This is a genomic window from Vagococcus silagei, from assembly GCF_004795745.1.
Taxonomy (GTDB): domain Bacteria; phylum Bacillota; class Bacilli; order Lactobacillales; family Vagococcaceae; genus Vagococcus; species Vagococcus silagei.
Genome location: NZ_SDGV01000006.1, coordinates 1 through 57,671, shown reverse-complemented (window position 1 = coordinate 57,671; position 57,671 = coordinate 1). Strand labels below are relative to the sequence as shown.

Sequence of the window (57,671 nt, the reverse complement as noted above, 5' to 3'; positions counted from 1 at the left end):
CCACTCATCTTTTGTTTTAAAGAAATAGGTATCACCTTTATAATTTTTTAACTCAATTCTTGAAAGTTTTCTTTCAGGATTGTAGTAGCAGACAATTTTTTCTTCACCACTAGGGCTATAATACGTTTCTTGTAAAACTTTCTGTGTCTCTCCAAGAATAATCGCCTTAGTTAGAAAACCGCGTGTATCAAAAATTTCACGTCTGACTTTACGTCTTGTTTGATAAGGCCCATCAAAATGATTTAGATAATCAATTTTTTGATACTCCTTATCAAAAAAGCGTGCATAATACACATAGTCTTCTTCATAAAAAACTTTAACATCTAATGTATTTGGAACATGTTCTACGCGATATTTCGGATGATTTATCCACATCTCATAATATTTTTTCTGTGCATATAAGTTATCCCCAATTGCTTCTTGAAAATAATCGTACATTGAGAAAATTTGATTTGAAACACCTAACCATTTTGTATTCTCATATAGTTCGCAACTATGGCAGAGTGTGACAATTTTTGCCGGTTCACCAATTTGAGATAACAGTTTGACCCTACCGACTTGACTGTGTTCAATTCCTGGTAATCTCTTGCCAATATTATTACTTATACAGTAAATCATTTTACTTCCCTCACTCTTGTATCATTCCAACGAATGTTGCATTTCCAATTTTGGCAGACATTCGTTTTTCCGTACTCTTAAAAGCAACATACACTTTACTAGCTTTACTTTCACCCTTATTTAAAGTCACGCCTTCATCTAAATCATCTAAGATAACAGCGCCTTTTTCTTGATTGCTATCGAAGTATTGAAAAATTGTTCCATTATATTCAAAGCTACCTTCCGCAACGTAAACATCGTACTCTATCTCAACAACTTGGCCCACATCACTAATTTTTGACTTCACAACTTTAACGCGTTCATCTGATTCTGGTAACATTTTAGCTTTTGCTAAACTAACTGAAATTTTGCCATCATTATCCGTTTTCATTTCAACAAAATCACCATAAGGGACTCTATCCAAGTACTCTTGATGTTTTTTTTGGAGTTTATCACGATGAACTTCCTTAATACGTTCCTCTGCTTTTTGCTGTTCTTCTTTAGTCATGCCACTTGTCAATGTATCAATAAGAGCGGGCTCTGTTTTGGGCACTTTTCTTTCAGTCTTACTCGACGCATGGTACTTCATCGGATTGGCCTTAATTAATTTCAAGACAATTGGATTAAAGATCGATAGCAACGCTAAAGTTACAACAGCAATTCTTACTTTCTTATTACTAATCAGACTTTCCTCCTTCCGCTAAATCTTCAATAATTTTTATATGTAAATATTTGAACTTCATGCATAAAAGAAAACTGCGTCTGCTTTCACATAGTTACAGCCACCTTATTATACGTATGTAATATATCAGCTATATATCATCAAAAACTATCATCTTTTTACACAAAACAATAAAATAACGATAATAATCAAATAATGAGTCTAAAAAAGAAAAATAAACCTGTTTTCTTATTTAGAAAGCAGGTTTACTTTTATTCATATTCATTCTAATCTTCAATTTTTTATCAGTGACTCAATAATCTCTTTTATACTATTTTCATCATATAAGTTTAGTATTTCATTAATAACATATATTTCTTTATATTTAAATTGACTATCTGTCAAAAAAATATCCGTCACTAATAAATCATAAGTCTTGTCAGCTTGAGCCAATTCAAAAGCAACATTATATTGCTTGGAAAAAATGGTTTCTAATTTTTTCATAATATCTTGTTGTGCCAAATAATTAACTTGAATCGCAAGTCCAATTCGAATTGTCTTTATACATTCACTTTCAATAATTTGTAAAATGAAACGATAATTTGAGAAGAGATGGTTATAAACAGCTGGTGATAAATTTAAAGAAAATAAATCACGATGTTCATGAATGACATGATTAACAATAGTACTAATCGAATCATCAGTTCGTTTTGAAATAATATAGTCAGACTCAAAATAATTCATATAACTATTAAAATGCATCATTCTAAAATGGAGTTGAAACAAATTACATTCGATATACCACAGTAACTCTCTTGATAAATGTTTCATATCAAAATGTTGCCCAATTGTATCCAAAGTATTCTCACTTAAATTAATAATATCCTTAAAAAATGTATTCTTGAAAAAATACATATACTGATCTTCAACAAGTGGCTTTTCATATATATAAGTTGAAATAAAAAAGATATATAAGCTAATTAAATCTGTTTCCGTTTGTATCGCAGAAACAGTGCCATAAAGTGATTCATTCGTTTTAACAACAGCTTTCGATATTTTTTCACCAATTAATTGTTTATAAATCTCTTGTTCACCTATCTCTAATGTTAAACCAAGCGCCTCTCGTTTTTTACTAATCATCAACCATAAATACAAATGATATAGATTTTTATCCTCAATTGGTAAATTTAATTCCTCGGCTAAATTCTCAATTAACAACATAATTGAACTGTCCAATTGATGATAATTGATGACATCAATTGGTAAGGTATGATTGTAATATTCAAAAATAAAATATCTAATTTGAAGTTCTTCACCAGTAAATTGAGCATTTTTGATCTGAATACCAAATTCCTCGATTGCTAAATTAATTTCCTTTATACGCCTGAAAACAGTCGCTTCACTAATCGCTAAATTTTGACTAATATTTGGAATTGAAACGCCATCACTTTTAATCATATAACTAAGAATTTGACAATTAATCGAGTTGTTCAAATAGTAAATCAAAATGTGTTGCAAATTAAAATAATAGGGAATATTAAGTTTGATTTTTTTATTTTCAATTGTTAAATCTATTTCTTCATTGATTGCTTTTAATGTTTCACTTACTTCAACTAAGTATTTATTTAACGAAGCTGGTGATATCTTTATTTGGCCACCCAAATCTTTAATTGAAATACTGCCACCGTGATCAAGTAAGCTTTGAACAATCCGTACTTGCGTTCTTTCCGGTTTATCTAAAAGATCTAAAATGTTCAATTCGATTCCCCTCCCGCAATAGTCTCTCGATTTTATTTTAGCATAAGAAAATGAAAAAATGGTAGTTTAAACAAATAAAAAACATTTGGCTTTTTAATATAAAAAACCAAACGTTTTATTAATATATTGAATTACTTATTTTTTTTCGCTATTTTACCTTGTTCGATATACACCATTAAAATACTGATGTCAGATGGATTAACACCACTAATTCGACTGGCTTGTGCTATTGTTTCAGGACGAATTTTTTCTAGCTTTTGAATGGCTTCTGTTGCCAAACTATTAACAGCAGTGTAATCAATATTTGTTGGAATTTTTTTAGCTTCCATACGTTTTAATTTATCAACTTTATCTTGGGCTTTTTTAATGTAGCCTTCGTATTTAATATGAATTTCAACTTGTTCAACCACATAACGAGGTAACACTTCTTCAGTCTCTAAAAATGGTACTAAAGCATGGTACGTTATTTCGGGACGTTTTAGTAAATCAACGGCAAGAATACCATCTTTCAATAAAGCTGAATTTAATGATGATAACAGCTTTTGTAAGTCCTCTGTTGGGCGTAAATGTAGCTTACTCAAACGCGATATTTCAGCTTCAATTGCCGTTTGTTTCTCTTGATAGATACCATAACGTTCTTCCGCAACTAAACCAATCTCATGACCAAATTGGGTTAAACGTAAATCGGCATTATCATGACGTAAAAGTAAGCGATATTCAGCACGAGATGTTAACAAACGATACGGTTCGCTTGTCCCTTTAGTGACTAAATCATCAATTAAAACGCCAATGTAAGCATCACTTCGTTTCAAAATTAACGGCTCTTTACCTTGAATTTTGAGTGATGCATTGATTCCTGCCATTAAGCCTTGGCACGCTGCTTCTTCATATCCAGAGGTACCATTGGTTTGACCTGCAGTATACAATCCGGCAATTTTCATTGTTTCTAAAGTTGGGCGTAATTGATGTGGCACCACAATATCATACTCAATAGCATAACCACTTCGCATAATTTGCGCATTTTCTAAGCCCTCAACACTATGAACCATCTCATCTTGAACATCTTCTGGCAATGATGTTGAAAGTCCTTGAACATAGTATTCTTTTGTATTTCGGCCTTCCGGTTCTAAAAAGATTTGATGACGTGGTTTATCACTAAAACGAACCACTTTGTCTTCAATTGAAGGACAATAACGCGCACCTACACCTTCAACAATACCAGTGAACATAGGCGCACGATGGAGGTTTTCACGAATAATCTCATGTGTTTTAGCGTTTGAATAAGTTAACCAACATGATAATTGATCTTTTACATAGTCTTCATCTTTCGTTTCGAAACTAAAATGATTCGGAACCTCATCACCTGGTTGTTCTTCAGTTTTAATATAATCAATACTATCTGCATTCACACGCGGTGGTGTCCCTGTTTTAAAACGTTCGATTTCAAGGCCTAATTCTTTTAAATTATCAGCCAAACCAATTGCAGGTAAAGAATTATTTGGACCAGATGAATATTTTAATTCACCAATAATAATTTCACCACGTAAAGCTGTCCCAGCTGTAATAATAACTGCTTTTGAAAAGAACTTAGTGCCTGTACTAATCTCAACACCACGGCAAACATTATCTTCCACGATTAGTTTTTCAACGACACCTTGTTTGACTGTTAAGTTAGGTGTTTCTTCTAGTGTCCGTTTCATTTCAGTATGATATTGATGTTTGTCAGCTTGCGCGCGTAAGGCACGAACTGCTGGTCCTTTTCCAGTATTCAACATTCTCATTTGAATATACGTTTTATCAATATTACGACCCATTTCACCACCTAATGCATCAATTTCACGGACAACCACACCTTTAGCTGGCCCGCCAATCGAAGGGTTACATGGCATAAAACTAATCATATCTAAATTTAAAGTTACCAGTAAAGTTTTCATGCCCATTCTAGCAGAAGCTAAACTTGCTTCTGAGCCTGCATGTCCCCCACCAACAACAATTACATCATATTCATTTGTTTGACTCATGTTTTTAATTCCTTCCTATTTTCCTAAACAGAACTGACTAAATAATTGTGTAATCAATTCATCTTGAACACTTTCACCAATCACTTCACCTAATAAATCCCAAGCACGTGTCATATCAATTTGAACCAAATCCACAGGCATGCCATCATCAATTCCTGAGATAACTTCATTCAATGCCCGTTCTGTTTCTTCCAACAAACCAATATGGCGAGAATTGGATAAGTAAGTCGCATCCTTACCACTCCCAGCAGATTGGCTAAAGAACGTATCCTTAATGGCTTGTTCAAGTTGATCAATACCTTGACTTGATGTGACTGAGATCATCAAGACTTCTTCATCATCCAATAACTCTTTGAAATCAGTTAACGCTAATTGTGGCGTTAAATCAGTTTTATTTAATAAAATCAAGCGATTCTTTCCCTTAGTTAAGGTTAGTAATTCGCGGTCCATCTCTGTTAAGGACTCACTTTGATTTAAGATTAATAAAACCAAATCTGCTTCAAGAATAGCTTGACGACTTCGTTCAACTCCAATTTTTTCAACCACATCATCCGTTTCACGAATACCAGCTGTATCCACCAATTTTAACGGTACACCACGCACATTAACATATTCTTCAATCACGTCCCGAGTAGTACCAGCAATGTCAGTCACAATTGCTTTATCTTCTCTCAATAAATAATTTAAGAGACTTGATTTTCCAACATTTGGGCGACCGATAATTGCCGTTGAAAGGCCTTCTCTTAAGATTTTACCTTGGCGAGAGGTTTGCAGTAAAAGTTGCACATCTTCGCGAACTTCAATTGCCTTAGTCTTTAATAAATTTGCTGTCATTTCTTCAACATCATCATATTCTGGATAATCAATATTCACTTCAACTTGTGCTAATGCCTCCAATAATTTTTGGCGCAATGCTTTAATGCGAGCTGATAATTGACCATCTAATTGATTTAAAGCAAGTTTCATTGACTCATCAGTCTTAGCCTGAATTAAATCCATCACCGCTTCGGCCTGTGAGAGGTCCATACGGCCATTTAAAAAGGCTCGCTTGGTAAATTCACCTGGTTCAGCTAAACGTGCTCCTTGGCGTAATAAAAGCTGTAAAATTTGATTGGCAACAACCATCCCACCGTGACAATTGATTTCAACAATATCTTCACGGGTAAATGTTTTTGGCGCTCGCATCACCGCAAACATCACTTCGTCAATTACTTGTTGTGTTTCAGGGTCTTGAACATGTCCATAATGAATCGTATGCGTCTCAACTTCTTGCAACGATTTTTTTTGGTAATTACTAATATTATCAGCAATCTTAACCGCATCAGTTCCACTCAAACGTACAATACTAATTGCCCCTTCACCAGGTGGTGTTGAAATGGCCGCAATCGTATCAAATTCATTCGTAATACTCACAATAATGACCGTCCTTTCTAAATTAAACGTAATTTTTTGCACAAAAAAAGTGCCCACTCCACCCTTTAAATTTACTTTAAGGATGGAAACGCACTTTGACTGCTTGTCCATATTTATATTTAACAGAATAATAGCACACTCGAAATCAATTGACAATTATTTTAACAAACAAAAAAGAGAACTAACCAAAACGGCTGTTCTCTTATATTTACTATTTCAATTCTACAACTAAATAACGATGAGGTTCATTGCCCTCAGAATGAGTACTGATATCTTCTTCCTCAGCCAATATAGCATGAACTTGTTTTCGTTCAAAAGCAGGCATTGGTTCTAGGAAAACTGCTTGACCTGTATCACGAACTTCACGGGCTGTTCGTTTCGCTAAACGTCTTAAGATTTCTTCACGACGTTCACGATAATCGCCAACATTCACCATAACAGACAAACGATTTTTCGCAATGCGATGAATATATACTTGTGCTAAATATTGTAAAGCGTTTAAGATTTTACCATGTTTACCAATCAGTAAGCCTTTTTTATCAGTTTCAAGATTGAATATAATAAATTGATCCTGACGCTTCACTTTAACAAGTGCTGGCGCATTTAACTCTTTAGTAACTTCGGTTAAATAAATCGCCAATTGTTCAATTGCTTCATCATCCGATAAATCAGTTTTTTCTGTATTTTTATTATCGCCTTTAGCTTCCACTACAACTTTTGGTTCTTCAATTGTTTCAGCGGTTTTTGTTGGCGTGATTTGTTCTTGGGATTCGTTTGACGTTTGGACTTCTTTTGGTTGCTCTTTTGCAGTAATTGAGACTTCCGCCAAACGTTTACCAAATCCTAAAAAACCACGCTTACCCTCTTCAACAATTTCAATGTTTGCTTGTTCTTTACTAATATTTAATGACTTTAAACCAGATTCTATTGCTTGATCTATTGTTTCACCTGAATACTTCGGCATCACACAAACCTCCTCATAGTATAGTCGTTATTTTTTCTTTTTCTTAGACATATTTGCTTTACGCAACGCTTTTTCGATGTCGCGTTTTTTCTGTTCTTCTGCTTCACGTTCTTGTTTTATTTTAAATGGATTATTAATTAATAATGTTTGTACCACTTGGAAAGCATTTGAGATTACCCAATAAAGTGATAACCCACTCGCTAACTTAACCCCCATAACAAGGATCATTATTGGCATCATGTAATTCATAATCTTCATTGCACCAGGTGAGTCTGCTTGACTCATTGATGTTAATTTTGTACTGATAAAAGTAAAAATCGCTGCTAAAATCGGTAAAATATAAAATGGATCGGCTTTACCTAATTCTAACCATAAAAAATTACCATTCGTTAATTCCGGCATTCTTGAAATTGATTGCCACACAGCCATCATAATCGGCAATTGAACGAGCAGTGGTAAACACCCTGACATCGGATTGACACCTGCTTCAGAATATAAACGTTGTTGCTCTTCTTGTAATTTACGTGCTGTTTCAGGATCCTTTGAAGAATACGTTTCTTGCAAAGCCTTTAATTTAGGCTGTAAATCTTGCGTTTTACGCATACTCTTCGTTTGATAATGCATTAAAGGCATTAACAAAACTCTGACAATTAAAGTGAAAAGAATAATCCCCACACCGGCGTTGCCACCAAAAGATAGGAACTTAATTGCTTGCCCAAAATAATAGACAATATAGCGATCCCAAATTCCTGTACTATCAGCCGTAATCTCACCGGTTCCACAACCAGTTAAAACAAAGACTAACATCAGCATACTTGTAAAAAGTAATATTTTTTTGTATTTCTTCACTCAGTAACCCTCGCTTACTTGATTAAATTTGCTAAATTCAATACGTGTCGAGTATTTTTTTTGACTTCATCAAATGATAAATCTGAAATACTTGGCCTAGCAATTAAAATAATATCATAAGTTGGTTTAATTTCATCTCTTAACTCATATAATGAATGCCGAATCAAACGCTTTACACGATTTCGTTTTACTGCATTTCCTACTTTTTTTCCTACAGATATGCCGACATGAAAATGTGCGTTCTGATCGTTTTCTTTAAAATAGACAACAAAATTTCGATTCGCAAAAGACTGTTTATTCTTAATAATAGTTTGAAAGTCTATCTCTTTTTTTACACGATATGATTTTTCCATTTGACATCCCTTTAATTCTACATATTTATGACTTAGCAATACCTTAATCATAGCATAAAGTCATAATTTTTATCTCTCTTTTTAATAAAAAAAATTATAAAAAAAAATCACTGATGTATAAACTCAGTGATTTAAGCAGCTAATACTTTTCTTCCTTTACGGCGTCGACTAGCTAATACGCGACGACCATTTTTCGTGCTCATGCGTTTACGGAAACCATGCACTTTTTGGCGTTTACGTTTTTTTGGTTGATATGTTCTTTTCATGAAATCCACCTCCTAAAAACAGTCTATTTCTAAATCACTTAGACAGACTATAACAGTATACAAAGGGAATACCATTTTTGTCAACTATTCTCTGTAATTATCTTTTAAAAAATTTCTAAAAACAATTCACAATTAATTAAAACTTATCCACAATAATGTTTAAAATATAAATTTCTTCTTGAATGACTTTTAAACTTTTAAGCTTTTTATCCACAAGTCCACAGCCTGTTAATAGTTTTCCACATTTTTGTTTTTCGTTGTTAATAACTTTTGGAAAGCTTTTAGAATTAAGATTACTTTGTGTGTATAACTTGTGAGTATTTATTAAACTTTTTAAAATATCCACATATTTATTCTGTTCTGTGGAAAACTCATTGTTAAATCTGTTATTTTGTTATCCACATGCCGTGAAACCAGTGGAAAACTTTTTTATTTAATGCTAGAATGGGAAAGCCTACTAAATTAAAAAGGGGGATAGAAATGCCAAATATTGATTTTATATGGAAAGAATTAGAAGATGACTATCGAAAAATCTTAACGCCACCCAGTTTTAATGCATGGATCGAACAAGCCACTCCGATTAGTCTTGAAAATAATATTTTAACCATCGAAGTACCCTCTGCTTTACATAAAGAATATTGGGAAAAAAATCTAGCTAGTAAAATTGTTGAAACAGGCTTTAAATTAACTGGTGGCGAAATTACACCGGTCTTTATTATTCAAAATGAACAACCTAAAACTGAAGAAGTCGTTGTCAAAAAAACAACTGAAGTCTCTGATATTGTCATTCAAAATAGTAAAAAAGCACTTCTTAATCCAAAGTACGCCTTTGATACTTTTGTTATTGGAAAAGGAAACCAGATGGCACATGCCGCAGCATTAGTTGTTGCAGAAGATCCCGGCGCGACTTACAACCCACTCTTTTTCTATGGTGGTGTTGGTCTAGGAAAAACGCATTTAATGCATGCTATCGGACATCAGATGTTAGCAAATCAACCTGATGCAAAAATTAAATATGTGACTAGTGAATCTTTTGCAAATGACTTTATCAATTCGATTCAAAATAGAACGTCAGAAGCATTTAGACAAGAGTATCGTAGTGTGGATCTTTTACTTGTCGATGATATTCAATTCTTTGCTGACAAAGAAGGAACACAAGAAGAATTTTTCCATACGTTCAATACTCTTTATAATGATGGCCGCCAAATTGTATTAACGAGTGATCGCTTACCAAATGAAATTCCCAAATTACAAGAACGGCTTGTTTCACGATTTGCGTGGGGACTCTCTGTCGACATCACACCACCCGATTTGGAAACCAGAATCGCCATTTTGCGAAAAAAAGCTGACTCTGAAAATCTGGAAATCCCTGATGACACCTTAAGTTATATTGCTGGTCAAATTGACTCAAATATTCGTGAACTTGAAGGTGCGTTAGTACGTGTTCAAGCTTATTCGGCAATGAGTGGCAGTGAAATTACAACAAGTTTAGCTGCTGATGCACTTAAAAGTTTAAAACCTGCATCACGTAAAAAAGAATTATCGATTCTATTAATTCAAGAAGAAGTTTGTAAATACTATCATATTAAACTTAAAGATTTAAAAGGGAAGAAACGTGTTAAAACAATCGTTGTTCCTAGACAAATCGCAATGTTTTTATCACGAGAATTGACTGACAACTCGCTACCAAAAATTGGTGCTGAGTTTGGCGGAAAAGATCATACAACAGTCATTCATGCACATGAAAAAATTCAACAGCTTCTTGAAACAGATATCACAATTCAAAAAGAAATTACTGATATCAAGCAGCAACTAAATCAATAGTTTTTTTAGTACTGTGGAAAAGTAACATTTTAACTTTAGACTTATCCACAGGTTATCAACAAGCGTTTTTACTTGACAGTTATCCACAAAGCCTATTTTTCCACAGTACTAACAGGCCCTACTACTATTACTATTTATTATTATATGAATTAAAAGGAGCATACACATGAAAGTAACTTTAAATCGAAGTGCATTTCTTGAAGAATTAGCAACAGTTCAAAGAGCTATCTCTGGAAAAACAACGATTCCTATTTTAACTGGGGTAAAAATTAAATTAACTGAAAATGGTTTAACTTTAACAGGAAGTAACGCAGATATTTCAATTGAAACTTTTTTAAGTGTTAATGATGAAAAAGCCAATATGCTCATTGAGAGTACAGGATCAATTGTTTTACAAGCAAGATTCTTTAATGATATTATCCGAAAATTACCAGAAGATACATTAACTCTAGAATTAGGAGATAACCAACAAGTTATTATTTCTTCTGGAAAAGCATTATTTAACGTTAATGGTTTAAATGCGGATAACTATCCTCACTTACCTGTCATTAATCAAGATCAAGCATTTAAATTGCCAGCACGTATCTTGAATAAATTAGTTAACGAAACAGTATTTGCTGTTTCGTTGCAAGAAAATCGTCCGATTTTAACTGGGTTACATATGATTTTGAAAGATAACCAATTATTAGCTGTTGCAACTGACAGCCATCGCTTAAGTCAACGTGTCATTTCAGTTGAAGGCGAAAATCAAGATTTTGATGTTGTAATTCCTGGAAAAAGTTTACAAGAATTATCAAAAACAATAAAAGACGAAGAAGAATTAGTGTCTATTTCAATGATGGATAACCAAGTGTTATTTAAAACTGAGAATACGTTATTTTATTCACGTCTGTTAGAAGGGAACTATCCTGACACAAATCGTTTAATACCGACAAGTTTTAATACAGAAATCACTTTTAGTGTACCGGAACTTTTATCAGCAATTGATAGAGCTTCATTGTTATCTCACGAAGGACGTAATAATATTGTTCGTTTAAAAATTGATTCTGAAAATGTGATGATTTATGGAAATTCACCTGAAATCGGAAATGTTGAAGAAAAATTAAGTTACCTATCAGTTACAGGTGATCCAATTGAAATATCCTTTAACCCTGATTATATGAAAGACTCTTTAAAATCATTTGGACCAATTGATATCAAAATTAATTTTATTTCACCAATTCGTCCGTTTACATTACAACCAGCAGATGGTGATGTTGACTTTATCCAACTAATCACCCCTGTACGAACAAATTAAGAAAAATAAAAAAAATTAACTTCAAATGATCCAGTAACTTCTGTTTCATTTGAAGTTTTTTTGAATTTCAAAAAATTTTCAGATAAAAACATATTTTCAAATAAGTGACTTATTTTTACGTTTTAGCGTGTTTTAAAAAAATACGATAAAACTATCTAAAAATGTTTTAACGTGTTTAAAAGTGATTATATGAAAGATTATTTGTTTTTATCACATAAAAAAGGTATAATAAAGTGGTCTATAATGGAGAAGAATAGGTGAAAATTGTGAAAGAAAAATTTATTTTAACAGCAGAATACATCACTTTGGGACAATTCTTAAAAGAAATCAATGTTATCTCTAGTGGAGGGATGGCTAAGTGGTTCTTACAAGAAAATGTTGTTTATGTTGATGGTGAAGTTGAAAATCGTCGTGGACGTAAACTATACGCTGAGATGATGATTGAAGTTCCGGAAGTTGGAACCTTTTTTATGGTCTCAAGTACTGATTCAAATCGTGATGAGTAATGTATTTAAACAAAATTGAATTAACAAATTATCGAAATTATGAGCAAATTCAGCTAAATTTTTCAAAACGTCTTAACATTTTTTTAGGTGAAAATGCACAAGGAAAAACGAATTTGTTAGAAAGTATTTATGTTTTAGCATTGGCTAGAAGTCATCGTACAAGTAACGATAAAGAATTGATAGAGTGGTCGCAAGATTTTGCTCGCATTATTGGATCAGTTGAAAAACAACACGGCCCAATTGATTTAACGATGATCATTTCTAATAAGGGGAAAAAAACTAAGATTAATGGACTAGAGCAACAACGTTTAAGTCATTATATTGGCCACTTAAATGTCATTTTATTTGCTCCGGAAGATTTATCTTTGGTAAAAGGATCACCTCAAAATCGACGAAAATTTCTTGATATGGAGATTGGTCAAATCAATCCACAATATCTTCACTATTTGAGTACCTATCAACTTGTATTAAAGCAAAGAAACCAGTATCTAAAGAAAATGGGGTTGTCAAAACAACAAGACTTACTTTATTTAGAAGTTTTGACAGAACAATTAGCGCAAGCGGGAAGTCATGTTTTGTACTATCGTTTGCAGTTTTTGGAAAAATTAGAAAAATGGGCCAATGAGATTCATCGAAAAATATCTTATGGGAAGGAACAACTGAATATTTCCTATAAAAGTTTTCAAAAAATGACAAAAGAACAAACCGTGTCAGAATTTGAAGCGATATTTTTAAGTGAGTTAAAAAAGAATGAAAAAAAAGATTTACAGCAATACACAACGAGTGCAGGGCCACATCGGGATGATTTGCTTTTTTTTGTAAATGATAAAAATGTTCAAACATATGGGTCACAAGGTCAGCAACGAACAACAGCTTTAAGTTTAAAACTAGCTGAAATCGAGTTAATTAATGATGAAATAGGTGAATACCCAATTCTTTTATTAGATGATGTGTTGAGTGAACTAGATGATGATCGCCAAGTTCAGTTGTTAGAGATGATTGAAACAAAATTACAAACATTTTTAACCACAACAAGTTTGACGCATTTACAAGATAAATTAACAATTGATCCAGAAGTCTTTAATATTACTCAAGGTGTTGTAGAAAGGGATGGAGATTAGCGTTGACAGAAGAAAATAAAGAAATGTTAGAAGAGCAAGCATATGATGCCAGCCAGATTCAGGTACTTGAAGGATTAGAAGCTGTTAGAAAACGTCCTGGTATGTACATTGGTTCAACCGGTCCACAAGGCTTGCACCACTTAGTTTGGGAAATTGTCGACAATTCAATTGACGAAGCACTAGCAGGTTTTGCAACTGAGATTAATGTCGTAATTGAACAAGATAATAGCGTGACTGTAACTGATAATGGTCGTGGAATTCCAGTTGGGATTCAAGAAAAAACTGGACGACCTGCAGTTGAAACAGTTTTTACGATTCTACATGCCGGCGGTAAATTTGGCGGTGGCGGATACAAAGTTTCAGGAGGACTTCACGGAGTGGGGTCATCAGTTGTAAACGCACTTTCAGAACGATTGACAGTGAAAGTTCATGTCGATGGAAAAATTCATTTCCAAGAATTTAATCGTGGTAAAGTGGTTGATGATTTAGAAATCATTGGAGAGACAACACATCGTGGAACGGTTGTTAATTTTAAACCAGATCCAGAAATTTTCACAGAATCAACGGTCTTTGAATATGATAAATTAGCCACACGTATTCGCGAGTTAGCATTCTTAAATCGTGGCTTAAAAATTAGTATTGAAGATACACGTGTGGAACCAAAACTTTATGAAGAATTCCATTATGAAGGTGGAATTAAGAGCTATGTTGAATTTTTAAACGCTAGTAAAGAAGTTCTTTTTGAAGAACCTATTTATACGGAAGGTGAGCAACAGGGTATCGCTGTTGAAGTATCCATTCAATATACAGAAGGTTATCATACAAATCTTTTAAGTTTTGCGAATAATATCCATACTTATGAAGGTGGGACACATGAATTTGGGTTTAGAACAGCCCTAACGCGTGTGATTAACGATTATGCACGACGTCAAAAACTATTAAAAGAAAATGATGATAATTTAAGTGGTGATGATGTTCGTGAAGGTATGACAGCAGTTGTATCGATCAAACATCCGGAACCACAATTTGAGGGTCAAACTAAAACAAAATTAGGTAACTCAGAAGTTCGAACTGTAACTGACCGTATCTTTTCAGATACCTTTAACAAGTTCTTATTAGAAAATCCTGATGTCGCGCGTAAAGTAGTTGAGAAAGGTATCTTAGCTTCAAAAGCGAGATTAGCGGCAAAACGTGCGCGTGAAGTGACACGACGTAAAGGTGCTTTGGAAATTAGTAACTTACCAGGTAAGCTTGCGGATTGTTCAAGTCGTGATCCTGAACGTTGTGAGCTATTTATCGTCGAAGGGGATTCTGCCGGTGGTTCAGCGAAACAAGGACGTGACCGTGAAATTCAAGCAATTTTACCAATTCGAGGCAAAATTTTAAACGTTGAAAAAGCAACAATGGACAAAATTTTAGCTAACCAAGAAATCCGTTCTTTATTTACAGCAATGGGAACTGGTTTTGGTGAAGACTTTGATGTTGAAAAAGCCAGATATCATAAATTAATTATTATGACCGATGCTGATGTTGATGGTGCGCATATTCGGACACTATTATTAACACTGTTTTACCGTTATATGCGTCCAATTGTTGAAGCAGGCTATGTTTATATTGCACAACCGCCTTTATATGGTGTGAAGCAAGGTAAAAATATTAGTTATGTTCAACCTGGAAAAGATGCTGAGGATCGTTTAGCAACAACAATTGCGAATCTACCTGCAACACCAAAACCAAGTGTACAACGCTATAAAGGTCTTGGTGAGATGGATGATCATCAACTTTGGGATACCACAATGGATCCTGAACGCCGTAGTTTACTTCGTGTTAGCGTTGATGATGCTATTAAAGCAGATGCTGTTTTTGAAATGTTAATGGGAGATAAAGTAGAGCCACGTCGTGATTTTATTGAGGCAAATGCTCACTATGTTAAAAATTTAGACATTTAAAAAAATATAAGGAGAATCGTTCATGTCAGAAGAAATGATTAATAATATCACGGACATTAATTTGACAGAAGAAATGGAAACATCATTTATTGATTATGCCATGAGTGTTATTGTGTCACGTGCATTGCCTGATGTTCGGGATGGGTTAAAACCAGTTCATCGCCGTATTCTTTACGGTATGAATGAAATGGGTGTGACACCGGATAAGGCACATAAAAAATCAGCTCGTATTGTTGGGGATGTTATGGGTAAGTACCATCCGCATGGTGATAGTGCTATTTATGAGTCAATGGTTCGTATGGCGCAACCATTTAGCTATCGTCAATTACTTGTTGATGGTCACGGTAACTTTGGTTCTGTCGATGGAGACGGGGCAGCGGCAATGCGTTATACTGAAGCTCGTATGAGTAAAATTGCGGTTGAAATGTTACGCGATATTAATAAAAACACCGTTGATTTTCAAGAAAACTATGATGAGACAGAAAGAGAACCTTCTGTCTTACCAGCAAGATTTCCAAATCTACTTGTCAATGGTACGACAGGGATTGCGGTTGGGATGGCAACTAATATTCCACCACATAATTTAGGTGAAGTTATTGATGCTGTAAAATTATTGATGGAAAATAAAGAAGTTACAACGGCTGAATTGATGGAAGTTTTACCTGGTCCCGATTTTCCAACAGGTGCACTTGTTATGGGAAAATCAGGAATTAGAAAAGCTTATGAGACAGGAAAAGGTAAAATTATTGTTCGCGCGAAAGTTGAGATTGAAGAACTTCCAAGTGGAAAAGAACGTATTGTTATTACTGAAATTCCTTATATGGTCAATAAAGCTAAATTAGTTGAACGAATTGCCGAATTACATCGTGAAAAACGTGTTGATGGGATTACTCATCTTAGAGATGAATCTTCTCGTTTGGGCATGCGAATCGTGATTGAAGTTCGACGTGATGTGAGTGCAACAGTAGTGTTAAATAACTTGTATAAATTAACATCATTACAAACAAGTTTTGGCTTTAATATGTTGGCGATTGTAAATGGTGTCCCGAAAGTTTTAAGTTTAAAACAAATTTTAGAACACTATTTAGCGCATCAAGAAGAAGTTATTGTCAGAAGAACTGAATTTGATAAGAATAAAGCTGAAGCACGTGCCCATATTTTAGAAGGTTTACGGATTGCTTTAGATCATATTGATGAGATTATTCATTTAATTCGTTCATCACAATCTGATGAGGTGGCAAAAACTGGTTTAATTGAAAAATTTGATTTATCAGATCGCCAAGCACAAGCTATCCTAGATATGCGTTTGCGTCGATTAACAGGCTTAGAACGTGATAAAATCGAGAATGAATATCAAGAATTATTGAAATTTATTGAAGATATGAAAGATATTTTAGCTAATCATCATCGTGTTTTAAGTATTATTAGCGAAGAACTCGATGAAATCAAACGTAAATACAACGACGCTCGCCGTACTGAATTATTAGTCGGTGAAGTGTTGAGTCTTGAAGATGAAGATTTAATCGAAGAAGAAGATGTCGTGATTACATTAACGCATAATGGTTATGTAAAACGTTTGCCAAGTACAGAGTTTAGAACTCAAAACAGAGGTGGACGTGGCGTTCAAGGTATGGGCGTTCATGATGATGATTTTGTTGAAAATCTTGTTTCTTGTTCGACACATGATACTTTATTATTCTTTACCGATACAGGTAAGGTATATCGTGCGAAAGGCTATGAGATACCAGAATATGGCCGTACAGCGAAAGGTATTCCTGTTATTAACTTATTAGGCATCGATTCATCAGAAGAAATTGAGGCGATTATAAGTATTGCTGGTCAAGCAGAAGAAGATCAATATCTCTTTTTTACAACTAAATTAGGAACCGTAAAAAGAACTGCAGTCACTGAATTTGCTAATATTCGTACTAACGGGTTAAAAGCAATTGGTTTAAGAGAAGGTGACAAACTAATTAATGTTGCCTTAACCGACGGCAAACAAAACATGATCATCGGTACACATAAAGGATATTCAGTAACATTCAGAGAAACAGATGTTCGTTCGATGGGACGTTCTGCTTCTGGTGTACGTGGTATTCGTTTACGTGAGGAAGATTATGTCATCGGTATGGATATTATCTCACCAGAAAGTGAAGTACTCGTTATTACAGAAAATGGCTACGGTAAACGTACTTTTGCAACAGAGTATCCAGTTAAGGGTCGTGGTGGTAAAGGAATTAAAACAGTCAATATCACGGCTAAAAATGGCAAACTGGCAGGTTTAACAACTGTTACAGGTGATGAAGATATTATGATTATTACGAACCGAGGTGTGATTATTCGTTTCAACGTGGATAATGTGTCACAAACAGGACGTTCGACTCAAGGTGTTCGTTTAATTCGTTTAGAAGAAGATGCGTTTGTATCAACAATGGCTAAAGTTGAGCCTGAAGAAGAAATAACAACTGACGCAATTGAAGAGTCAGCTAAAAAGAATGAGATAAAAGATATGACTGAAGAATAGCGTAAAGAGAGAAAAGTAGTCGTTACAAAAATGTGACGGCTATTTTTTTGATGTTTTATAGTTAGCGAACACAAGTGATATAATGGTAATAAACATAACAAAAGGAGTTGAAGAAATGAACAACAGTAAAGGTGTTCTAACAGCTAATATCGTTGTCTTAATTGTATCAATGGTTTGTATTGTTCAATCTTTCTTTTTTTATGATCCACAAAAGATTCCACTCATTTTGTTTACACCAATAACAGGAATTATGGCCTCGCTTTACTTGAAGAAGAAAAGTAAAATAAAAAAAGTATTTCTTGTGATTAGTAGTGTTGTTGCTTTGATAATGCCAATCTATTTTATTTTAATTTTTTTAAATCCTGATATGTTCGTCTAATTTAAAAAAAACAAAAAGAGCTTGATTTCCATTTTTTAATCATGCTCTTTTTGTTTCCTATAAAATAAAATGACGAACAAGTGCAGAAAGAATCATACCAGTCATTAGACCAGCGAGTGCGATGAAGAAATATTTTTTTCTTTTATTCATAAAAATTAATCCTCCAATTTTGTATTAACGTAAATATACCATAAATGAGTCTATAAATTGTCAGTAAAAAAATTTCTTGCAAAAATACTTATGTTTAAAGTGAAAGTTTTTTTCTGTGGTAGAAAGACTATTTTAATTATATTTCTATTGCTTTTGGTACGAAAAACGAGTATAATATTCTAATGTGAGTAAACAAATAAGTTTGCTCTCCTTGTTCCTATTCAAATAGGAACCTTTAAGTCCATAAGGAGGTGAAAATCAATGAACGCAGCAAATTATGAAATTTTATACATTATTCGTCCGAACATTGATGAAGAAGCAAAAACAGCTCTAGTAGATCGTTTTGATTCAATCTTGAAAGAAAACGGTGCTGAAGTATTAGAATCTAAGCTATGGGAAAAACGTCGTTTAGCTTACGAAATCCAAGACTTCCGCGAAGGAATCTACCAAATCGTTAAAGTTTCTGCAACTGATTCAAAAGCATTAGATGAATTTGATCGTCTTGCTAAAATCAGTGGTGACATTTTACGTCACATGATCGTAAAAGAAGAAAACTAAAAATGTTTCACGTGAAACATTAAAACGAGGGGAGATTTACAGATGATTAATAATGTTGTATTGGTAGGAAGATTAACTAAAGATCCAGAATTACGTTTTACGTCTAATGGATCAGCTGTTGCGACGTTTACTTTGGCAGTCAATCGTAACTTTACAAATCAAAGTGGCGAGCGAGAAGCCGATTTTATTAACTGTGTGATTTGGAGAAAGCCAGCAGAAACATTAGCGAATTATGCTCGCAAAGGTACTTTGTTAGGTGTTACTGGACGTATTCAAACACGTAATTATGAAAATCAACAAGGACAACGTGTCTATGTGACAGAAGTTGTTTGTGAGAATTTCCAATTATTAGAATCTCGAAGCAGTTCAGAACGAAGACAACAACAGTCAAATGATTATAATCAATTTTCTGGTAATGCAAGTAATCAATCATTTGATAAATCTGCAAATTCAAGTAGTAATGAAACTCCGAATTTTGATCGTGATGCAAATCCATTTGGAAATTCATCACAAGTAGATATTTCGGATGACGATTTACCATTCTAAATTAGAATAGGAGGAGCAAATAATGGCAGCTCAACAAAGAAGAGGCGGAAGAAAACGTCGTAAAGTATGTTACTTCACAGCAAATCATATTGATAATATTGATTATAAAGATGTTGATTTATTATCACGTTTTGTTTCTGAAAGAGGCAAAATTTTACCACGTCGTGTAACTGGTACTTGTGCTAAACATCAACGTAAATTAACAATTGCTATTAAACGTGCACGTATTATGGGATTACTTCCATTCGTTGCTGACGAACAATAATAATTGAGTTAGTAAAGCATTCATGTAAAAATGAATGCTTTTTTTGATGTTTTATTTATAAATGCTTCGATTATGAACTCTTAAAAAATTATGGTAAAATGATAGAGATTATAGAATGAAGGAGCGATTACGTATGAAAGTAATATTTTTACAAGATGTAAAAGGTAAAGGTAAAAAAGGCGAAATTAAAGATGTTGCTGTTGGTTATGCGCAAAACTTTTTACTTAAAAAAGGATTAGCAACAGAGGCAACACCAAAAGCGATGAGTGAATTACAAGGCAAAAATAAAGCGAAAGCTAAAGAAGAAGCTGAAAACCTAGAAGAAGCAAAACAATTAAAAGAAAAAATAGAAGCAGAAGGTTTTGAAGTTGAAATTAAATCCAAAGCTGGTGAAGATGGTAGATTATTTGGTTCGATTCCTTCTAAACAAATTGCTGAAAATTTAGAAAAACAACATAAAATTAAAGTTGATAAACGTAAATTAGATTTAGAACAACCAATCAAAGCATTAGGTTATACATCAGTACCTTTGAAACTTCATAAAGAAGTTATTGCAAAGCTAAGAGTACATGTAGTTGTGCAATAAGAACGAAGAAAGACAGGAGTTTATAAATGGAACTTATCCAACAAGATAGAATTCCACCACAGAATATTGAAGCGGAACAAGCAGTCTTAGGATCGGTGTTTTTAGATTCGGATGCAATTGTTGAGGCAATGGAATATATCGAAACAAAAGATTTTTATCGCCGTTCTCATCAGTTGATTTTCCAAATTATGTTGGACTTAAATAATCGTAATGAACCCATTGACGTCATTACAGTTAAAGATGAACTAGAACTTCGTAATTTAATTGAAGATATTGGTGGTTTGAGCTATTTATCTGAACTTGCTTTAAGTGTTCCGACAGCAGCGAACGTTGGATATTATGCAAAGCTTGTCGAGCAAAAATCTCTTCTTAGGCATTTAATTCAAACAGCAACTGATATTGTAACTAGTGGATTTGAACAAGGTGAGTCTGTTGAAACGATATTAGATGATGCAGAAAGAAGAATTCTAGAAGTATCAGAAAAAAGAAATCGCAGTGGTTTTTTAGCAATTGCTGATGTTTTAGGCGATTCAATTAATCAAATTGAGCAATTATCGCAACAAGGAGAAAGTATCACAGGATTACCAACTGGTTATCATATGTTAGATAAAATGACAGCTGGACTTCAAAAAGAAGAATTAATCATTTTAGCTGCTCGACCAGCTGTGGGGAAAACGGCTTTTGCTCTAAATATAGCTCAAAACGTTGGAACAAAAACAGATGAATCAGTTGCAATCTTCAGTTTAGAAATGGGTGCAGAATCTTTAGTAAATCGTATGCTATGTTCTGAAGGATTAGTTGATGCCAGTCACTTGAAAACAGGTCAATTAACAGATGAAGAGTGGGATAATATTATTATTGCAATGGGGTCACTATCAAGAGCAAATATCTTCATTGATGACACACCAGGAATTAAAGTATCCGAAATTCGAGCTAAATGTCGTAAATTGGCTCAAGAACAAGGTGGATTAGGTTTAATTTTGATTGACTATTTACAATTAATTGAAGGAACAGGTCGAGAAAATCGTCAACAAGAAGTATCTGAGATTTCCCGACAATTAAAAAAATTAGCTAAAGAATTAAAAGTTCCGGTCATTGCCCTATCACAACTTTCTCGTGGTGTGGAACAAAGACAAGACAAGCGTCCTGTGTTAAGTGATATTCGTGAGTCAGGCTCAATTGAGCAGGATGCTGATATTGTTGCATTCTTATATCGCGATGATTATTATCAACGTGAGGGTGATGAAGATGGCGGTGAAATGTCTGAAGATCAAAGTAATATCATTGAAGTCATCATTGAGAAAAACAGAAGTGGTGCGCGTGGAACGGTTGAATTATTATTTATCAAAGAATATAATAAATTCTCGTCTGTTTCTAATCGTGAAGAATTTTAAATCACTGTCGTTATTTATTTTTAAAAAAGAGTGTAACAAAATGAAAGCTTTCGTTTTGTTACACTCTTTTCTTTTGCTATACTTAAGAAAGAAGAGGAGTGAGAAAATGAATAAAAATTTTGATTTATTGGCAGATTCATGTTGTGATCTACCTGTAAGTTTACTAGAAAAGCAAGATGTTCAGTTTGTAAGTATGACCGTTCAAATGGGAGGAAAAGAATATCGTGATGATTTAGGGAAAACTTTTGATTATCAAGAATTTGTAAAGCGTTTAAAATCAGGTGAAATGGCAACAACCTCTCAAATAAATATTGGTACGTATTTAGAAGCTTTTAAACCTTATGTAGATCAAGAGCAACCACTCCTGTATTTATCATTTTCATCCGGATTAAGTGGCTCATATCAAAATGCGGTTAGTGCAGTAAATTTGTTAAAAGAGGATTATCAGAATGTCCCTGTTACGGTTGTTGACACCAAAGCTGCAAGTTTAGGCTTAGGTTTAGTTGTCAAATGTGTAAGCGAATTAAGACTTGCTGGTGGAACCTTAGAAGAGGCATTAGAATGGTTGGACAGTCATTTAGATCATGTTCAATCATGGGTTACTGTTGATAATTTAGAACATTTAGAACGAGGTGGGCGTATTTCTAAAACCAGCGCAACAATCGGTGGTTTAATGAAAATAGATCCAATTATTCATGTGAATGAAGAAGGTCGGTTAGTCAATGTTGGTAAAGCTCGTGGGAGACACCGGGCAATCAGTAAAATTGTTTCAGAAATGCAAAAACATACAACAACAGGTGATCAATCATTAATCTATGTGGTTCATGCTGATGATTTCGAGTCTGCATTGAGAACAAAGGAACTTTTAGAACAGGAGTATCCAACGAGTAAAATTGAAATATATTCAATGGGACCAACTATTATGAGTCATACTGGTACTGGTACTTTAGCAATTTTTACATTTGGCGATAAAAGATAGAGTTAAAAATAGCGACCTCTTAGAGTTAGATTTTATATCTAACTTTAAGAGGTCGCTATTTCTATTAAGGTTTGACTTTGTATAAGTGATAATTCCGAATTTCACCTTCAAAGGTTTGTAGATGACGTGCTACGAGATCGTAGTTTTTATCAATATCTTTTGGTAAACTATATTCTTCATCGCCGTTTTGAGAACGGGCCACGACAAACATTACCTTTTTCTTACGGATAGCATCAGCTTGATCTTTTCTCATTTCAGGAAGACTGACATCTGAAATGTTTTGAATTTCGAAGAAATAAGTGCTAGGAATCACATTTGCAGCTTGATAAAAGCCCATATCCAGTTCTCCATAGTTTAGCAATGTTGGATTTTTTTCTTCCTTGATAATATTACCAAAAACGACTTGTGCGGGTTCGAAATCTTCCGAACTTGTGCTTATTGTTGGATTGTGTGGTAAAAGCTTAGATTCGACAATGTTTTGGTTAGAACCTAAAATTAATACGAAAGCTAAGATAGCTAAAAAACTGACTTGTAAGTGATTAAGTTTAAGATCTTTTATATAAGTTAATAGTGGTAATAAAGAAATACAGATAAAAGGAATTAGAATTAAACAATAATATGGCCAAAAGTTACCGCCAAAAAAAGTTGAAATAAGTAAACTAAAATATGCGGCAAAGAAGATAAAGAGACTGTTATTATTCTTTAAGATGCGACGACTTACGATTAATGACACTAATCCAATAAACATTAAACTAAAGAGTAACGGATCTCCTTTCACCATTTTAATAAATTCCGAAAGTGCACGCATGATTTTACCAAAAATCGTGATATCAACATCTTCTTGATATAAAAAAATGTTTGAATAAAAATAGACATGGAAAAGATTATCTAACGCTTGATTCATTGAAAAATAGGTTGTGATTATAACTGAAAGTGACAAGAAACCAAGAAGGCTATAGATAATGGCTTTGATAAGTTCTTGCCATTTTGCGTAAATAATCAAAATTATAGCGAGTGCTAAGTAGAATCCAAGGTAGCTTCCAACCATTGTAAATTTTATCCAAAATAGAATGGAAAAGAATAGTCCTGAAATAAAATATTGGCTAGCTTTCAGTGAATCCTCATTCTCTTGAAATTCAAATATGAGGTAAATTCCATATAAAATAAAAGGAAAGGCAAACTCTTCAGCACTGCCACCTAGTCTAAAATAAGGGTTAAGTGTTAATAATATTGAACTAAACACACAAAAGACTAAACTTGTCGTTTTATTAATAAAGAAACGTACAATTTTATAAATAAGATAGAGTGAAGCTGTAAAGAATAATACTTCTAAAAGATAGACGCCAAGGTAACCATTTGAAATTCTTGAAGCGATGTTAAAAATAAAGTACAATATAGGTCCTTTTTGTTCAAATAGATCTTTATATGGAATAAGACCATGAGCCCAACTTTTACCCATTGTTAAAAATGCATTTAAATCTCCCCAATCGTTTAGAATAAATAAAGGGGAGTTCTTACTACTAACAAGTAAGGTCACGAAGGACCATCCAAATAAGATTAATAATTCCTTATTAATCTTCATGTGTTGAATTTTTTTCAAAATATTTTTCCTCCGTAAAATTATCTAAATTTTTTTCAATAATAAATCGAGGTCGATGTTTGACTTCAGAATAAATTTTTCCTATATATTCACCTATAATAGATAGTGACACGAGTTGAATGCCACCTAAAATACAAATACTCATTGTGAGAGAAGCCCAACCAGTAACAGTGTTTCCACTAAAATGTTGAAATAAGATATTTAATGTATAAATGATTCCGATTAAAAAAGTAAAGATACCGAGATTTCGTACCAAACGAATGGGCATAATTGAGAAGGACGTAATCCCTTCTAAGGCAAAAGCTAACATTTTTTTTAAAGGATACTTTGAGTCACCTGCAAAACGTTTGTTTCGTGAATAATAGACTTCTGTTGAGGGGTAGCCAACTAGGGGCACTAATCCACGTAGAAAAATATTCTGCTCTTTAAAAGATAATAAAGTTTTAGTTGCACGCTGGCTCATTAAACGGAAATCAGCATGATTGGGTACCATTTTAACACCAATTTTTTCCATGATTGTATAAAAATAATTAGCAGTCTTTCGCTTAAAGAAAGTATCCATGTCACGATTGTTACGAACTCCATAAACTACATCAAATCCATTGTAATATTCTATGACCATTTGCTTAATCGCTTGAATATCATCTTGTAAGTCAGCATCAATTGTAATTAGCATATCAGAAGTTTTAGTTGCAACTGTTAGTCCAGCAATTAAAGCGTTTTGATGACCAAAGTTTCTGCTGAATTTAATGCCGGTAAAATGAACAGGGTCTTCTAAGTTTAACGATTCAATTAACTTCCATGTTGAATCAGTACTACCATCATCTACAAAAAGGATACAACTCTGATTGCTTATTTTTTTCTGGTCAATGAGCTCAAAGAGCACTTCTTTTATTGACTGACTAGATATCGGTAGAACTTCTTCTTCATTATAACAAGGAATAATAATTGTGAGTTTATTTTTTTTCATCTGTTATATTCTCCTTTTTATTCAAAACGTCTTCTCTATTTTATCGTGAATCAGAGTAATACACAATGAGATGTTTTGTTCTAAATGAATGTCGAGGACAAAACTAAATGCACATGTTATAGAAATAGTTATGGATATTTAATTTTAAATACTATTAGAAAAACTCATTAAATTAAGTATAATGCTTAATTTAATGAGTTTTAGTTTTAACTAATAGGATTATAATTATTTTTTTATTTTGTATAAACGATATGTTCGATTGGCAACTTCAAATGTTTGTGTATGTTCAGCGACTAAAGTATAGTTTTTTCTAATATTAGCTGGCACACTAGCTTCTGTATTGATACCTTTTGAACGGGTGACGACAAACATTACTTTTCGATCATTAATAATTTTATTTTGTTCATTCATGATATTAGGATATTTTTCATGTGGGATATTTTGGCGAATAAAGTAATAATTACTTGGTAAAATATCAGCAGCTTGGAAAAAGCCCATGTCCACAGCACCGTAGTTTAATAGTGTAGGATTTTTTTCTTTGTTTATAATTTTAGCAAATTTCATTTGAGCAGGTTCACTGTCTTGTCGATTAATGCTGATTGATGAGTTATGTGGGAAAAATTTAGATTCGGTAATATTTTTATTGAAACTCATTACAAGCACTAGCGAGATTAAACTTAAAATAAAAACTTGAAATTTATTAAAAGTTAAGTCTTGAGATTTTTCAAGGAGTGGTAATAATGAAATACAGAAAAATGGGAAAACTATTAAACAATAGTAAGGCCAAATATTTCCACCAATAAATTGAACGGTAATCAATGAAAAGTATGCAGCAAAATACATAAAGATTGTATAGTTATTTTTAAACATTTTATGACTAAATAATATTGTAAATAAACCAATTATTAGAATAGTAAATAAAAAATAGTCTCTACTGATTAATTGAATAAATCCGATTACAGAATTAATGAGCTTTCCAAATAATGGGATACCATCATTTGTAGGGTATAGTCGAATATTAAAATAGAAATATGAAAATATCAAATCACTTAAGGCATCTTTTAAATAGAAGTAAAATAAAACCAAAGATGAAAGGGACAGAAACCCAATTAAACTGAAAAGAACAGCTTTAATTAATTCATGAAATTTTTTTTTAATAAGTAGTACAATTGCTAGAGCTAAGAAAAATCCAACCCAACTTCCAATCATTGTATATTTTGCCCAAAATAAAAAAGAAAGTGAAAGGCCTCCTAAAACGTACTGGCTTTTTGTTAAGATACCATCACTTTTTTGAAATTCAAAAATGAGATAGATAGAATAAACAATAAACGGTAATGCGATTTCTTCAGCACTGCCGCCTAATTTAAAATAAGGATTCATTGTTAAAATCATTGAACTAGCCATACAAAATAATAAACTTGTTGAGTTATTTACAAATTGTCGTGCAATTTTATAAAATAAATAAAGAGAAAGTGTAAAAAGGATGACTTCAATCAAATAGATACCGAAATAGCTATTAGAAATGCGCGACGCAATATTAAAGATAAAATATAAGGCTGGTCCCTTTTGCTCGAATAAGTCTTTATATGGTATAAGTCCGTGAGACCAACCTTTTCCCATTGTTAAAAAGGCATTTAAATCAACCCAATCATTAAGAAAAAATACAGGTGAGTTCTTACTGGTAACCATCATTGTAATCGTGGACCATGCAAAAATTAATAATAACTCTTTTTTTTGTTTTAACTGCTCAGTGAGCTTCATAAATTGTTCCTCCAAAATTGTTCTTTTGAACCATTCATATTTTACCTATATATTTGAATTTAGACAATCTTTTTATGCGATAAAATATAAAAAGAGGTAAAAATGTGAACAATGTCCCCATTTTTACCTCATAAAATTCTCTATTTAAATAATTCTTTAAGTTGTGTACTTACTGTTTCATTTTCTAAGAATTCATCATATGTCGTTTCAGCACGATCGACAACACCTTTGTCAGAAACAGCAATAATTCTGTTAGCAACAGTATGGATAAATTGGTGGTCATGTGATGTGAAGAGAATTGAACCTTTAAATGCAATTAAACCATCATTCAAAGCTGTAATTGATTCTAAGTCTAAGTGATTTGTTGGATCATCTAAAACTAGTACATTTGCTTTTGAAAGCATTAACTTAGACAACATACAGCGAACTTTTTCGCCCCCAGAAAGGACGTTAACTGATTTCATAACATCTTCACCAGAGAATAACATACGACCTAAGAAACTTCTTAAGAAGGTATTATCATCTTCTTCTTTTGAAGCGTATTGACGTAACCAATCAAGAATCGGCTGTTCACTATCAAACTCATCAGAGGTATCTTTTGGTAGGTATGCTTGTGAAGTTGTAACACCCCAACGAATCGTCCCAGAATCAGGTTCCATATCACCCATGATAATTTTGAAAAGTGTAGTTGTTGCAATATCATCTTTTGCAATAAAAGCTGCTTTATCATCTTTACGCAGTGTAAAGGAAATATTATCTAGTATTTTCTTGCCGTCAATTGTTTTTGAAATATTTTCTACATGTAATAAATCATTTCCAATTTCACGTTCAGCTTTGAAGCCAACGAACGGATAGCGACGAGAAGAGGGTTGGATATCATCCAATTCAATTTTTTCTAACATTTTTTTACGAGAAGTCGCTTGTTTTGATTTTGAAGCGTTGGCACTGAAACGTGCGATAAATTCTTTTAATTCTTTAACTTTTTCTTCTTTTTTAGAATTTTGGTCAGATTGTAATTTGGCTGCTAATTGACTTGATTCTAACCAAAAATCATAGTTTCCAACATATAATTGAATTTTTCCAAAATCTAAGTCAGCCATGTGTGTACACACTTTATTTAAGAAGTGGCGGTCATGGGAAACAGTAATAACTGTGTTGTCAAAGTTAATTAAGAATTCTTCTAACCAAGCAATGGACTCACGATCTAAACCGTTTGTCGGTTCATCCAATAGTAAAACGTCAGGTTGACCAAATAAGGCTTGAGCTAACAACACTTTTACTTTTTGGCCAGCAGTTAATTCACTCATTGTAACTTGATGAAGTTCTTCAGGAATATTTAAGCCTTGTAATAAACTTGCAGCTTCTGGTTCAGCTTCCCAACCATTTAATTCAGCAAATTCACCTTCTAATTCGGCAGCTTTGATACCATCTTCATCAGAAAAATCTTCTTTCATATAGATTTCATTTTTTTCTTGCATCACTTCATAAAGACGTTTATGTCCCATCATGACAGTATCAATGACGATTTTATCTTCATAGTCAAAGTGATTTTGTTTTAAAGTCGCTAGACGTTCATCAGGACCTAAAGTAATCGAACCAGTTGTAGGTTCTAAGTCTCCAGATAAAATTTTTAAAAATGTTGATTTTCCGGCGCCATTTGCACCAATTAAGCCGTAGCAATTACCAGGTGTGAACTTAATATTTACATCTTCGAATAATTTTTTATCCGGCAGAAGTAAACTAATATTTGAAACAGTAATCATATATACAATTTCCTTTCTATTATCAAAATTGAGTATCGTATCTCTCCGATTATATCTAGGATATGACAGTAAAGCAAGGCTGACTTCCTTTAATAAGAACGTTAGAATTAGTAAGATTACGGTCTTAGGTCGGATGCACTTGAAATTATGTCATGTTAAACTATGGATAACTTAGGAGGGAACAAGATGGATAAAAAACAATACGTTTGTGAGAAATGTGGTAATGAACACTATGTTGCGGATCAATTTCAAGCAACAGGGGGAAACTTTTCGAAAATTTTTGACGTTCAAAATAAAAAATTTATTACAATTAGTTGTGAACGCTGTGGGTATACAGAGTTGTACCGTGCTAAAACAACTGCCGGATGGAATGTTCTAGATTTCTTAATCGGTGGCTAATAATAGATGAGACAGGAATAGAGTGGATAGTTAATACTATAAAATAGATATTAACTATTCATTCTTTTTTTTATGTATCCAAGCCATTTTTTTTTTGGTATGATACTCTCATAAAGAGAGAAGGGATATGTTGAAAAAAATTACAATTAAAGATATTGCAAATATTGTAGGGGTTTCGACAACAACGGTATCTCAGATTTTAAACAATAAGGGACAGCGCTTTAGTGAAGAAACAAAGCAAAAAGTATTTCAAGCCGTTGAAAAATATGATTATAGCCCGGATTATTTTGCAAAGAACATGGTACAAAGAGAATCAAGAACAGTGGGAATGATTGTTCCAGATGTAACTGATTTATTTTTCTCCAAAGTAATTGAAGGTGTTGAAACATACCTTAATCGAAAAGACTATATGCTCCTTTTATGTAATTCAAAGCATTCAACAGAAATGGAACGTGGCTTTATTAAGCAATTGCAGAATCGTTCTGTTGCTGGAATAATCCTAGCAAGTCCAAATGCACTCGAATTAGAAAAAAAGATGAAACATTTACCATATATTCTGATTGATAGAGGGTTAAACACACGTGAACAAGGAAATATTTTGGTTAATGAGTATGATGGCTTTTACAATTCGGTGAAATACTTGATTGATGCTGGTCATACAAAAATTGGCATGCTGACAAATGAGACCGGTTACTATGAGATGACAGATAGGTTTGTGGCTTACCAAAAATGCTTGAAAGATCATGGACTTGAATTTCACAGTGAATTTGTTGAAGACGGACCTGTTACGATTCATGGTGGTTACGTGGCGACACGCGAGTTGTTAAAGAGAGCGGACATTTCAGCTTTATGTTGTGGGAATGACCAAATGGCAATTGGTGCATATCGTGCGGCATTCGATCAAGGAATTGTTATACCGGATGATTTATCGATCATTGGTTTTGATAATCTTGAAATTACAGGTTACTTGAATCCACCATTAACGACAGTGGAACAACCAGCCTTTGACATTGGGTATACCGCAGCTGAGTATATGCTTCACGCTATTAATTTTCCGGATAAAATGATTCCGAATAAATTGTATCAGACAAAATTTATTTTAAGAGATAGCGTAAAAGTGTTTGACAGATGAAGAGTGTAATGCTATATTATCATTGTAAGCGCTATTAACTCTTCTCTGTTTAACGTAAACCGGTTTACTCAGGTAAACGCATCTTTGGTAAATCGATTTACTGACAGAAAAATTGGAGGTTATTGATAATGAGAATGGTTGATATTATTATGGACAAGCGAGACGGAAAGAAACTGTCTCAAGAGGAAATTGATTTTGTCATTACTGGTTATACAGATGGCTCAATTCCAGACTATCAAATGAGTGCCTTTTTAATGGCTACTTATTTCACTGATATGACGGATGAAGAAATCACTTACCTTACAATGGCTATGAGCCAATCTGGTGATATGATTGATTTATCAGAAATCAATGGTATTAAAGTGGACAAACACTCAACAGGTGGTGTTGGTGATACAACTACTTTAGTTTTAGCACCTTTAGTTGCATCAGTCGGTGCAGCCGTTGCTAAAATGAGTGGACGTGGCTTAGGACACACAGGTGGTACTTTAGACAAATTAGAAGCAATTCCAGGGTTTGAAGTCGAAATTCAAAATGATCAATTTATTAAAATTGTAAATGAAAGTCATGTGGCTGTTGCTGGTCAATCAGGGGACTTAGCACCTGCTGACAAGAAAATCTATGCATTGCGTGATGTGACATCAACAGTTGATTCAATTCCATTAATCGCAAGTTCAATTATGAGTAAGAAAATAGCGTCAGGTGCAGATGCCATCGTGTTAGATGTAACAACTGGTGACGGTGCGTTCATGAAAAACTTAGAAGATGCAGAACGTTTGGCTCATACAATGGTTCGTATTGGTAAATTAGCTAACCGTCAAACAATGGCAATTATTTCTGATATGTCTCAACCTTTAGGGAATGCGATTGGTAATGCTAATGAAATTCAAGAAGCAATTGATGCATTAAGAGGAAATGGACCAGAAGATTTGATGGAAATGGTTTATGTTTTAGGAAGTCAAATGGTTGTTTTAGCTGAAAAAGCTGCAACTTTAGAAGAAGCACGTAAAATGTTAGAAGAAAGTATTTCTTCAGGAAAAGCTTTAAACAAATTCAAAGAAATGGTTGCAAATCAAGGTGGTAACCCTGATGTTGTTGATCATCCAGAATTATTACCTCAAGCTAAATACACATTTGAGTTACCAGCTAAAGAAAGTGGCGTTATTTCAAAAATGGTCGCTGACCAAATTGGTGTAGCTGCAATGCTTTTAGGTGCTGGCCGTCGTACAAAAGAAGATGTAATCGATTACGCTGTAGGCTTAAACTTAAATAAAAAAGTTGGTGATGCAGTTCAAGAAGGTGAATCTTTAGTTACGATTTATTCAAACCGTGAAGACATTGAAGATGTTAAGAAAGTTTTATATGATAACATCTTTATTTCCGAAAGTGGAATCGAACCAAAATTAATTCATGAAATTATAACCGAATAATTTTTATTAATAAATGGTCAATGTCTGTTTTTCTATTATGGATTGCGATTCAATTTAAAACGTAGTATCCTTAGTATTGTAAGGAATATTACCTGATAAAAGTTATTAGTACTATATTATTTACAAATTTATTTTATTTATAAAAGATGATAATGTTAATATTTGAAGGGCTTTCTTAAGAAAAAGATGTCAAAAACTTTTTATTTAGTTTCCCTCTAGCTAAAAAACATAGTAAAATGGAAGTTAGAGGAGAAATTATTAATAAGAGAGGTGGAAATAAGAAAATATTTCTTCCCTATATCACATTGGTCTATCTAAAAATATTAGCTATTTAGGAGTTGTGAATTGTGACGAATGAAAATAATCGTTGGATTGAAATTGCACGAGAAGCTTTACAAAAAGCGTATGTTCCTTACTCAGAGTTTCCAGTTGGCGCTGCTTTAGTCGCTAGTGATGGCAAGGTTTATACAGGTTGCAATATTGAAAACGCATCATTTGGTTTAACAAACTGTGCTGAGAGAACTGCAATTTTCAAAGCGGTTTCTGAAGGTGTCACAGAGTTTCAACATTTAGTAGTCATTGGTCGAACAAAAGAGCCGATTTCACCATGTGGTGCTTGTCGTCAGGTTTTAGTCGAATTTTGTTCACCAGATATGCCGGTAACACTTTGTAACTTGGATGGTAAAGTTAAAGAAACAACGATCAAAGAGTTACTACCTTATTCTTTTGTGGAAGTAGAAAAATAAAAATAAATTATATGGAGGTTTTTCGTAATGAAAAAGTCAACAAAATTTGGAGCTACTTTATTAACAGCAACACTATTAGTAGGCCTTGCAGCTTGTGGTGGAGGTAAAGGCCCAGCTAAAGATGGAGACAAAAAAGATGGTGGCAAGAAAGACGCTGAACACAGTGTGGCCATTGTAACAGATATCGGTGGTATCGATGATAAATCATTTAACCAATCTGCCTGGGAAGGGTTAACTGAATGGGGTAAAGAAAACAAACTTGAAAAAGGTGCCGGTGGTTACGACTACGTACAATCTAACGATGCATCTGAATATACAACTAACATTGACCAAGCGGTTCAATCAGGATTTAAAACAGTTTTTGGTATTGGTTACCTATTAACTGATGCTGTTAGAGCAGCTGCAGAAGCAAACCCAGATAACAACTTTGGTTTAGTCGATGCAGTTATTGATGATCAAAAGAACGTTGTATCTGCAACGTTTAAAGATAACGAAGCTTCTTACTTAGCAGGCTATGCAGCTGCGTATACAACAAAAACTGACAAAGTTGGTTTCGTTGGTGGGGAAGAAGGACCAGTTATTGACCGTTTCGAAGCTGGATTCGTTAAAGGTGTAAACGATGCTGCTAAAGATCTTAAAAAAGATATTAAAATTGATGTGAAATATGCTGCTTCATTTGGTGACCCAGCTAAAGGTAAAGCATTAGCTGCTAAAATTTACCAAGATGGCGCAGACGTAATCTTCCATGCTTCAGGTGGTACTGGTACTGGTGTCTTCCAAGAAGCTAAAAACTTAAACGAGAAAAAAGCTGAAGACGATAAAGTATGGGTAATCGGTGTTGACCGTGACCAAACTGAAGATGGTAACTACAAAAACAAAGATGGTAAAGAAAGTAACTTAACTTTAACATCAACTATTAAAGGTGTAGGTACTGCTGTTAAAGATATCGCTGAACAAGCTAAAAAAGATAAATTCCCTGGTGGAAAACACTTAATTTACGGTCTTAAAGATGGTGGTGTTGATTTAGCTCCTGGTAACATGACTGATGAAGTTAAAGCAGCTGTTGAAAAAGCTCGTGAAAAAGTAGTAAATGGTGATGTTGAAGTTCCTGAAACACCAGAAAAAAAATAAGTTAAAATTTTAAAAATGTAATGCTGATTATTAAAACTTTATGGGTATAAGACTATCTAACTTTGGGTACGCTCCTGCCCATAAAGTTTTTATTTTAGGCTTTCAAGGAAGTTCCGAACATTAAAAGAATATAAGTAGTTGGATGTTTCTGTTTCCTTCAAAGTCTAAACTTTGAAGCGAAAAGTATTGAAAGAAAAAGGGTGTGTAATCATGACGCAAGATAATTTTGTAATCGAGATGCGCAATATTACCAAGCAATTTGGTACTTTTAAAGCAAACGACAATATTAATCTTCAAATTAAAAAAGGTGAAATTCATGCTTTATTAGGTGAAAATGGTGCTGGAAAATCAACATTAATGAACGTTTTATCAGGCCTTTACCAACCAACAAGCGGTCAAATTTATATGGATGGTAAACCGGTTGACTTTTCTGGTCCGACAGACGCAAGTAAGCGCGGAATCGGAATGGTCCATCAACATTTTATGTTAGTGGATGCCTTTACAGTTACTGAAAATATTATTTTAGGTGATGAGCCAAACAAAGCAGGTGTCTTAGATAAGGATACAGCTGCTAAAGATATCGAACGAATTTCAAAACAATATGGGATGGAAGTTAACCCATCGTCTCTTATTAGAGATATTTCTGTAGGGATGCAACAACGTGTAGAAATTCTAAAAACATTATATCGTGGTGCGAATATTTTGATCTTTGATGAACCTACCGCGGTATTAACACCACAAGAAATTGATGAACTTTTATTAACAATGAAAGAATTAGTTAAAGAAGGAAAATCAATTATCATCATCACGCATAAATTGGATGAAATTAAGAAAGTAGCGGATCGTTGTACCGTTATCCGTCGTGGTCAAAGTATTGATACTGTTAACGTAAAAGATGTATCTTCTCAAGAGTTAGCAGATATGATGGTTGGTCGTTCTGTTTCATTTAAAACTGAAAAAATTGCAGCTAATCCTAAAGAACCAATTCTTTCTGTCAAAGATTTAGTTGTTAAAGAAAGTCGTGGACTTGACGCAGTTAAAAACTTTAGCTTAGACGTTCGTGCAGGTGAAGTTGTAGGGATTGCCGGAATTGATGGAAATGGTCAAACTGAGTTGATTCAAGCGATTACAGGTCTTAAAAAAGCTGAAAGTGGAACGGTTACAATTAGTGGAAAAGATGTAACAAATCTTAAACCACGTGAAATCACTGAAACAGGGATTGGACACGTGCCAGAAGACAGACACAAATATGGTTTGGTTTTAGAGATGACTTTAGCTGATAATATTGCTTTACAAAGCTATTATCACGAACCATTTAGTAAAAATGGTGTTTTAAATCAAAAATATATCAATGAATATGCGCGTCGTTTAATTGAAGAATATGATGTGCGAACAACTGGCGAGATGGCGACAGCTGGCTCACTTTCTGGTGGTAACCAGCAAAAAGCAATTATCGCTCGTGAGATGGATCGTAATCCTGAGTTATTAATAGTATCGCAACCAACTCGTGGATTGGATGTTGGTGCAATTGAATATATTCATAAACGTTTGATTCAACATCGTGACGAAGGAAAAGCGGTTCTGGTTGTAAGTTTTGAGTTAGAAGAAATTCTCAACGTTTCGGACCGTATTGCTGTAATTCATGCGGGCGAAATTGTAGGGATTGTTGATCCTAAAGAAACAACAGAAAAAGAATTAGGTTTATTAATGGCTGGCTATTCATTAGAAGAAGCTAGAAAAGAATTAGGTGTGGAAGCGGGTGAAACAGTTGGATAATTTAAAATTTTCTAAACTAAATAATGTGTTGGTTCCAGTTCTTTCCGTTATCATGGGTTTTATTTTGGGTGCTATCATTATGATTATTTTTGGCTACAACCCAATTTTTAGTTATAACGCAATGTTTGAAACAGCGTTTCAAACTTCTAAGAACATTGGTGAAATTTTTGTTATGGCAGCCCCTTTAATGTTTACCGCATTAGGTTTCTCGGTCGCATATTCGGCTGGATTCTTTAATATCGGGCTTTCTGGTCAAGCATTGAGTGGTTGGGTCATCAGTATTTGGGTTGGGTTACTTTTAAATGATGCCCCTCGCCCAGTTGCAATTTTATGCGCAGTATTAGCTGGTGTTATTGCTGGTGCTCTTTCAGCAGCAATTCCAGGATTATTAAGAGCTTATTTTGGTACAAGTGAAGTTATTGTTACAATTATGATGAACTATGTACTACTACATACAAGTACACATATTGTAAATAATGTTATTCCAAAAGAATTTATTAATACAAAAGGTACTACTAAAATGGTAGAAGCCGCTTCATTAAAGACTGAATTCTTAAGTAGTATCAGTAATGGTTCTCGTTTAAATATGGGGATTATTCTAGCAGTTATCTTCTTATTCTTAATTTGGTTTTTAATGAAGAAAACAACTTTGGGTTACGAAATTACATCAGTTGGTCTGAATCCATTTGCCTCTGAATATGCTGGTATGAGTAGTAAGAGAATCATTGTATTATCAATGGTGATCTCTGGATCATTGGCTGGTTTAGGTGGCGCAGTTTATGGATTAGGAACATTTGGTAACTTCTTTATCCAAGGTGGTTCGCTAAGTATCGGATTTGACGGTATGGCTGTTTCTCTATTAGGTGGCGGCTCATCAGTTGGTATTTTATTATCAGCAATCTTATTCAGTATCTTGAAACTAGGTGGTCAAGGTATGCCAATTAAAGCAGGCGTTCCAACTGAATTAGTAGATGTTGTTATCGCTGCAATTATTTTCTTTGTTGGTATTAGTTACTTAATCAAATTTGTATTAAACAAAATTGAAACGAAAAAGGCTAAAGGAGGTCAAGCATAATGGATGCAAAAACATTAGAAACAATTGGTTCTTTAATTGCGCAAACATTAGTTTATTCGACACCTCTAATCTTCACTGCTTTGGGCGGAACTTTCTCTGAACGTAGTGGTGTAGTTAACGTTGGGTTGGAAGGTATCATGGTTATGGGAGCTTTTAGCTCAGTTGTCTTTAACTTAACTTTTGCAGGAACATTTGGTGCATGGACTCCTTGGATTGCCTGTATTGTTGGTGGTCTTGTCGGTATGGTCTTCTCATTACTACATGCAGTTGCAACAGTTAACTTACGTGCGGACCACATTATCAGTGGTACGGTAATTAACTTAATGGCGCCAGCATTGAGTATTTTCTTAGTTAAAATTATTTACGGAAAAGGTCAAACTGATCAAATTAAAGAAACATTCGGTTACTTTGATTTCCCTGGATTAAGTAAAATTCCAGTACTTGGACCTTTATTCTTTAAAAACACAACAGCACCAGCTTTTGTCGCAATTTTAGTTGCTGTAATTGCTTGGTATGTATTATTTAAAACTAAATTCGGTTTACGTTTACGTGCCGTTGGTGAAAATCCACAAGCTTGTGATACTTTAGGTATTAATGTCTATGGTATGAAATATGCAGGTGTTTTAATTTCAGGTTTCTTAGGTGGTATGGGTGGTGCAGTATTTGCGCATTCAATCGCTGGACGTTTTGCTATCACAACTATTTCTGGTCAAGGTTTCATTTCTATGGCAGCAATGATCTTTGGTAAATGGAATCCACTTGGTGCAATGGGAGCTGCTCTATTCTTCGGTTTCGCACAAAATATCAGTATTGTTGGTGAAGGTTTACCAGTTATTTCAAGTATTCCAAAAGTTTATATGGAAATCGCTCCATATGTACTTACAATTATCGTGTTAGTATTATTCATCGGTAAATCAACTGGTCCTAAAGAAAATGGTAAAACATATATTAAATCTAAATAGACATATGACACCCTCATTAACTTGAGGGTGTTTCATAAAATATTAATGAAAGAAGGAATATAAGATGTTTAAAAGAGTTCATTTAATCGTATTAGATTCAGTAGGAATTGGAGAAGCTCCAGACGCCGAAAAATTTGGTGATGTTGGTAGTGATACTCTTGGACATATTGCTGAGACTGCAGGATTAGCTATTCCTCATATGGAACAATTAGGCTTAGGTACAATTGCTCCATTGACAGGCGTTGCCTCTGTAAATGACCATAAAGGATATGCAACCAAACTAGAAGAAATTTCAGTAGGTAAAGATACAATGACAGGTCATTGGGAAATTATGGGCTTGAATATTCAAACACCATTTAGAGTTTTCCCAGAAGGTTTCCCACAAGATTTATTAGATAAAATTACTGAGTTTTCTGGACGCGGTATCATTATGGGTGCTAATAAACCTTATAGTGGTACTAAAGTTATTGATGACTTCGGTGAAGAACAAATGAAAACAGGAAGCTTAATTATTTATACTTCTGCAGACCCTGTTTTACAAATTGCTGCACATGAAGATATTATTCCATTGGATGAATTATATCGTATTTGTGAGTATACTCGTGAAATTACTAAAGATGATCCATACATGATTGGCCGTATTATTGCCCGTCCTTATGTTGGTGAACCTGGTAACTTCACAAGAACGCCAAATCGTCATGACTATGCGTTAGATCCATTTGGTCATACTGTTTTAGATTCATTAAAAGATGCTGGTAAAGATGTGATTGCTGTTGGTAAAATCAACGATATCTTTAATGGACAAGGTGTGACAGATGCTGTTCGTACTAAATCAAATATGGATGGTGTGGATCAATTACTTAAAGTAATGGCAAAAGATTTCACTGGTATGAGTTTTACAAACTTAGTTGATTTTGATGCGCTATTTGGTCACCGTCGTGACGTTAAAGGCTATGCAAATGCGCTTGAAGAATTTGATGCTCGCTTACCAGAAATCTATGATGCTATGGGCGAAGATGATTTATTATTAATCACTGCTGACCACGGAAATGATCCAACGTTCCCTGGTACAGACCATACAAGAGAATATGTACCATTGTTAGCTTATAGTAAAAAAATGAATGGCCAAGGTGCATTAAAACAAGGACATTATGCCGATATTTCAGCAACAATTGCAGAAAACTTTGGTGTTCCTGCAACTGAAAATGGTGAAAGTTTCTTAAATCAATTAAAATAAGGAGTCGACAATACAATGACATTAATGCAAAAATTAACTGAAACAAAAGACTATATTCAAAGCCAAGGTGTAAAAGATGTTGATTTTGGTTTAATCTTAGGTTCAGGTTTAGGTGAATTAGCAGAAGAAATTACAGATCGTGTTGTAATTCCTTATGAAACAATTCCAAACTTCCCAGTATCAACAGTTGTTGGTCATGTGGGACAATTAGTATACGGTACACTTTCAGGTAAAAAAGTATTAGCGATGCAAGGTCGTTTCCACTATTATGAAGGACACTCAATGCAAACTGTTACTTTCCCTGTACGTGTGATGAAAGCATTAGGAGCAGATTCGTTAATCGTAACAAATGCTGCTGGTGGCTGTAACACATCATTCTCACCTGGAGATTTAATGTTAATTACAGATCAAATTAACTACACTGGTGATAATCCATTAATGGGCTTAAATGAAGATGAATTAGGACCAAGATTCCCTGATATGTCAGAACCTTATAGCCATGCATATGGTGAAGTTGCTAAAAAAGTAGCACAAGAACTTAAAATTACACTTCAAAAAGGTGTTTATATGGGCTTTTCAGGTCCTACTTATGAAACACCAGCAGAAGTACGTATGGCTCGTTTAATGGGAGCTGATGCTGTTGGTATGTCAACCGTACCAGAAGTTATCGTAGCGAACCACATGTCAATGAAAGTTTTAGGTATTACTTGTGTAACAAACTTAGCAGCAGGTATGCAAGCTAACTTAAACCACGAAGAAGTTGTTGAAACAACTGAACGTGTGAAAGCCGATTTTAAAGAATTAGTGAAACAAACTCTAGCTTTAATTTAAAAGGAGAGAATAGAATGAGCGTACATATTGGAGCAAAAAAAGGCGAAATTGCTGATAAAATTTTATTACCTGGAGACCCTTTACGAGCAAAATATATTGCGGAAACATTTTTAGAGGATCCTAAATGTTACAACGAAGTTCGTGGGATGTTAGGTTATACCGGAATGTATAAAGGCCATCGTGTTTCTGTTCAAGGAACAGGTATGGGTATTCCGTCAGCTGCAATTTATGCAAATGAATTAATTCGTGAATACGATGTAAAAAAATTAATTCGCGTAGGTACTTGTGGTGCCTTAGATGAAAAAGTTAAAGTACGTGACTTAATTCTAGGTCAAGCAGCTGCAACAAACTCTGGCGTCATTCGTCATGATTTCCCAAATCATGATTTTCCACAAATCGCTGATTTTGATTTACTATATACTGCCTATAATATTGCCAAAGATAAGGGCTTCACAGTCCACGTTGGTAATGTTCTATCTGATGATGTTTTCTACAAAGATGACATGACAGACACATTCCGCTTAGGTAAACACGGAGTATTGGGTGTTGAAATGGAAGCCGCAGTGCTTTATTATCTAGCAGCTAAATACGGTGTTCAAGCCCTAGCTTTAATGACAGTTAGTGATCATATGGTCACTGGTGAAGAAACAACTTCTGAAGAGCGTCAAACAACTTTTGACGAAATGATGATTGTTGGTTTAGAAACATTAATTGCAGAATAAAAATTTGAAGCAACAACTATTACCACAATAATAGTTGTTGCTTTTTTTTTATTTGATTATCTAAATTGGTACTATTTTGATTGTGAAAAGCGATAAAAATATGTGCCTTTAAAAGACTAACGTTTCTTAGTGAGGGCTAGAGACTATTTTTCTTACAAAGCGGAGATAAAAACCAGTAAATATGTGATTTTATAAACTAAAGTATGTGAATTATTTATCATTTATACTGATAGTTAAAAGACTCTATAACAATAAAATGAGATAAAGCTTAAGGATTTGACATATATAATAGCGTTTTCCTTGTGAAATGGTATACTTGTCGTGTGACAGATATATAAAAGGAAGGATGTGAAAGATAGGTTTATGGTGGAAGACATAAACTTATCCTGAAATGAAGAAAATATGGTTTGGATGTTCAGCAGCATTACTACTTTTAGTTGGAGGTGTATCAGCAGACGCGTGTACTTCAGTCTTAGTCGGTAAGAATGCTACAGCAGATGGATCGACAATTATTGCAAGAACCGAAGATATGGGAACTGCATGGGCGAAACATTTTTATGTTCGTGAAGCAAATAGTAACCCGACATCTTTTGAGTCTAAAGGAAATGGCTTTAAGATTGAATTACCAAAAGAGCACTTAAGATATACTGCAACTCCTGAATGGGATGTATCTGAAGGGGCATATGAAGCAGACGGAATTAATAGTAAAAACGTGGCAATGAGTTCGACAGAATCTGGAACAACAAAAGAATCAATTTTAAAATTAGATCCACATGTTGAAGATGGATTTGCAGAAGATTCTTCAGTAACTGTTGTTTTACCTTATGTATCAACTGCTAAAGAAGGCGTTGAACGTACAGGTAAAATTGTTGAAGATCAAGGTTCAGCAGAAACAAATGGTATTCTATTCTCAGATAAAGATAATGTATGGTATATGGAATTATTAAGTGGACACCATTGGGTTGCTGTTAGGGTTCCTGACGATAGTTATGCAGTAGTACCAAATATGTTAGCCATTCAAAAAATTGATTGGGATGACAAAGAAAATGTAATGTATTCAAAAGATCTACCTAAATTTATTAAAGATAATAAATTAGCAGATGATGTTAAAAAAGCATCATTACGTGAAATCTTTGCTGACCAAGATAAAGATAACAAATATAACTTACCTAGACTTTGGGATGCACAACGTACGTTAACACCATCAAATAAACGTGAAATCACAGATGAAAAATATGATTTCTTCCAAAAAGCAGATAAACCAGTTTCAGTTGCTAAAGTTGGACAAGTTTTATCTCTACACTTTAATGGTACAAAATATGATACAAAAACTGGTTCTGAACCAGATAAATATCGCCCAATTAGTGTGCCACAAACAATGGAAGCACATATTTTACAATTTAGAAAAGATGTTCCTGAAGAAATCAGTGGTATTCATTGGTTAGCAATGGGTGTTACAGACACTAGTAGTTTCGTACCTTTCTATAATGGTATGACTGAAACACCTAAACAATATCAAATGGGTACTGATCAGCCAGATAATGAATCGGCATACTGGACATACCGTATGAATGATGTGTACGCAAATTCAGATTATAAAAACTTAAAAAATAAGGAAATCTTACCAACACGTCAAAAAGTACGGAAACATTTAAATCAAGAATTAGAAAAAACAGATAAAGAAGCAGAATCATTAATTAAATCTGACGCAAAAGCTTTACCAGAATTATTAAATAAAAAAGCAGTAGAATTCTCTGATTATGCACTTAAAGAGAACAAAGAAATGCAACAACGTATGATCATTGAATTAACTAAGAAAACACCAACAAAACATAATAAAAAACTATAAGAATAAAAACCTTTGACCGAATTAGTGGTCAAAGGTTTTTTTAATCTTAATTTGTTTTTCGTTGAGTTATAATACGCAATTTTTTTTCGATATCGTTAAAATCACGGGGTTTAAAGGGATATTCAAAGAGATGAATATCATAGGAAAATCGATGCTGTTCTTCAAATAAATTTGGTATATTCGTCAGAATAAGATCGGCTTTTTCCTCTTCGTCATTTTCTAAGACAATTAAATTAAAATCAAATTTAAAATAACCAGTTATTTTTTTGACTAAATTTTGTTTTAAATAATAAGGTAGATCAGAGTCTAAGAAAAGAGTAATTGTTGGTTCAAAATAAGTCATTGGTAAAATAGAAGAAAATAGTAACATATATTTTTGCATTAAGAAGTGTTCTTCTTCAAAAAGCGGATTTTGAGTACTTTCTTTTAAATTAGCAATTAAAGTGAGTAATTTTTTCTCTAAGGTTGGATAATCTTTACGATAAATTCTAGAAATATCATGACCATCGATATCAACATGAATGTTATTAAAAATTTTTGCAAATAAATGAGTACAAAATGCAGTAGAGAAGAAACGCTCTTGAATATTATCAGGAATTTCTACGATGTTTTCTTCAAAATAGTCCATGAATTGTTGTGTAATCTGATAAACATCTGAATTAGTTTTAGCTTGGTAATCAAAAACATTTGTTTTAAAGATTTCAATTTGATAAAACTTAGGTTTAGAAAGTAGTCCTAAAGTTAAAAGAGTCAATTCTGATTCAGAATAAATTAAGTAGTCTTCACGTAAGGCATTTAAAAAATGAGAACGTTTGATGAGACTATGGATATTAACAAAAGATTTCCATTCATCTTCCATTTCAACAACGTGGCCTTTACTGATTCGGATTAAATGAATTGCTAGGAGATAACTGAGCTGGCGTCGGTGAATTTCTGAAAGTTTAGTGCCTAGATCATCTTCTAAATAATTAATCGTGTTATTAACCTTATTGCGATCAATTGCTTTAAATGGCCAATTAAGACCTTTGAAGACAAGCCAAAAAATGACAAACATAATTAACCGTATTTGTTTTTCTTCGCCAGTGATTTCAAGGGTATTATTAGCAATACCTAAATCATAATCTTTAAAAAAGTGTTTGATTTTCCGAATATTCTTTCGAACAGTATCTTCGTTAAGATAATTATCATCAGCATATTTTCGTACGGAGGGGACGTTTCCAATTAGTAACTGGCTGAGAAGAAATAAAGTATCGTCTTGTTCTAAGATGAAATTTCTAAAAACCATGTAATTGCTACCACGATCAATAATTAATTTAATTCCTTTAAATTTTTCAAGTTGTAACTCTATTGGACGGTTACTTTTTTCGTTATAAGCATCAACAAATTCAATAAGAGTATTAATATAACGTTGTACAGTACGGCTAGATACATCGAGAGACTGACTTAATTCATTAATGGAATACCATTGATTGGTGTCGGAGATAATTTCAATAATATTTAGAATGGCTTGGTTGCGACGATCAAGTAAACTAAAAATTGTTTTATCCAAGATAATGCCTCCTTTTTGTTAGTCCTTTAATTTCATTTTACACGCGTTAATTACAGCTTGCAAATCTGTTTTATTTATTTAAGAATAGTAATAAAGACTCCCTGTTAACTACAGTTGATAAGCATCAACACCAGTTAGCAAAGAGTCTCTTATTAGTTTGTGTTAAGTGATTTTTAAATGTGAGGATTAATGTTGAGGTTCATAAAGTAGATTTTGAAAATATTTATTTACACGTTCAGCTTCTTCACGTGTATACGAAAGAATTAGAATCGTGTCATCCCCAGAAACACATGCTACTACATCCTTAAGTTCATCTTTTAAGCGGTCAATCAATACACCAATCGAAGGTCCATTCCCTGGTAGAACATTTAAGAGATTCATAAATTCAATTTGGCTAATTGAAACGCCTGTATCGTTTACGGCATTCATCAGTCGTTCTTTATCGGTATTTTTCTTCATTTCAGATAATTCACGATTGAAAATATGGTAGGAAGATTTTCCATTCGGTCGATGGCGTTTCACAATATTTAATTCGCGAATATCACGTGAAATGGTTGCTTGTGTTGTTTCAACTTTTTCTGCTTTTAATAGTTCCATCAATTCGTGTTGGTTTGAAATATCATGCTCATTTACTAAGCGCCTGATAATTGCTTGCCGATTTCGTTTTTTCATATTAAATAAAGCCTCCATTTATCAAATAATCTAAACTTGGTAATTTTTAAATAAACGATCACTTGTCATCGGAAACATATTCTAAAATATCCCCTGGTTGACAATCTAAAGCTTCACAAATTTTTTCTAAAGTCGAAAATTTTACTGCTTTGGCTTTTCCATTCTTAAGGATGGAAATATTTGCCATGGTAATGCCAACATGATTTGCTAGTTCTGTAACACTCATTTTTCGTTTTGCTAACATGACATCGATATTAACAACAATCGCCATATAATTACCTCCTTAAATTGTTAAATCATGCTCATTTTTAAGTTCATCAGCATGTTTAATAATATGTAAGAGTAACGTAGCAAATATTGCAATAATGATGCCAATCAAGAAAAATAAACCTGTAAAAACGAAGTAAGATGGGTTGTTTTTAATAAAAAACAATCCAAATAATATCGCAATACTATAAATGACACACTCTGCAATGCCTGCGCGAGTAATGTATGTCAATTTTTTTTGAATGATTTCAGAAAAATAGTGTTCTTTTTTTAATTCAGTACTAATTTTCCAAAGACTGAATAAAATACCAAACACTGGAATTGCTGAAACCCAAAAGAAGATTTGAATTATCAATTGATGTGTATTTAAATGAATTGAGTGACTAGCAAGTGGTGCAACAAAAAAAAGAAAAGTAATGCTAATAATTCCGATACATATAATAACAATGCGAAAAAGCTTGTTGATTTTTTTTATAGACATAAAGACGCTCCTTCTACAGTTCTAGACTCATTATAATAAAAAACGAAAGAAGAACAAACACAAAATTTCAATATAATTTTTTTATTTAATAAAAAAATGAATCAATAAAATATTTAAGTAAATAAAATATTTTGAAAAGGCATACAACATGATACTATCAACAATAAATAAATCAACAGTCACAACAAATATACCATTAAAATGTATAGTTTTCAATTTGACTTATAGTAGACGATAAAAAAGATAAGTATTAGTGACTGTAGTAAATTGGAAAATCAAGGGACACGACGAATAATTGCGGCTTCGTTTTGTCTAAACGTATGAATCCGTCATGTCTTGTGGTGATTTGTTTAGCAATAGAAAGACCTAGACCATGACCTGGAATACTTGAATGTTGTCCACGTTCGAACGTATCGAAAAAGTGTTGTATATTTTTTTCGTCGATTGATTGTATCGTTTTGTTCTGAATATCGATGGATAAATAATCATTATTCTTGTATAAAATGATGGACACTTCTTGGCTTTTCGGACTGTATTTAATAGAGTTGTCTAAAAGTAGACGAATGAGTTGTGCTAATCGTTGATAATCACCAATGATTAATGTTTGTTCTATTAGTTGATTGGAAAAGTGAAGAGTCTGTTGCTTTTGATTAGCAATATTGCGATAAGCGCGTAATGCATTTTCAATTACTTCATAGAGATCAATAGGTTTTTCTTCAAGAGAAAATTCTGTTGATTGAAGGCGATTTAATTCTAAAAGATCATTTAACAATAATTCTAACTGTTCAGCTTCGTTCATAAGTAATTGAAGGTATTCTTTTTGTTCAATTGTTGTATTATCAAACTGATCGTTTAACGTTTCGATTGAATTTCGGATAATCATAACAGGAGTTCGAAGTTCATGAGAAATTTGTGAGAGGAATCGTTTTTGACTAATTTCCTTGTTTTCTCTTTCGAATTTAGCTATTTCTAGTTGACTACTTAAAGAATTTAACTGATTAGCTAATTGGTTTAACTCATCCTCAGTATTAATCTGAAGTTGAGAATGATAATTTTCGTCAATTAGTTCAGTCGTAAAATCCTCCATCTGCTGAATTGGCTTTACAATTTTTTTAGCAGTTTTAAACGCCATAAACACAGTTAAAATCAATGCAATAAGTAAACTGATAAACAGTATAGAAAAGTCAGAAAATTGTTGCTGTAAACGATCTTTAGTTGCTGCTTCCATTAGGACGGCACCAATCAATTGTTTGTTTTTATAAATCGGTAAGCCAACTTGTGCTAGCATTTTATTATTTTGAGTTACGACGGTATTTTCTTGTGTGACTTTATTAAGTAGATCACTACTTGTATCTGTTAGAGGTTGCGTATATTCTGATTGTTGTTGCATCCTACCTTTTCCGTGCCCCATATGGTTAGAGCTAGGTGGCTCAAATAACGGAGAACCGTCAGCGGTTACTAACCAAATCTTACCCCCAGTCATTTGCTGTATCAATTGAATAGTTGAATAGTAACTTCTCATGCCACCATGCATTTGCATTCCGCTTGCCATAATTTGTCGATGTGAGGAATTGTCATTTTCATTACTATAATCATTTTCTTCGAAATCATTTGTGAGATTATCAGCAATGATTTGTCCATGTTCTATCATTTGATTTTGATAAATTTTAGCTGATTGTTGATTCAACAAAATAAAAAAAGTTGCAAGAACCACGATAGCAAATAAGAAAAGAATGGCTGAGAAGTTAAGTGTGATTCGATGTGTCATCTTTTTTTTAGTTTTCATTTGCGGACCTCGAACATGTAGCCTTTACCCCAAATTGTTTTAATATCCCAATTTACTTCTTGCATAAGCTTAAGTTTTTCCCTTAATCTTTTTATATGACTATCAACAGTTCTAAAATCACCTAGATAATCATATCCCCAAACGCTGTCTAGTAAGTGGTCTCGTGTAAAAACTTGATTGGGATGTTGTGAAAAGTGAGATAGTAAATCAAATTCTTTCTTTGTTAGATGAATTTCCTTGTTTTCAAGAAGTACCTGTCTCGCTTCATCGTTGATTTGTAGTCCTATTAGGATGTTGTTTTGTAGTTGATTATCATTTACTTCCAATCGTCGCATAATAGCACGAATTCGAGCATCCATTTCTTTGTTTGAAAATGGTTTAACAATATAATCATCTGCACCAACGTCTAACCCTAAAATTTTATCGTGATCCTCACTGCGTGCAGTAATCATAATGATGGGGACCATCGATGTTTGACGTATTTTTTTACAAACTTCAAAACCATTAATTCCAGGTAACATAATATCGAGTAAAATTAAATCAATCGGTTCTTCTTGAAAAATTTGTAATCCAAGTTCACCAGTATGTGCAGTAAGAACGTTATAATTTTGATGACGTAAGTAATTAGCAAGAATTGTTTGAAGCTGTATATTATCTTCAATAATTAGAAGTTTCATTTTTATTCTCCGTTTCTTGTTTTTTGTCACACTTTGAACATATCTGTCTTATACAATGATTATAACAAATATATTAGGAGGAAATAATAATGAAGCGAAAAATGTGGTTAGGTGGCTTTTTAAGTGGGATTGTCGTAATTTTAAGCATCATAGTTATTATTCAACCGAAACTTTCTGCGAATGCAGATCAAGCAAATGAACGTAGCAGTTGGGAAATTTCATCAAAGCAGTTTATTAATCAAGAGGAAGCGGCAGAAAACTTTAACTTTACTAAGGGAGCACGACATCAAATGATGCGTGCTGAGAATAGAAATTCAGCAGAAATACGTCGAAATACGTTGAATAGTGAAGTAGAACAACTTGAAGAAAATAAAACTGTTAATCAAAATGAAGAATGGACATGCCCTTATGGACATGATCATACGAATGGAAATTATCCAGATGGGTGTAACGGTATAGGTCAAGGACAACATCATATGAACAATGAAGGACAAGGGCGTCATCACATGGGGTCTCAAGGTCGCGGTTGTCAGAATGGACAAAGTCGTTGGGTTCAAGAATAAAAACGATATATTTAACAAGAATTATGACTCTTGCATTAGATATAAAGTGTTTCTAATAAAAAAGGCTATGAAATCAATTAAGCACTATTTGATTTTATAGCTTTTTATTTTTTTGTAAAATAAATTATTGATGTTTTTATGATTATTATCTTAAGTTTTTTTAAACATAACATAACAAGCATGATTGTTATGTTATAATAAAATTGTAAATGAAATTTAGAACTATAATTAAGATGAAAGAGGTGCTGAGGATGATAAAAAAAGTATTAATGATGAGTAGTGTGGCATTACTTCTTCTTTTAGCAGGATGCCAAAAGAATGAAAAACCGGAAACAACAACTTCTAGCAGTGAAGCAACATCAAGTGTATCCACAGTAACATCAGAATCAAAAGAAAATGAAGTGACATTAAGTTACAAAGGTTCAATTTCTACTGTTGAAAAAGATTCAATTCAAGTTGATGAGGTCTCAGGTGATAAGGATGCAGATGTTTTTAAGAGTGATGGCGTGACTTTAATAATTACAGAAGACGTTCTTAAAAAATCAAATCTAGAAATGAAGGATTTAGAAAAAGGTAAGAAAATAGAATTTATTCTTCCTGAAAATGCAGCAATGACTAAGTCGTTACCACCACAAGTGACACCGCTTGAAATTAAAATTTTAGATAATTAAGAAATATAAAAGTTTGTCTCAGTCAAATATTTGGCGTCTGAGACAAACTTTTTTGATAGTTTAGTAATAGAAATTTAATTAAGTGAAAAGTTTATTGGATATAGATGAAAAGCACTGCGTGACTAAGATGATTACAACTTACTTTTGTCATTTAATAAATTGAGTTATCTATTTTAAGGTTGATATAAAACAATAAAGTAGTTCGAAACTAAAATAAAAAATATGATAAACGTTTTTTTATTTTATACTTTTAAGGCGTTTTTTATTGTGGATTAAAAATAAAATGATACAATAAAAGAGAATAACATATATTTGTGATGTTTTTAATAAGGCGGAAAAACAATGTTTTCCGTCTTATAAAGAAAATCAGCGAAAGGATTGAGAAAATATATGAAAGCACAAGATGTTTTGAACTTTTGGTTTGAAGAATTAACACCAGAACAGCATTTTAAAAAAGATATTCAATTAGATATGGAAATCAAGCGACGATTTTATGACTGCCATCAACGAATAGTTGCAGGTGAAATGGATGCTTGGCGTGAAACCATTCAAGGACGTTTAGCAGAAATTATTGTGTTAGATCAGTTTTCGCGAAATATGTTTCGTGGTATGAAAGACTCATTTGCGTATGATAATTTGGCTTTAATTTTAGCCCAAGAAGCATTAAAAGCATCGGATCTGGATACTTTAACGACTGACCAAACAGCATTTTTATTAATGCCTTTTATGCATTCTGAATCAAAAAAAATCCATCAAATAGCTTTACATCTTTTTAATCGACCAGGAATGGAAACATATTTTGATTTTGAAAAAAGACATGCAGACATAATTGAGCAATTTGGACGTTATCCTCATCGTAATGAGATTTTAGGACGAGAATCAACAGCAGAAGAAGAAGAATTTTTATTACAACCAAATAGTTCGTTTTAAATATAGGAAAAGATTGGAGAAAAAAATGACAAATATAAATGAAGCAACCGTATCGGAAGAAGAATTATTAGCAGAAGGTTATCGGAAGTATGCTGGACAAACGATTGATATCTTTTATAACAAAGATATGTGTGAGCATGTTGGAAATTGTGTTCGAGGAAATGCAGAGGTCTTTGAAGTGGGCCGTAGACCGTGGATTCTACCTGATAATGGTCCAAGTGAACATGTTAGTGAAGTCATCAATACTTGCCCAACAGGTGCCTTAAAATTTATTAGAAAGGATCGCTAAAATGGAAATAAAATTAAATGGTAATCAATTTGATGCGTACTTAGAAGGTAAACGAGTAGGTGAGATGACTTGGAGTAATGCAGGTGAGGGAATAATCATTATTGACCACACTTATGTCCATCCAGACTATCGTGGCAAAAATATTGCGGAAACACTTGTTGCTGCAGGTGTTGATTATGCTCGTGAGGTTAATAAAAAAGTGATGCCTTTATGCCCTTTTGCTGCTCGAGAATTTCAGCGTAAACCAGAATATCAAGATGTTTTAAAAAAATAAAAGTATTTAATTTATGAGGAGGAGTATCATGGATCTATACGAAAAAGTTGCGGATAAATTAGGTGAACTAGCAATTCCTTTTGAAATAGTTGAACATGCACCTGCTTTAACAACTGAAGAAGCAGATCGTTTTATTGAGGGAATCGAGGGTGTTCGAACAAAAACAATGTTTTTAACAAACAAGAAAAAGACAGCTTACTATTTATTAATTATGGATGACCAAAAACGTTTAGATATGGATCAGTTTAAAGAACTGGTTCAAGCTAATCGAATAAAAATGGCATCTTCCGATAGCTTAATGGAAAAAATGATGTTACCACCCGGTGTGGTTTCAGTATTTGGTTTATTAAATAATGAGGACCATGATATTAATGTTTATTTTGATCAAGAAATTCTTTCTGAAGATCGTATGAGTTTCCACCCAAATGTGAATACAAAAACAATTTTTTTGAAGACAGAAGATGTATTAAAATTTGTTGAAAGTATTGGTTTTAAATATCATAAAGTATCATTAGATTCATAAAAAAAACAAAAAATCGCGACTATTGTACGCGATTTTTTATTTTTTTACGATTAGGGCATAAATTAAATCATTTTTAAGTGGTACAAGCTTAACGGAGCTAAAATTCATGCTTTGAACACGAGCATAAATTTCAGTAGGTGTATATTTTGAAAATCCTTTTTTAGTCGTGGGAAGACGGTCGAGCCATTTCTTTGAATAAAACAAATTAATGAATAGTCCGTTTGTTTTTAGGACACGGTTTACTTCTTGATAGCTATGCTCTAAATCATCCCAAAAGTAAAGTGTGTTGATGGAATAAACAAGGTCGAAATAATTATTTTTGTAGGGTAAGTTGTTGATATTTCCTTGTTCAAGTTGAATTCTGTCTCCTAATGATTGGTATGTAAATTTTTTAGTCGTATAGGAGACCATATCTTGTGATAATTCAATTCCCCAAAATTGAGTCGTAGGATTTAATGGATAAAGTTGTTTTAAAACATATCCATTGCCAAAACCGATATCTAAACAAGTTTGTGGTTTAAAACGAAAAAATGCCTGATATAGAAAGTTGTATTGTGTCTGATTCATTATATTCATTGTTTTGGTTGATATTTTCCCAAGAAAGCCCTCAGGTAAAGCGAAGTTTTTCGCAATTAAATAATCATGAAACATAAAAACAACTCCTTTTACATATGATTATACAATCATATGTAAAAGGAGTCAAAATTTAACTTATTGTACAAGCATCGCTTGTGTGATGTCCATTACGGTCTTGTCATAATTAGAAATTTTCCATTCTGATTTTTTTTCACCAGGTTCTAAAGTGAATTTAACAGTCTTCGGTTTCTCAACTTTTTTGGCATCTTTAAACATATTTGGAATGATAGCTTCCATTAATTTTTTATTTGTATCTGGATTTGAAATAAGTTTATTGGCCTTTTCTAAGATGTCAGGGTCAGTGATTTTTTCTAGGTCTTCAATTTTTTCAACTTTCACGCCGTCGTTATTTAAAAGTTTGACTAATTCAGCTTCACCTTTTTCTTGGATCGTATCGATTATTTTAGAGAAGTCTAAGCCATAAATCTCAACATTCACTTCTTGTGATTTTTTCTTATCGGTAACTTCTTTGATTGTAAAACTTGTTTCATCTGCAATTGCTTTTTGTAGGTTTTTCGCAGTATCAGAAAGAATTTCATCACTCAATCCAAATTGGCCCAATGAAACATTTAATCCATCTTTGATACTTGTTGTGGTATCTGGTAACTTTTGATTAAATATTTTTTCATATTGTTCAGTATCTTTGCCGTAAAATTCAGCATTTAAAAAAGCTGTTGCAGCGTCTTTAGGATCAGTTTTTTTAGCACCACAAGCACCAACAAAAATAACTAAGCTTAATAGGGCAAAAAAATAAACTATTTTTTTCTTCATAACACAACACTCCTTGTTTTTTTGTCTCTTTTATCACAAATTGTTTCCTTAATAAGAATAACATAACGTCGATGTTTAATATATATATTATTTAAGCATACCAGAGTATGTTGGAAGTATAAGTCAAGAGATGTAATATTTTCTTAAATCCTCCTTAAACTTGTGTTAAGCTACTCTTAAAATTGCTATAATAATTTTTGGAAACTTTAATTTGTGTAATAGTTGAAGTATACTTAATAGATACGACTAATTGCAAGCTTATGAAGAATAAGATAAAACTAGTAAATTAAACGGAGGATTTAAACTATGTGTGGTTTTGTAGGATACATTAATCAAGAATTGGTGGCAGAAGATACTATTAAAAAAATGGCGGACCGTATTGCACACCGCGGACCAGATGATGAAGGTTTTTACCAAGATGATTTTATTTCGATGGGATTCCGTCGTTTATCCATTATTGACTTAGACCATGGTAGTCAGCCAATGACCAACCAAGATGATACAAAAGTTTTGACTTTTAATGGTGAAATATATAATTATCTTGAACTAAGTGCTGAATTAAAAGAGATGGGTTACAACTTTAAAACATCAGTTGACTCGGAAGTTTTACTTCATGGATACGATGCATGGGGTGAAGGACTACTAGACCGCATTCGTGGAATGTATGCTTTTGTCATTTACGACAAAAAAACACAAGAAGTTTTTGGCGCACGTGATCACTTTGGGATTAAACCACTTTATTACTATAAAGATGAAACTTCATTTATGTGGGGTTCTGAAATTAAAGGCTTTTTAGATCATCCATCATTTGTTAAAGAACTAAATGAATCATTATTACCAGTTCATTTAAGTTTTGAATATATCCCAAGTGATGAAACGCTATTTAAAAATGTCTTTAAATTAAATCCAGGTCATTTCTTTAAATATAAAGCAGGTAAATTATCAGTTAATCAATATTATCACTTTAAATTTGATGTTGATGAAAAAATGACTTTAGAAGATGCAAAAAAACAAATTATTGAAACTGCGGATGCATCAGTTAAAAAACATATGATTGCAGACGTTGAAGTTGGTAGTTTCTTATCAAGTGGAATCGATTCAAGTTATATCTTAAATGAGGCTTCCCAAGATCGAGACATTCAATCATTCTCGTTAGGTTTTAAAGATAAAAATGTTAGTGAATTAGAGTGGGCACAACGTTTTGCGGAAGAAATTGATCAAAAAAATACACCAATCATGATTGATGATACAGATTTCTTTGATATTATTCCGACTGCAATGTACTACATGGATGAACCATTATCTAATCCATCAGCAATTCAACTATACTTCTTGTCTAAAGAAACAAGAAAACACGTGAAAGTGGCTCTTTCTGGTGAAGGTGCTGATGAATTCTTTGGCGGTTACAATACATATTTAGAAGCGAATACATTTAATACTTATCATAAATTCACAACAAAAAATATGCGTAAATTATTTGCTCAAACAGCAAAACGTATGCCTCATTTCCACGGCCGTCGTTTCTTAATTCGTGGAGCGCAATCATTAAGTGAACGTTACTATCGTGTTAACTATGTTTTCAATGAGACAGAGCGTGATAGTTTATTGAAAAACACAAAATATAACCGTCCATCTTCAGAATATATTGAAAATATCTTCAGTGAAGTTAAGGACCAAGATGCTGTGACGCAAATGCAACATTTTGATATTCATGGTTGGTTAGCTTATGACATTTTACATAAAGCTGACCGTATGAGTATGGCTAATTCATTAGAAGTTCGTACACCATTAGTAGATAAAGAAGTTGCCGCTGTTGCAATGAAGATGCCCGTGAATACACGTGTGAAAGATGGCGTGACTAAAATTGCATGGCGTGAATCATCAGAAGCTAAATTACCAGAACGTATTGTGAATCGTGAAAAATTAGGCTTCCCATCACCACTTGCATCATGGTTAAAAGAAGACAAATACCAATCAATGTTAAAAGAAGCTTTCAATTCTGAGATTGCTGAGAAATTCTTTAATACCACTTATTTAAATCAATTATTAGAAGAACAAAAACAAGGTATTGCAAATATGCAAAAAATATTTACAATCTACACCTTTATTAAGTGGTATCAAGTGTACTTTGTTGAAAACTAAACTATAAAGGAGATAGATGAGGATGACGATGAAAAAGGAATTTATTCCTGTTTTGTTAGGTGGAGACTTAAATCTTTATGGAATGGCGCGTTCATTCTATGAGATGACTGAAAAACCAGTGCGAGTGATTGCGAGTGCATCATTGGCGCCAACTAAGTATTCGAAAATTTTAGATATGGAAATTGAACCGAATTTCGATACAGACCCCACATTTATCGAAAAAATGCGAAAAGTAGCCAAAGAATATGAACATTCTGATGTGCCAGTTGTTCTGATGGGTATGGGTGATTGGTATACTGAATTGATTTCGAATCATTTAGATGAATTACGAGAAACATTTGTATGTCCTTATATCAACAAAGAATTAGAAGAAAAGTTGGTTAACAAACAAAGTTTTTATAATGTGTGTGAGGAATATGGCTTGCCATATCCTAAAACAAAAATCATTACCAAAGAGATGGTTGAGGCTAATGAAGACCAACAACCGTATGACTATCCTGTTGCTTTAAAACCAGCGAATAGTGTGTCATGGAATGATTTTGAAGATCCGATTAAGGAAAAAGTCTATATCATCCACAATGAAACAGACTATGAACGGATTGTGAAGGGCATTTATAAAGTAGGGTATCCTGACAACATGATTCTGCAAGAATTTGTTGAGGGAGATGAAAGTCCAATGCGCGTTTTAAACGTCTATGTCGACAAAAATCATCAAGTTAAAATGATGTGTTTGGGTCATCCTTTATTGGAAGATCCGACACCACTTGGTATTGGCAACTATCTTGCAATTATGCCTGACTACAATAAGGAAATTTGTGAGAAAGTCAAATTCTTTTTAGAGGATATCAAGTATACAGGCTTTGCGAATTTTGACTTGAAATTTGATGTCAAAGATCAAACCTTTAAATTTTTTGAAATCAACTTGCGTCAAGGAAGAAGTAGTTTTTTTGTGACGCTTAACGATTTGAATCTAGCAGAATGGGTTGTGCGCGATTATATTTATGATGATTTAAAAGATAGCGAGCTTGTGATCAGCAACATTCCTGATGATGAAGGCAAACTATGGTTAAATGTCCCAATTGATGTCTTTAATCGCTATGTACCAAATACAAAATATAAAAAAATAGCCCAACAAATGATTCATGAAAAACGTTATGGCTATACGTTCTATTATGAGGGTGATAAGAACTTCAAGCGTTATCTATTGATGCAACGTATGTTCCAATATTATCGTCGTGAGTTTAAAAAATACGGAAAGAGGATCGTGTAGAGATGAAATCATTTTTCACAGTTATTGGTGGAATGGGGACAATGGCAACTGAATTATATGTTAAAATGGTTAATCAAAAAACACCTGCCACAAGTGACCAAGAATATTTAGACTATATCTTAGTCAATTATTCAACCATTCCCGATCGTAGCAGTTATATCATGGATCCGACTAAACCAAATCCATTGCCATGTTTACAAGAAGTGCTGACGCAACAAAGTCAATTAGAACCAGACTTTTTCACGTTGACGTGTAATACAGCGCATTATTTTTATCAAGAGTTAGTCAAGACAACCGACATTCCAATTCTACATATGCCTGCACTAGCTGCTGAATCGATTCAAGCAGCACCAAGCACGCGTGTTGGAATCATTGGTACAGAAGGTACAATTCGCAATAAAATCTATGACCCATTTGTTGAAGAAGCTGGGTATACAGTGGTTCATCCATCGTTAGAAATCCAACAAAAAGTCAGTATATTGATTTTTGATAAAATCAAAGCATCAAATGATTTAGATCAAGCTTTGTATTATGAGATTTTAGATGAAATGTTTACAGATTTTAATTGTGATGTCTTATTACTTGGTTGTACAGAGCTATCCTTATGTGAAGATGCAACACCCTATCCACATGGAAAAGTCATCGACCCGCAAGAAGTATTAGCTGAACGCACGGTTGAACTAGCACTGAAAAACCGTCAAGCTAAGGCATAATCAATGCGTGTTCTTTATTGATTGAACTGCGTTATATATGAATATAAATATTTAGATAAAATAACATTAAATAACACCCATCAAAAACACAGTGAAGTGTTTTTGATGGGTGTTTTAGTGATATTTAGAGAGAGTCATAAGATAATGTAAATGAATAGTGTTGAGAAATTTATTTGTCATGGCTAAAATGTGATTGAGGGTCAATTAGTTGGAAATAGTGATAAATCAACAATGTAAAGCTAGTTTTACGGTTTGTAAAAGGATATATACAAAATAATTGCGATTAATCATGGATAAAAAAGTATAAGTATTAGATAATAAACTGAGATTAAATTGGAGGTTGAGATAGAATGGAAATTGGAAAAAAATTAAAAGAAAAAAGACAGCAATTAGGGTTAACACAGGAAGATGCTGCAGCTAAATTATTGATTTCTCGTCAAACACTTTCGAGTTGGGAAAACGGGAAGACGATGCCAGATTATGAATCATTAAAAATGATTACGAAAATTTATGAGATATCTTTTGATGAGTTGACGTTGGGTCAAGAAGATAATAGTTCGTGGAGCGGATGGCTAAAGAAAAATAAACAATTGTGTTTCAGTGTTGGTTTTGTTATTGCGGGGGCTTTATTATTCTTAATCTATCCAGAAGTTTTTTCGACAATCTATCAGTCTGGTCGAGACTTTGGAAGATCAGTTGTAAATGCGTTGATGTAAAGCGACTATCTTAAAGTTAAGTAGCTTAAATTATTTGATTAGATAGACGTAACTAAAAAAATACTAGCATAAAATATCAAAATGTTTCAAAATACCTAAATAAAAAGCTTATTTGAGCTAATTTCATAATTATGATGCCTTGATACATTAGCGTTCTAAAAACAATAAAAATAAGAACCTCCCCATCTGTTATAATTATGATGTCCTGACAGACTCTTAAACAGAAAGGAAGATTCCTATGTCTATCATACAACAACCAACACTTTTTGACATCCAAATTTTACAAGAACTTGAGATTGAAGCGAAATATCAAGAAATTTTCTCCCCATTAGAACTAACACCATTGGTTGCATTATTTCAAAAAGAGAATACTGTCGGCGCGCCAGTTACCATTAAT

General features: G+C 33.3%; 57 protein-coding genes (1 of these 57 running past the window's edge). 35 read left to right on the top strand and 22 right to left on the bottom strand.

All coding sequences use genetic code 11. The features are described 5' to 3' along the window. From ESZ54_RS03075 to ESZ54_RS03030, 10 genes are all read right to left on the bottom strand, one after another. Positions 1–618 carry the beginning of a glycosyltransferase gene (locus ESZ54_RS03075; protein ID WP_136136213.1) on the bottom strand. It extends 900 nt beyond the left edge of the window, so 618 of the gene's 1,518 nt are visible here — the first part of the coding sequence; its start codon is at positions 616–618; the stop codon falls past the left edge of the window. 10 nt (positions 619–628) lie between these two features. Beyond that, the gene (locus ESZ54_RS03070) at positions 629–1,237 is read right to left on the bottom strand and encodes a hypothetical protein (RefSeq protein ID WP_204249504.1); all 609 of its coding nucleotides are present in this window, start codon (positions 1,235–1,237) and stop codon (positions 629–631) included. A 315-nt stretch (positions 1,238–1,552) separates the two neighbouring features. Further along, positions 1,553–3,016, bottom strand: coding sequence for an AcpB/EbpR/MafR family transcriptional regulator (locus ESZ54_RS03065; RefSeq protein ID WP_162615073.1), 1,464 nt, complete (start codon positions 3,014–3,016; stop codon positions 1,553–1,555). A gap of 131 nt (positions 3,017–3,147) precedes the next feature. Then, entirely contained in the window at positions 3,148–5,037 is a 1,890-nt protein-coding gene (gene mnmG, locus ESZ54_RS03060; RefSeq protein WP_136136210.1) for a tRNA uridine-5-carboxymethylaminomethyl(34) synthesis enzyme MnmG, read from the bottom strand. 15 nt (positions 5,038–5,052) lie between these two features. Continuing rightward, positions 5,053–6,453 (bottom strand): tRNA uridine-5-carboxymethylaminomethyl(34) synthesis GTPase MnmE, encoded by a 1,401-nt coding sequence (gene mnmE / locus ESZ54_RS03055; protein WP_162615075.1) that lies wholly within the window; start codon positions 6,451–6,453, stop codon positions 5,053–5,055. A gap of 208 nt (positions 6,454–6,661) precedes the next feature. Beyond that, the gene (gene jag / locus ESZ54_RS03050) at positions 6,662–7,414 is read right to left on the bottom strand and encodes an RNA-binding cell elongation regulator Jag/EloR (RefSeq protein ID WP_136136208.1); all 753 of its coding nucleotides are present in this window, start codon (positions 7,412–7,414) and stop codon (positions 6,662–6,664) included. Positions 7,415–7,441: 27 nt separating this feature from the next. Then, entirely contained in the window at positions 7,442–8,263 is an 822-nt protein-coding gene (locus ESZ54_RS03045; RefSeq protein WP_136136207.1) for a YidC/Oxa1 family membrane protein insertase, read from the bottom strand. A 14-nt stretch (positions 8,264–8,277) separates the two neighbouring features. After that, positions 8,278–8,616, bottom strand: a complete 339-nt coding sequence (rnpA, locus tag ESZ54_RS03040) for a ribonuclease P protein component (protein ID WP_136136206.1) — start codon at positions 8,614–8,616, stop codon at positions 8,278–8,280. A 131-nt stretch (positions 8,617–8,747) separates the two neighbouring features. Further along, complete coding sequence (rpmH, locus tag ESZ54_RS03035; protein WP_071457793.1) at positions 8,748–8,882, bottom strand: 50S ribosomal protein L34; 135 nt, start codon at positions 8,880–8,882, stop codon at positions 8,748–8,750. Between the two features lie 136 nt (positions 8,883–9,018). After that, positions 9,019–9,228, bottom strand: a complete 210-nt coding sequence (locus ESZ54_RS03030) for a hypothetical protein (protein ID WP_136136205.1) — start codon at positions 9,226–9,228, stop codon at positions 9,019–9,021. A 134-nt stretch (positions 9,229–9,362) separates the two neighbouring features. Between ESZ54_RS03030 and dnaA the strand changes: the two genes are divergently transcribed. The 13 genes from dnaA to ESZ54_RS02965 all read left to right on the top strand — a co-directional run bounded on the left by dnaA (position 9,363) and on the right by ESZ54_RS02965 (position 22,960). After that, positions 9,363–10,706 (top strand): chromosomal replication initiator protein DnaA, encoded by a 1,344-nt coding sequence (dnaA, locus tag ESZ54_RS03025; protein WP_136136204.1) that lies wholly within the window; start codon positions 9,363–9,365, stop codon positions 10,704–10,706. Between the two features lie 166 nt (positions 10,707–10,872). Further along, complete coding sequence (gene dnaN, locus ESZ54_RS03020) at positions 10,873–12,003, top strand: DNA polymerase III subunit beta (RefSeq protein WP_136136203.1); 1,131 nt, start codon at positions 10,873–10,875, stop codon at positions 12,001–12,003. Positions 12,004–12,269: 266 nt separating this feature from the next. Further along, positions 12,270–12,509, top strand: a complete 240-nt coding sequence (gene yaaA / locus ESZ54_RS03015; protein WP_136136216.1) for a S4 domain-containing protein YaaA — start codon at positions 12,270–12,272, stop codon at positions 12,507–12,509. Next, positions 12,509–13,630 (top strand): DNA replication/repair protein RecF, encoded by a 1,122-nt coding sequence (recF, locus tag ESZ54_RS03010; RefSeq protein WP_136136202.1) that lies wholly within the window; start codon positions 12,509–12,511, stop codon positions 13,628–13,630. Before yaaA ends, recF begins: the two co-directional genes overlap by 1 nt. 2 nt (positions 13,631–13,632) lie before the next feature. After that, a complete protein-coding gene (gene gyrB, locus ESZ54_RS03005; RefSeq protein WP_162615072.1) occupies positions 13,633–15,579 on the top strand; it encodes a DNA topoisomerase (ATP-hydrolyzing) subunit B in 1,947 nt (648 codons plus the stop codon). A 22-nt stretch (positions 15,580–15,601) separates the two neighbouring features. Next, on the top strand, positions 15,602–18,103 hold the full coding sequence (gene gyrA / locus ESZ54_RS03000; protein WP_136136201.1) for a DNA gyrase subunit A: 2,502 nt from the start codon (positions 15,602–15,604) through the stop codon (positions 18,101–18,103). Between the two features lie 115 nt (positions 18,104–18,218). Beyond that, on the top strand, positions 18,219–18,482 hold the full coding sequence (locus ESZ54_RS02995; protein WP_136136200.1) for a hypothetical protein: 264 nt from the start codon (positions 18,219–18,221) through the stop codon (positions 18,480–18,482). Positions 18,483–18,893: 411 nt separating this feature from the next. Further along, positions 18,894–19,190, top strand: coding sequence for a 30S ribosomal protein S6 (gene rpsF / locus ESZ54_RS02990; protein WP_136136199.1), 297 nt, complete (start codon positions 18,894–18,896; stop codon positions 19,188–19,190). Between the two features lie 42 nt (positions 19,191–19,232). Beyond that, positions 19,233–19,736, top strand: coding sequence for a single-stranded DNA-binding protein (ssb, locus tag ESZ54_RS02985; protein WP_136136198.1), 504 nt, complete (start codon positions 19,233–19,235; stop codon positions 19,734–19,736). Between the two features lie 22 nt (positions 19,737–19,758). Next, complete coding sequence (gene rpsR, locus ESZ54_RS02980; protein ID WP_136136197.1) at positions 19,759–20,001, top strand: 30S ribosomal protein S18; 243 nt, start codon at positions 19,759–19,761, stop codon at positions 19,999–20,001. 133 nt (positions 20,002–20,134) lie between these two features. Next, positions 20,135–20,587 (top strand): 50S ribosomal protein L9, encoded by a 453-nt coding sequence (gene rplI, locus ESZ54_RS02975; protein WP_136136196.1) that lies wholly within the window; start codon positions 20,135–20,137, stop codon positions 20,585–20,587. A 26-nt stretch (positions 20,588–20,613) separates the two neighbouring features. Beyond that, positions 20,614–21,981 (top strand): replicative DNA helicase, encoded by a 1,368-nt coding sequence (gene dnaB / locus ESZ54_RS02970; protein WP_136136195.1) that lies wholly within the window; start codon positions 20,614–20,616, stop codon positions 21,979–21,981. A 106-nt stretch (positions 21,982–22,087) separates the two neighbouring features. Then, positions 22,088–22,960 carry a DegV family protein gene (locus ESZ54_RS02965; protein WP_136136194.1) on the top strand — a complete coding sequence of 291 codons (873 nt, stop codon included), beginning with the start codon at positions 22,088–22,090 and terminating at the stop codon, positions 22,958–22,960. Positions 22,961–23,024: 64 nt separating this feature from the next. Here ESZ54_RS02965 and ESZ54_RS02960 read toward each other — a convergent pair whose 3' ends face one another. The 4 genes from ESZ54_RS02960 to ESZ54_RS02945 all read right to left on the bottom strand — a co-directional run bounded on the left by ESZ54_RS02960 (position 23,025) and on the right by ESZ54_RS02945 (position 29,054). After that, a complete protein-coding gene (locus tag ESZ54_RS02960) occupies positions 23,025–24,560 on the bottom strand; it encodes a glycosyltransferase family 39 protein (protein WP_136136193.1) in 1,536 nt (511 codons plus the stop codon). Further along, positions 24,532–25,530: a glycosyltransferase family 2 protein gene (locus ESZ54_RS02955; protein WP_136136192.1), complete on the bottom strand. Its 999-nt coding sequence runs from the start codon at positions 25,528–25,530 to the stop codon at positions 24,532–24,534. Before ESZ54_RS02955 ends, ESZ54_RS02960 begins: the two co-directional genes overlap by 29 nt. A gap of 225 nt (positions 25,531–25,755) precedes the next feature. Next, a complete protein-coding gene (locus tag ESZ54_RS02950) occupies positions 25,756–27,291 on the bottom strand; it encodes an ArnT family glycosyltransferase (RefSeq protein ID WP_136136191.1) in 1,536 nt (511 codons plus the stop codon). 140 nt (positions 27,292–27,431) lie between these two features. Next, positions 27,432–29,054: an ABC-F family ATP-binding cassette domain-containing protein gene (locus tag ESZ54_RS02945; RefSeq protein ID WP_136136190.1), complete on the bottom strand. Its 1,623-nt coding sequence runs from the start codon at positions 29,052–29,054 to the stop codon at positions 27,432–27,434. A 186-nt stretch (positions 29,055–29,240) separates the two neighbouring features. Between ESZ54_RS02945 and ESZ54_RS02940 the strand changes: the two genes are divergently transcribed. From ESZ54_RS02940 to ESZ54_RS02885, 12 genes are all read left to right on the top strand, one after another. Then, positions 29,241–29,453, top strand: a complete 213-nt coding sequence (locus ESZ54_RS02940) for a zinc ribbon domain-containing protein (protein WP_136136189.1) — start codon at positions 29,241–29,243, stop codon at positions 29,451–29,453. Positions 29,454–29,580: 127 nt separating this feature from the next. Continuing rightward, positions 29,581–30,585: a LacI family DNA-binding transcriptional regulator gene (locus tag ESZ54_RS02935; RefSeq protein WP_136136188.1), complete on the top strand. Its 1,005-nt coding sequence runs from the start codon at positions 29,581–29,583 to the stop codon at positions 30,583–30,585. 128 nt (positions 30,586–30,713) lie between these two features. Continuing rightward, positions 30,714–32,015, top strand: coding sequence for a pyrimidine-nucleoside phosphorylase (locus tag ESZ54_RS02930; protein ID WP_136136187.1), 1,302 nt, complete (start codon positions 30,714–30,716; stop codon positions 32,013–32,015). 347 nt (positions 32,016–32,362) lie between these two features. Continuing rightward, entirely contained in the window at positions 32,363–32,761 is a 399-nt protein-coding gene (locus tag ESZ54_RS02925) for a cytidine deaminase (RefSeq protein WP_136136186.1), read from the top strand. 27 nt (positions 32,762–32,788) lie between these two features. Further along, complete coding sequence (locus ESZ54_RS02920) at positions 32,789–33,892, top strand: BMP family lipoprotein (protein WP_136136185.1); 1,104 nt, start codon at positions 32,789–32,791, stop codon at positions 33,890–33,892. A gap of 210 nt (positions 33,893–34,102) precedes the next feature. Next, entirely contained in the window at positions 34,103–35,668 is a 1,566-nt protein-coding gene (locus tag ESZ54_RS02915) for an ABC transporter ATP-binding protein (protein ID WP_136136184.1), read from the top strand. A 52-nt stretch (positions 35,669–35,720) separates the two neighbouring features. Further along, positions 35,721–36,743 (top strand): ABC transporter permease subunit, encoded by a 1,023-nt coding sequence (locus tag ESZ54_RS02910; RefSeq protein ID WP_162615074.1) that lies wholly within the window; start codon positions 35,721–35,723, stop codon positions 36,741–36,743. Beyond that, the gene (locus ESZ54_RS02905) at positions 36,743–37,705 is read left to right on the top strand and encodes an ABC transporter permease (RefSeq protein ID WP_136136182.1); all 963 of its coding nucleotides are present in this window, start codon (positions 36,743–36,745) and stop codon (positions 37,703–37,705) included. Before ESZ54_RS02910 ends, ESZ54_RS02905 begins: the two co-directional genes overlap by 1 nt. Before the next feature lie 64 nt (positions 37,706–37,769). Further along, positions 37,770–38,942 (top strand): phosphopentomutase, encoded by a 1,173-nt coding sequence (deoB, locus tag ESZ54_RS02900; RefSeq protein WP_136136181.1) that lies wholly within the window; start codon positions 37,770–37,772, stop codon positions 38,940–38,942. Positions 38,943–38,957: 15 nt separating this feature from the next. Next, positions 38,958–39,773 carry a purine-nucleoside phosphorylase gene (locus ESZ54_RS02895; protein ID WP_136136180.1) on the top strand — a complete coding sequence of 272 codons (816 nt, stop codon included), beginning with the start codon at positions 38,958–38,960 and terminating at the stop codon, positions 39,771–39,773. 14 nt (positions 39,774–39,787) lie between these two features. Then, positions 39,788–40,495: a purine-nucleoside phosphorylase gene (gene deoD, locus ESZ54_RS02890; RefSeq protein WP_136136179.1), complete on the top strand. Its 708-nt coding sequence runs from the start codon at positions 39,788–39,790 to the stop codon at positions 40,493–40,495. Positions 40,496–40,886: 391 nt separating this feature from the next. Further along, positions 40,887–42,344 carry a C69 family dipeptidase gene (locus ESZ54_RS02885; protein ID WP_136136178.1) on the top strand — a complete coding sequence of 486 codons (1,458 nt, stop codon included), beginning with the start codon at positions 40,887–40,889 and terminating at the stop codon, positions 42,342–42,344. Positions 42,345–42,390: 46 nt separating this feature from the next. Here ESZ54_RS02885 and ESZ54_RS02880 read toward each other — a convergent pair whose 3' ends face one another. The 6 genes from ESZ54_RS02880 to ESZ54_RS02855 all read right to left on the bottom strand — a co-directional run bounded on the left by ESZ54_RS02880 (position 42,391) and on the right by ESZ54_RS02855 (position 47,776). After that, a complete protein-coding gene (locus ESZ54_RS02880; RefSeq protein WP_136136177.1) occupies positions 42,391–43,893 on the bottom strand; it encodes an AcpB/EbpR/MafR family transcriptional regulator in 1,503 nt (500 codons plus the stop codon). A gap of 186 nt (positions 43,894–44,079) precedes the next feature. Beyond that, positions 44,080–44,565, bottom strand: a complete 486-nt coding sequence (locus ESZ54_RS02875; protein ID WP_136136176.1) for an arginine repressor — start codon at positions 44,563–44,565, stop codon at positions 44,080–44,082. A gap of 58 nt (positions 44,566–44,623) precedes the next feature. Next, positions 44,624–44,836 carry a helix-turn-helix domain-containing protein gene (locus ESZ54_RS02870; RefSeq protein ID WP_136136175.1) on the bottom strand — a complete coding sequence of 71 codons (213 nt, stop codon included), beginning with the start codon at positions 44,834–44,836 and terminating at the stop codon, positions 44,624–44,626. A 12-nt stretch (positions 44,837–44,848) separates the two neighbouring features. Continuing rightward, on the bottom strand, positions 44,849–45,313 hold the full coding sequence (locus tag ESZ54_RS02865; RefSeq protein ID WP_136136174.1) for a DUF2975 domain-containing protein: 465 nt from the start codon (positions 45,311–45,313) through the stop codon (positions 44,849–44,851). A gap of 250 nt (positions 45,314–45,563) precedes the next feature. Further along, positions 45,564–47,099: a sensor histidine kinase gene (locus ESZ54_RS02860; RefSeq protein ID WP_136136173.1), complete on the bottom strand. Its 1,536-nt coding sequence runs from the start codon at positions 47,097–47,099 to the stop codon at positions 45,564–45,566. Further along, on the bottom strand, positions 47,096–47,776 hold the full coding sequence (locus ESZ54_RS02855) for a response regulator transcription factor (RefSeq protein ID WP_136136172.1): 681 nt from the start codon (positions 47,774–47,776) through the stop codon (positions 47,096–47,098). Before ESZ54_RS02855 ends, ESZ54_RS02860 begins: the two co-directional genes overlap by 4 nt. A gap of 89 nt (positions 47,777–47,865) precedes the next feature. On the opposite strand from ESZ54_RS02855, the gene ESZ54_RS02850 reads away from it, so the two are divergent. From ESZ54_RS02850 to ESZ54_RS02825, 6 genes are all read left to right on the top strand, one after another. Then, positions 47,866–48,339, top strand: a complete 474-nt coding sequence (locus tag ESZ54_RS02850) for a hypothetical protein (protein WP_136136171.1) — start codon at positions 47,866–47,868, stop codon at positions 48,337–48,339. 251 nt (positions 48,340–48,590) lie between these two features. Continuing rightward, positions 48,591–49,010: a hypothetical protein gene (locus ESZ54_RS02845; protein ID WP_136136170.1), complete on the top strand. Its 420-nt coding sequence runs from the start codon at positions 48,591–48,593 to the stop codon at positions 49,008–49,010. 390 nt (positions 49,011–49,400) lie between these two features. Next, a complete protein-coding gene (locus tag ESZ54_RS02840) occupies positions 49,401–49,940 on the top strand; it encodes a DUF924 family protein (RefSeq protein ID WP_136136169.1) in 540 nt (179 codons plus the stop codon). Positions 49,941–49,965: 25 nt separating this feature from the next. Continuing rightward, positions 49,966–50,229 carry a (4Fe-4S)-binding protein gene (locus ESZ54_RS02835; RefSeq protein WP_136136168.1) on the top strand — a complete coding sequence of 88 codons (264 nt, stop codon included), beginning with the start codon at positions 49,966–49,968 and terminating at the stop codon, positions 50,227–50,229. Between the two features lies 1 nt (position 50,230). Next, positions 50,231–50,503: a GNAT family N-acetyltransferase gene (locus ESZ54_RS02830; protein WP_136136167.1), complete on the top strand. Its 273-nt coding sequence runs from the start codon at positions 50,231–50,233 to the stop codon at positions 50,501–50,503. A 28-nt stretch (positions 50,504–50,531) separates the two neighbouring features. Then, on the top strand, positions 50,532–51,026 hold the full coding sequence (locus ESZ54_RS02825; protein ID WP_136136166.1) for a prolyl-tRNA synthetase associated domain-containing protein: 495 nt from the start codon (positions 50,532–50,534) through the stop codon (positions 51,024–51,026). Positions 51,027–51,062: 36 nt separating this feature from the next. Here the strand turns inward: ESZ54_RS02825 and ESZ54_RS02820 are convergent, their stop codons facing one another. Both ESZ54_RS02820 and ESZ54_RS02815 read right to left on the bottom strand, forming a co-directional pair. Further along, the gene (locus ESZ54_RS02820) at positions 51,063–51,677 is read right to left on the bottom strand and encodes a class I SAM-dependent methyltransferase (RefSeq protein ID WP_136136165.1); all 615 of its coding nucleotides are present in this window, start codon (positions 51,675–51,677) and stop codon (positions 51,063–51,065) included. A 60-nt stretch (positions 51,678–51,737) separates the two neighbouring features. Beyond that, entirely contained in the window at positions 51,738–52,433 is a 696-nt protein-coding gene (locus ESZ54_RS02815; RefSeq protein WP_136136164.1) for a DUF5105 domain-containing protein, read from the bottom strand. Between the two features lie 306 nt (positions 52,434–52,739). Between ESZ54_RS02815 and asnB the strand changes: the two genes are divergently transcribed. From asnB to ESZ54_RS02795, 4 genes are all read left to right on the top strand, one after another. Continuing rightward, the gene (gene asnB, locus ESZ54_RS02810) at positions 52,740–54,575 is read left to right on the top strand and encodes an asparagine synthase (glutamine-hydrolyzing) (protein WP_136136163.1); all 1,836 of its coding nucleotides are present in this window, start codon (positions 52,740–52,742) and stop codon (positions 54,573–54,575) included. 22 nt (positions 54,576–54,597) lie between these two features. After that, positions 54,598–55,845 carry a carboxylate--amine ligase gene (locus ESZ54_RS02805; RefSeq protein WP_420824349.1) on the top strand — a complete coding sequence of 416 codons (1,248 nt, stop codon included), beginning with the start codon at positions 54,598–54,600 and terminating at the stop codon, positions 55,843–55,845. Positions 55,846–55,847: 2 nt separating this feature from the next. Further along, positions 55,848–56,558, top strand: a complete 711-nt coding sequence (locus ESZ54_RS02800; protein ID WP_136136162.1) for an aspartate/glutamate racemase family protein — start codon at positions 55,848–55,850, stop codon at positions 56,556–56,558. A 350-nt stretch (positions 56,559–56,908) separates the two neighbouring features. Next, positions 56,909–57,274 (top strand): helix-turn-helix domain-containing protein, encoded by a 366-nt coding sequence (locus ESZ54_RS02795; RefSeq protein ID WP_136136161.1) that lies wholly within the window; start codon positions 56,909–56,911, stop codon positions 57,272–57,274. The last annotated feature ends 397 nt before the right edge of the window (positions 57,275–57,671 follow it).

What these genes read in the sequence shown, in the direction of transcription:
- ESZ54_RS02920 (WP_136136185.1), top strand. Translation starts at nt 32,789, where the DNA reads ATGAAAAAGTCAACAAAATTTGGAGCTACTTTATTAACAGCAACACTA.
- deoB (WP_136136181.1), top strand. Translation starts at nt 37,770, where the DNA reads ATGTTTAAAAGAGTTCATTTAATCGTATTAGATTCAGTAGGAATTGGA.
- dnaN (WP_136136203.1), top strand. Translation starts at nt 10,873, where the DNA reads ATGAAAGTAACTTTAAATCGAAGTGCATTTCTTGAAGAATTAGCAACA.
- ESZ54_RS02885 (WP_136136178.1), top strand. Translation starts at nt 40,887, where the DNA reads ATGAAGAAAATATGGTTTGGATGTTCAGCAGCATTACTACTTTTAGTT.
- ESZ54_RS02825 (WP_136136166.1), top strand. Translation starts at nt 50,532, where the DNA reads ATGGATCTATACGAAAAAGTTGCGGATAAATTAGGTGAACTAGCAATT.
- asnB (WP_136136163.1), top strand. Translation starts at nt 52,740, where the DNA reads ATGTGTGGTTTTGTAGGATACATTAATCAAGAATTGGTGGCAGAAGAT.
- ESZ54_RS02935 (WP_136136188.1), top strand. Translation starts at nt 29,581, where the DNA reads ATGTTGAAAAAAATTACAATTAAAGATATTGCAAATATTGTAGGGGTT.
- rnpA (WP_136136206.1), bottom strand. Translation starts at nt 8,616, where the DNA reads ATGGAAAAATCATATCGTGTAAAAAAAGAGATAGACTTTCAAACTATT.
- ESZ54_RS02850 (WP_136136171.1), top strand. Translation starts at nt 47,866, where the DNA reads ATGAAGCGAAAAATGTGGTTAGGTGGCTTTTTAAGTGGGATTGTCGTA.
- ESZ54_RS02815 (WP_136136164.1), bottom strand. Translation starts at nt 52,433, where the DNA reads ATGAAGAAAAAAATAGTTTATTTTTTTGCCCTATTAAGCTTAGTTATT.
- ESZ54_RS02865 (WP_136136174.1), bottom strand. Translation starts at nt 45,313, where the DNA reads ATGTCTATAAAAAAAATCAACAAGCTTTTTCGCATTGTTATTATATGT.
- ESZ54_RS02835 (WP_136136168.1), top strand. Translation starts at nt 49,966, where the DNA reads ATGACAAATATAAATGAAGCAACCGTATCGGAAGAAGAATTATTAGCA.
- ESZ54_RS02805 (WP_420824349.1), top strand. Translation starts at nt 54,598, where the DNA reads ATGACGATGAAAAAGGAATTTATTCCTGTTTTGTTAGGTGGAGACTTA.
- ESZ54_RS02895 (WP_136136180.1), top strand. Translation starts at nt 38,958, where the DNA reads ATGACATTAATGCAAAAATTAACTGAAACAAAAGACTATATTCAAAGC.
- ESZ54_RS02995 (WP_136136200.1), top strand. Translation starts at nt 18,219, where the DNA reads ATGAACAACAGTAAAGGTGTTCTAACAGCTAATATCGTTGTCTTAATT.
- ESZ54_RS02845 (WP_136136170.1), top strand. Translation starts at nt 48,591, where the DNA reads ATGATAAAAAAAGTATTAATGATGAGTAGTGTGGCATTACTTCTTCTT.
- ESZ54_RS02800 (WP_136136162.1), top strand. Translation starts at nt 55,848, where the DNA reads ATGAAATCATTTTTCACAGTTATTGGTGGAATGGGGACAATGGCAACT.
- mnmG (WP_136136210.1), bottom strand. Translation starts at nt 5,037, where the DNA reads ATGAGTCAAACAAATGAATATGATGTAATTGTTGTTGGTGGGGGACAT.
- ESZ54_RS02905 (WP_136136182.1), top strand. Translation starts at nt 36,743, where the DNA reads ATGGATGCAAAAACATTAGAAACAATTGGTTCTTTAATTGCGCAAACA.
- ESZ54_RS02910 (WP_162615074.1), top strand. Translation starts at nt 35,721, where the DNA reads ATGGGTTTTATTTTGGGTGCTATCATTATGATTATTTTTGGCTACAAC.
- ESZ54_RS02855 (WP_136136172.1), bottom strand. Translation starts at nt 47,776, where the DNA reads ATGAAACTTCTAATTATTGAAGATAATATACAGCTTCAAACAATTCTT.
- gyrA (WP_136136201.1), top strand. Translation starts at nt 15,602, where the DNA reads ATGTCAGAAGAAATGATTAATAATATCACGGACATTAATTTGACAGAA.
- jag (WP_136136208.1), bottom strand. Translation starts at nt 7,414, where the DNA reads ATGCCGAAGTATTCAGGTGAAACAATAGATCAAGCAATAGAATCTGGT.
- ESZ54_RS02915 (WP_136136184.1), top strand. Translation starts at nt 34,103, where the DNA reads ATGACGCAAGATAATTTTGTAATCGAGATGCGCAATATTACCAAGCAA.
- rplI (WP_136136196.1), top strand. Translation starts at nt 20,135, where the DNA reads ATGAAAGTAATATTTTTACAAGATGTAAAAGGTAAAGGTAAAAAAGGC.
- ESZ54_RS02940 (WP_136136189.1), top strand. Translation starts at nt 29,241, where the DNA reads ATGGATAAAAAACAATACGTTTGTGAGAAATGTGGTAATGAACACTAT.
- ESZ54_RS02830 (WP_136136167.1), top strand. Translation starts at nt 50,231, where the DNA reads ATGGAAATAAAATTAAATGGTAATCAATTTGATGCGTACTTAGAAGGT.
- ESZ54_RS02965 (WP_136136194.1), top strand. Translation starts at nt 22,088, where the DNA reads ATGAATAAAAATTTTGATTTATTGGCAGATTCATGTTGTGATCTACCT.
- ESZ54_RS02870 (WP_136136175.1), bottom strand. Translation starts at nt 44,836, where the DNA reads ATGGCGATTGTTGTTAATATCGATGTCATGTTAGCAAAACGAAAAATG.
- ESZ54_RS02795 (WP_136136161.1), top strand. Translation starts at nt 56,909, where the DNA reads ATGGAAATTGGAAAAAAATTAAAAGAAAAAAGACAGCAATTAGGGTTA.
- recF (WP_136136202.1), top strand. Translation starts at nt 12,509, where the DNA reads ATGTATTTAAACAAAATTGAATTAACAAATTATCGAAATTATGAGCAA.
- ESZ54_RS02820 (WP_136136165.1), bottom strand. Translation starts at nt 51,677, where the DNA reads ATGTTTCATGATTATTTAATTGCGAAAAACTTCGCTTTACCTGAGGGC.
- ESZ54_RS02950 (WP_136136191.1), bottom strand. Translation starts at nt 27,291, where the DNA reads ATGAAGCTCACTGAGCAGTTAAAACAAAAAAAAGAGTTATTATTAATT.
- rpsF (WP_136136199.1), top strand. Translation starts at nt 18,894, where the DNA reads ATGAACGCAGCAAATTATGAAATTTTATACATTATTCGTCCGAACATT.
- dnaB (WP_136136195.1), top strand. Translation starts at nt 20,614, where the DNA reads ATGGAACTTATCCAACAAGATAGAATTCCACCACAGAATATTGAAGCG.
- dnaA (WP_136136204.1), top strand. Translation starts at nt 9,363, where the DNA reads ATGCCAAATATTGATTTTATATGGAAAGAATTAGAAGATGACTATCGA.
- ESZ54_RS02945 (WP_136136190.1), bottom strand. Translation starts at nt 29,054, where the DNA reads ATGATTACTGTTTCAAATATTAGTTTACTTCTGCCGGATAAAAAATTA.
- deoD (WP_136136179.1), top strand. Translation starts at nt 39,788, where the DNA reads ATGAGCGTACATATTGGAGCAAAAAAAGGCGAAATTGCTGATAAAATT.
- ssb (WP_136136198.1), top strand. Translation starts at nt 19,233, where the DNA reads ATGATTAATAATGTTGTATTGGTAGGAAGATTAACTAAAGATCCAGAA.
- ESZ54_RS02930 (WP_136136187.1), top strand. Translation starts at nt 30,714, where the DNA reads ATGAGAATGGTTGATATTATTATGGACAAGCGAGACGGAAAGAAACTG.
- rpmH (WP_071457793.1), bottom strand. Translation starts at nt 8,882, where the DNA reads ATGAAAAGAACATATCAACCAAAAAAACGTAAACGCCAAAAAGTGCAT.
- rpsR (WP_136136197.1), top strand. Translation starts at nt 19,759, where the DNA reads ATGGCAGCTCAACAAAGAAGAGGCGGAAGAAAACGTCGTAAAGTATGT.
- ESZ54_RS02875 (WP_136136176.1), bottom strand. Translation starts at nt 44,565, where the DNA reads ATGAAAAAACGAAATCGGCAAGCAATTATCAGGCGCTTAGTAAATGAG.
- ESZ54_RS02840 (WP_136136169.1), top strand. Translation starts at nt 49,401, where the DNA reads ATGAAAGCACAAGATGTTTTGAACTTTTGGTTTGAAGAATTAACACCA.
- ESZ54_RS02860 (WP_136136173.1), bottom strand. Translation starts at nt 47,099, where the DNA reads ATGAAAACTAAAAAAAAGATGACACATCGAATCACACTTAACTTCTCA.
- ESZ54_RS02955 (WP_136136192.1), bottom strand. Translation starts at nt 25,530, where the DNA reads ATGAAAAAAAATAAACTCACAATTATTATTCCTTGTTATAATGAAGAA.